56 protein-coding genes and 1 pseudogene (1 of these 57 only partly in view) are annotated in these 55,018 nt (G+C 65.9%); 25 read left to right on the top strand and 32 right to left on the bottom strand.

The genetic code is table 11. The features are described 5' to 3' along the window. On the top strand, positions 1 to 442 hold the 3' portion of the coding sequence (locus tag KXV01_RS04890) for a MarR family winged helix-turn-helix transcriptional regulator (protein ID WP_049415475.1). 50 nt of this gene lie to the left of the window's left edge; 442 of the gene's 492 nt are visible here — the last part of the coding sequence; its start codon lies off the left edge, out of view; its stop codon occupies positions 440 to 442. A gap of 81 nt (positions 443 to 523) precedes the next feature. Here the strand turns inward: KXV01_RS04890 and KXV01_RS04885 are convergent, their stop codons facing one another. The 4 genes from KXV01_RS04885 to KXV01_RS04870 all read right to left on the bottom strand — a co-directional run bounded on the left by KXV01_RS04885 (position 524) and on the right by KXV01_RS04870 (position 5,072). Then, on the bottom strand, positions 524 to 1,663 hold the full coding sequence (locus KXV01_RS04885) for a hypothetical protein (RefSeq protein ID WP_111097163.1): 1,140 nt from the start codon (positions 1,661 to 1,663) through the stop codon (positions 524 to 526). A 227-nt stretch (positions 1,664 to 1,890) separates the two neighbouring features. Next, on the bottom strand, positions 1,891 to 2,496 hold the full coding sequence (locus tag KXV01_RS04880) for a thioredoxin family protein (protein ID WP_049415478.1): 606 nt from the start codon (positions 2,494 to 2,496) through the stop codon (positions 1,891 to 1,893). Positions 2,497 to 2,515: 19 nt separating this feature from the next. Next, entirely contained in the window at positions 2,516 to 4,015 is a 1,500-nt protein-coding gene (locus KXV01_RS04875) for an oligopeptide:H+ symporter (protein ID WP_005411345.1), read from the bottom strand. 181 nt (positions 4,016 to 4,196) lie between these two features. After that, positions 4,197 to 5,072 (bottom strand): tryptophan 2,3-dioxygenase family protein, encoded by an 876-nt coding sequence (locus KXV01_RS04870; RefSeq protein ID WP_049415479.1) that lies wholly within the window; start codon positions 5,070 to 5,072, stop codon positions 4,197 to 4,199. Between the two features lie 336 nt (positions 5,073 to 5,408). On the opposite strand from KXV01_RS04870, the gene pdhA reads away from it, so the two are divergent. Genes pdhA through KXV01_RS04850 form a run of 4 tightly spaced genes read left to right on the top strand, consistent with a single transcriptional unit; the run spans position 5,409 to position 9,300 of the window. Then, positions 5,409 to 6,491, top strand: a complete 1,083-nt coding sequence (gene pdhA, locus KXV01_RS04865; protein ID WP_099495315.1) for a pyruvate dehydrogenase (acetyl-transferring) E1 component subunit alpha — start codon at positions 5,409 to 5,411, stop codon at positions 6,489 to 6,491. Further along, a complete protein-coding gene (locus KXV01_RS04860; protein WP_005419896.1) occupies positions 6,484 to 7,551 on the top strand; it encodes an alpha-ketoacid dehydrogenase subunit beta in 1,068 nt (355 codons plus the stop codon). Before pdhA ends, KXV01_RS04860 begins: the two co-directional genes overlap by 8 nt. A gap of 1 nt (position 7,552) precedes the next feature. Next, the gene (locus KXV01_RS04855) at positions 7,553 to 7,906 is read left to right on the top strand and encodes an SH3 domain-containing protein (RefSeq protein ID WP_005411349.1); all 354 of its coding nucleotides are present in this window, start codon (positions 7,553 to 7,555) and stop codon (positions 7,904 to 7,906) included. Beyond that, positions 7,903 to 9,300: a dihydrolipoamide acetyltransferase family protein gene (locus KXV01_RS04850; RefSeq protein ID WP_111097164.1), complete on the top strand. Its 1,398-nt coding sequence runs from the start codon at positions 7,903 to 7,905 to the stop codon at positions 9,298 to 9,300. The genes KXV01_RS04855 and KXV01_RS04850 overlap by 4 nt, the downstream gene beginning before the upstream one ends. Positions 9,301 to 9,470: 170 nt before the next feature. Here KXV01_RS04850 and KXV01_RS04845 read toward each other — a convergent pair whose 3' ends face one another. From KXV01_RS04845 to KXV01_RS04835, 3 genes are all read right to left on the bottom strand, one after another. Beyond that, positions 9,471 to 9,857 carry a VOC family protein gene (locus KXV01_RS04845; RefSeq protein WP_111097100.1) on the bottom strand — a complete coding sequence of 129 codons (387 nt, stop codon included), beginning with the start codon at positions 9,855 to 9,857 and terminating at the stop codon, positions 9,471 to 9,473. 117 nt (positions 9,858 to 9,974) lie between these two features. Next, complete coding sequence (locus tag KXV01_RS04840) at positions 9,975 to 10,682, bottom strand: YafY family protein (RefSeq protein ID WP_262223058.1); 708 nt, start codon at positions 10,680 to 10,682, stop codon at positions 9,975 to 9,977. After that, positions 10,682 to 11,317 (bottom strand): NAD-dependent dehydratase, encoded by a 636-nt coding sequence (locus KXV01_RS04835; RefSeq protein WP_049438319.1) that lies wholly within the window; start codon positions 11,315 to 11,317, stop codon positions 10,682 to 10,684. The genes KXV01_RS04840 and KXV01_RS04835 overlap by 1 nt, the downstream gene beginning before the upstream one ends. Positions 11,318 to 11,422: 105 nt before the next feature. Here KXV01_RS04835 and KXV01_RS04830 point away from each other — a divergent pair, with 105 nt between their 5' ends. Beyond that, positions 11,423 to 12,961: a GGDEF domain-containing protein gene (locus KXV01_RS04830; protein ID WP_049415504.1), complete on the top strand. Its 1,539-nt coding sequence runs from the start codon at positions 11,423 to 11,425 to the stop codon at positions 12,959 to 12,961. A 95-nt stretch (positions 12,962 to 13,056) separates the two neighbouring features. Here the strand turns inward: KXV01_RS04830 and KXV01_RS04825 are convergent, their stop codons facing one another. Further along, a complete protein-coding gene (locus KXV01_RS04825; RefSeq protein WP_049415507.1) occupies positions 13,057 to 13,983 on the bottom strand; it encodes a DUF808 domain-containing protein in 927 nt (308 codons plus the stop codon). Between the two features lie 199 nt (positions 13,984 to 14,182). Here KXV01_RS04825 and KXV01_RS04820 point away from each other — a divergent pair. Both KXV01_RS04820 and KXV01_RS04815 read left to right on the top strand, forming a co-directional pair. After that, positions 14,183 to 15,838: pseudogene (locus KXV01_RS04820) on the top strand (AarF/UbiB family protein); the annotation flags it as partial. 244 nt (positions 15,839 to 16,082) lie between these two features. Then, positions 16,083 to 18,188 carry a phosphoglycerol transferase I gene (locus KXV01_RS04815; protein WP_111097102.1) on the top strand — a complete coding sequence of 702 codons (2,106 nt, stop codon included), beginning with the start codon at positions 16,083 to 16,085 and terminating at the stop codon, positions 18,186 to 18,188. Between the two features lie 534 nt (positions 18,189 to 18,722). Here the strand turns inward: KXV01_RS04815 and KXV01_RS04810 are convergent. Together KXV01_RS04810 and KXV01_RS04805 are read right to left on the bottom strand one after the other, a co-directional pair. Further along, a complete protein-coding gene (locus tag KXV01_RS04810) occupies positions 18,723 to 21,152 on the bottom strand; it encodes a DUF3772 domain-containing protein (RefSeq protein ID WP_099485926.1) in 2,430 nt (809 codons plus the stop codon). 81 nt (positions 21,153 to 21,233) lie between these two features. Continuing rightward, complete coding sequence (locus KXV01_RS04805) at positions 21,234 to 21,482, bottom strand: hypothetical protein (protein ID WP_005419952.1); 249 nt, start codon at positions 21,480 to 21,482, stop codon at positions 21,234 to 21,236. Between the two features lie 182 nt (positions 21,483 to 21,664). Between KXV01_RS04805 and KXV01_RS04800 the strand changes: the two genes are divergently transcribed. The 3 genes from KXV01_RS04800 (at position 21,665) to KXV01_RS04790 (ending at position 23,989) form a co-directional block, all read left to right on the top strand. Further along, on the top strand, positions 21,665 to 22,159 hold the full coding sequence (locus KXV01_RS04800; protein WP_005419954.1) for a lipocalin family protein: 495 nt from the start codon (positions 21,665 to 21,667) through the stop codon (positions 22,157 to 22,159). Positions 22,160 to 22,171: 12 nt separating this feature from the next. Further along, on the top strand, positions 22,172 to 23,380 hold the full coding sequence (locus KXV01_RS04795; protein ID WP_049440489.1) for an FAD-dependent oxidoreductase: 1,209 nt from the start codon (positions 22,172 to 22,174) through the stop codon (positions 23,378 to 23,380). 126 nt (positions 23,381 to 23,506) lie between these two features. After that, positions 23,507 to 23,989 (top strand): hypothetical protein, encoded by a 483-nt coding sequence (locus tag KXV01_RS04790; RefSeq protein ID WP_049415125.1) that lies wholly within the window; start codon positions 23,507 to 23,509, stop codon positions 23,987 to 23,989. A gap of 83 nt (positions 23,990 to 24,072) precedes the next feature. Here KXV01_RS04790 and KXV01_RS04785 read toward each other — a convergent pair whose 3' ends face one another. Next, positions 24,073 to 24,507, bottom strand: coding sequence for a PepSY domain-containing protein (locus KXV01_RS04785; RefSeq protein ID WP_099495324.1), 435 nt, complete (start codon positions 24,505 to 24,507; stop codon positions 24,073 to 24,075). Positions 24,508 to 24,657: 150 nt separating this feature from the next. Here KXV01_RS04785 and KXV01_RS04780 point away from each other — a divergent pair, with 150 nt between their 5' ends. From KXV01_RS04780 to KXV01_RS04770, 3 genes are read left to right on the top strand one after another with little or no spacing between them, the layout of a single operon-like run. Further along, entirely contained in the window at positions 24,658 to 24,948 is a 291-nt protein-coding gene (locus tag KXV01_RS04780) for a PepSY domain-containing protein (RefSeq protein ID WP_014038778.1), read from the top strand. Beyond that, positions 24,948 to 25,607 (top strand): response regulator transcription factor, encoded by a 660-nt coding sequence (locus tag KXV01_RS04775; RefSeq protein ID WP_263467543.1) that lies wholly within the window; start codon positions 24,948 to 24,950, stop codon positions 25,605 to 25,607. Before KXV01_RS04780 ends, KXV01_RS04775 begins: the two co-directional genes overlap by 1 nt. After that, on the top strand, positions 25,604 to 26,923 hold the full coding sequence (locus KXV01_RS04770) for a HAMP domain-containing sensor histidine kinase (RefSeq protein WP_099495326.1): 1,320 nt from the start codon (positions 25,604 to 25,606) through the stop codon (positions 26,921 to 26,923). The genes KXV01_RS04775 and KXV01_RS04770 overlap by 4 nt, the downstream gene beginning before the upstream one ends. Before the next feature lie 546 nt (positions 26,924 to 27,469). Here the strand turns inward: KXV01_RS04770 and KXV01_RS04765 are convergent. After that, positions 27,470 to 27,790, bottom strand: coding sequence for a DUF6122 family protein (locus KXV01_RS04765; protein WP_049417052.1), 321 nt, complete (start codon positions 27,788 to 27,790; stop codon positions 27,470 to 27,472). A gap of 37 nt (positions 27,791 to 27,827) precedes the next feature. Continuing rightward, the gene (gene speA, locus KXV01_RS04760; RefSeq protein WP_049417051.1) at positions 27,828 to 29,717 is read right to left on the bottom strand and encodes an arginine decarboxylase; all 1,890 of its coding nucleotides are present in this window, start codon (positions 29,715 to 29,717) and stop codon (positions 27,828 to 27,830) included. A gap of 191 nt (positions 29,718 to 29,908) precedes the next feature. On the opposite strand from speA, the gene speE reads away from it, so the two are divergent. Beyond that, a complete protein-coding gene (gene speE / locus KXV01_RS04755) occupies positions 29,909 to 30,763 on the top strand; it encodes a polyamine aminopropyltransferase (protein ID WP_010482074.1) in 855 nt (284 codons plus the stop codon). A 123-nt stretch (positions 30,764 to 30,886) separates the two neighbouring features. Here speE and KXV01_RS04750 read toward each other — a convergent pair whose 3' ends face one another. Next, positions 30,887 to 31,792, bottom strand: coding sequence for an aspartyl/asparaginyl beta-hydroxylase domain-containing protein (locus tag KXV01_RS04750; RefSeq protein WP_053504875.1), 906 nt, complete (start codon positions 31,790 to 31,792; stop codon positions 30,887 to 30,889). Positions 31,793 to 32,227: 435 nt separating this feature from the next. Here KXV01_RS04750 and KXV01_RS04745 point away from each other — a divergent pair, with 435 nt between their 5' ends. After that, on the top strand, positions 32,228 to 32,887 hold the full coding sequence (locus KXV01_RS04745) for an RIO1 family regulatory kinase/ATPase (protein ID WP_049417050.1): 660 nt from the start codon (positions 32,228 to 32,230) through the stop codon (positions 32,885 to 32,887). Between the two features lie 433 nt (positions 32,888 to 33,320). Then, positions 33,321 to 34,130: a trypsin-like serine protease gene (locus KXV01_RS04740; protein WP_049417049.1), complete on the top strand. Its 810-nt coding sequence runs from the start codon at positions 33,321 to 33,323 to the stop codon at positions 34,128 to 34,130. A gap of 216 nt (positions 34,131 to 34,346) precedes the next feature. On the opposite strand, the gene KXV01_RS04735 is transcribed toward KXV01_RS04740, so the two are convergent. After that, positions 34,347 to 34,685 carry a P-II family nitrogen regulator gene (locus KXV01_RS04735; RefSeq protein ID WP_005411374.1) on the bottom strand — a complete coding sequence of 113 codons (339 nt, stop codon included), beginning with the start codon at positions 34,683 to 34,685 and terminating at the stop codon, positions 34,347 to 34,349. Between the two features lie 155 nt (positions 34,686 to 34,840). Between KXV01_RS04735 and KXV01_RS04730 the strand changes: the two genes are divergently transcribed. Together KXV01_RS04730 and arr are read left to right on the top strand one after the other, a co-directional pair. After that, entirely contained in the window at positions 34,841 to 35,092 is a 252-nt protein-coding gene (locus tag KXV01_RS04730) for an accessory factor UbiK family protein (protein WP_005411375.1), read from the top strand. 126 nt (positions 35,093 to 35,218) lie between these two features. Next, the gene (gene arr, locus KXV01_RS04725) at positions 35,219 to 35,653 is read left to right on the top strand and encodes an NAD(+)--rifampin ADP-ribosyltransferase (protein WP_065178851.1); all 435 of its coding nucleotides are present in this window, start codon (positions 35,219 to 35,221) and stop codon (positions 35,651 to 35,653) included. Here the strand turns inward: arr and KXV01_RS04720 are convergent. The 4 genes from KXV01_RS04720 to KXV01_RS04705 all read right to left on the bottom strand — a co-directional run bounded on the left by KXV01_RS04720 (position 35,646) and on the right by KXV01_RS04705 (position 38,025). Continuing rightward, positions 35,646 to 36,092 (bottom strand): DUF4279 domain-containing protein, encoded by a 447-nt coding sequence (locus tag KXV01_RS04720; protein ID WP_263467542.1) that lies wholly within the window; start codon positions 36,090 to 36,092, stop codon positions 35,646 to 35,648. The genes arr and KXV01_RS04720 overlap by 8 nt on opposite strands. A 270-nt stretch (positions 36,093 to 36,362) precedes the next feature. Beyond that, complete coding sequence (locus tag KXV01_RS04715) at positions 36,363 to 36,665, bottom strand: hypothetical protein (RefSeq protein ID WP_049417046.1); 303 nt, start codon at positions 36,663 to 36,665, stop codon at positions 36,363 to 36,365. A 337-nt stretch (positions 36,666 to 37,002) separates the two neighbouring features. Next, positions 37,003 to 37,368 carry a hypothetical protein gene (locus tag KXV01_RS04710; protein ID WP_049417059.1) on the bottom strand — a complete coding sequence of 122 codons (366 nt, stop codon included), beginning with the start codon at positions 37,366 to 37,368 and terminating at the stop codon, positions 37,003 to 37,005. Positions 37,369 to 37,422: 54 nt separating this feature from the next. After that, positions 37,423 to 38,025: a DUF998 domain-containing protein gene (locus KXV01_RS04705; RefSeq protein WP_099485323.1), complete on the bottom strand. Its 603-nt coding sequence runs from the start codon at positions 38,023 to 38,025 to the stop codon at positions 37,423 to 37,425. Positions 38,026 to 38,669: 644 nt separating this feature from the next. On the opposite strand from KXV01_RS04705, the gene KXV01_RS04700 reads away from it, so the two are divergent. Beyond that, complete coding sequence (locus KXV01_RS04700) at positions 38,670 to 39,026, top strand: hypothetical protein (RefSeq protein WP_049417044.1); 357 nt, start codon at positions 38,670 to 38,672, stop codon at positions 39,024 to 39,026. A 45-nt stretch (positions 39,027 to 39,071) separates the two neighbouring features. After that, on the top strand, positions 39,072 to 39,602 hold the full coding sequence (locus KXV01_RS04695; RefSeq protein WP_134709217.1) for a cold-shock protein: 531 nt from the start codon (positions 39,072 to 39,074) through the stop codon (positions 39,600 to 39,602). Positions 39,603 to 39,654: 52 nt separating this feature from the next. Here the strand turns inward: KXV01_RS04695 and KXV01_RS04690 are convergent, their stop codons facing one another. The 5 genes from KXV01_RS04690 to KXV01_RS04670 form a co-directional block, all read right to left on the bottom strand. Next, positions 39,655 to 40,212, bottom strand: coding sequence for a hypothetical protein (locus tag KXV01_RS04690; protein WP_134709218.1), 558 nt, complete (start codon positions 40,210 to 40,212; stop codon positions 39,655 to 39,657). A gap of 84 nt (positions 40,213 to 40,296) precedes the next feature. After that, positions 40,297 to 40,704, bottom strand: a complete 408-nt coding sequence (locus KXV01_RS04685) for a hypothetical protein (RefSeq protein WP_134709219.1) — start codon at positions 40,702 to 40,704, stop codon at positions 40,297 to 40,299. A gap of 26 nt (positions 40,705 to 40,730) precedes the next feature. Continuing rightward, positions 40,731 to 41,171 (bottom strand): hypothetical protein, encoded by a 441-nt coding sequence (locus KXV01_RS04680; protein ID WP_049441965.1) that lies wholly within the window; start codon positions 41,169 to 41,171, stop codon positions 40,731 to 40,733. 42 nt (positions 41,172 to 41,213) lie between these two features. Then, positions 41,214 to 41,552 carry a hypothetical protein gene (locus tag KXV01_RS04675; RefSeq protein ID WP_134709220.1) on the bottom strand — a complete coding sequence of 113 codons (339 nt, stop codon included), beginning with the start codon at positions 41,550 to 41,552 and terminating at the stop codon, positions 41,214 to 41,216. Between the two features lie 110 nt (positions 41,553 to 41,662). Next, a complete protein-coding gene (locus KXV01_RS04670; protein WP_134709221.1) occupies positions 41,663 to 42,061 on the bottom strand; it encodes an Imm10 family immunity protein in 399 nt (132 codons plus the stop codon). Positions 42,062 to 42,816: 755 nt separating this feature from the next. Here KXV01_RS04670 and KXV01_RS04665 point away from each other — a divergent pair. After that, positions 42,817 to 44,322, top strand: coding sequence for a YifB family Mg chelatase-like AAA ATPase (locus KXV01_RS04665; protein ID WP_263467541.1), 1,506 nt, complete (start codon positions 42,817 to 42,819; stop codon positions 44,320 to 44,322). Between the two features lie 25 nt (positions 44,323 to 44,347). Here KXV01_RS04665 and KXV01_RS04660 read toward each other — a convergent pair whose 3' ends face one another. The 5 genes from KXV01_RS04660 to yidA form a co-directional block, all read right to left on the bottom strand. Then, complete coding sequence (locus tag KXV01_RS04660) at positions 44,348 to 44,782, bottom strand: NUDIX domain-containing protein (protein WP_099495333.1); 435 nt, start codon at positions 44,780 to 44,782, stop codon at positions 44,348 to 44,350. Positions 44,783 to 44,875: 93 nt separating this feature from the next. Continuing rightward, positions 44,876 to 45,265, bottom strand: a complete 390-nt coding sequence (locus KXV01_RS04655) for a hypothetical protein (RefSeq protein WP_164283168.1) — start codon at positions 45,263 to 45,265, stop codon at positions 44,876 to 44,878. A 177-nt stretch (positions 45,266 to 45,442) separates the two neighbouring features. Continuing rightward, positions 45,443 to 47,761 (bottom strand): TonB-dependent receptor, encoded by a 2,319-nt coding sequence (locus tag KXV01_RS04650; RefSeq protein WP_263467540.1) that lies wholly within the window; start codon positions 47,759 to 47,761, stop codon positions 45,443 to 45,445. Positions 47,762 to 48,042: 281 nt separating this feature from the next. Beyond that, a complete protein-coding gene (locus tag KXV01_RS04645; RefSeq protein ID WP_032954607.1) occupies positions 48,043 to 48,330 on the bottom strand; it encodes a colicin immunity domain-containing protein in 288 nt (95 codons plus the stop codon). 13 nt (positions 48,331 to 48,343) lie between these two features. Continuing rightward, on the bottom strand, positions 48,344 to 49,177 hold the full coding sequence (gene yidA / locus KXV01_RS04640; RefSeq protein WP_111097121.1) for a sugar-phosphatase: 834 nt from the start codon (positions 49,175 to 49,177) through the stop codon (positions 48,344 to 48,346). Between the two features lie 149 nt (positions 49,178 to 49,326). Here yidA and KXV01_RS04635 point away from each other — a divergent pair, with 149 nt between their 5' ends. Then, positions 49,327 to 49,989, top strand: coding sequence for an exopolysaccharide biosynthesis protein (locus KXV01_RS04635; protein WP_111097120.1), 663 nt, complete (start codon positions 49,327 to 49,329; stop codon positions 49,987 to 49,989). A 90-nt stretch (positions 49,990 to 50,079) separates the two neighbouring features. On the opposite strand, the gene KXV01_RS04630 is transcribed toward KXV01_RS04635, so the two are convergent. From KXV01_RS04630 to KXV01_RS04620, 3 genes are all read right to left on the bottom strand, one after another. Continuing rightward, positions 50,080 to 51,390 carry a sorbosone dehydrogenase family protein gene (locus tag KXV01_RS04630; protein WP_111097119.1) on the bottom strand — a complete coding sequence of 437 codons (1,311 nt, stop codon included), beginning with the start codon at positions 51,388 to 51,390 and terminating at the stop codon, positions 50,080 to 50,082. Then, entirely contained in the window at positions 51,383 to 51,823 is a 441-nt protein-coding gene (locus tag KXV01_RS04625; protein WP_049417033.1) for a DUF2231 domain-containing protein, read from the bottom strand. Before KXV01_RS04625 ends, KXV01_RS04630 begins: the two co-directional genes overlap by 8 nt. Positions 51,824 to 51,931: 108 nt before the next feature. Next, positions 51,932 to 52,342, bottom strand: coding sequence for a hypothetical protein (locus KXV01_RS04620; RefSeq protein WP_231352364.1), 411 nt, complete (start codon positions 52,340 to 52,342; stop codon positions 51,932 to 51,934). A gap of 252 nt (positions 52,343 to 52,594) precedes the next feature. On the opposite strand from KXV01_RS04620, the gene KXV01_RS04615 reads away from it, so the two are divergent. Continuing rightward, a complete protein-coding gene (locus KXV01_RS04615) occupies positions 52,595 to 54,361 on the top strand; it encodes a S8 family serine peptidase (protein WP_111097118.1) in 1,767 nt (588 codons plus the stop codon). Continuing rightward, on the top strand, positions 54,358 to 54,936 hold the full coding sequence (locus tag KXV01_RS04610) for a hypothetical protein (RefSeq protein WP_049417031.1): 579 nt from the start codon (positions 54,358 to 54,360) through the stop codon (positions 54,934 to 54,936). Before KXV01_RS04615 ends, KXV01_RS04610 begins: the two co-directional genes overlap by 4 nt. The last annotated feature ends 82 nt before the right edge of the window (positions 54,937 to 55,018 follow it).

The raw sequence follows: 55,018 nt of genomic DNA, 5'->3' as shown, positions 1-55,018 counted from the left end.
CGACCTGGAACAGTTCCTGCCATACCGGCTGAGCGTGCTGTCCAACCGGGTCAGCGGCAACATCGCCAAGCTATACGGCGATCGTTACGGTCTGGCGATTCCCGAATGGCGGGTCATCACCATCCTGGCGCTGTACCCGGGTTCCTCGGCCAGCGAGGTCTCCGACCGCACGGCGATGGACAAGGTGGCGGTCAGCCGCGCCGTGGCCCGCCTGCTGGAGCGCGGCTTCATCAAGCGCGAGACGCATGGCGACGACCGCCGCCGCTCGGTACTGGCGCTGTCGGCCGCCGGTTTCGAGGTGTACGAGACCATCGCACCGATGGTGATCGAGATCACCCGCAAGCTGATGTCGGTGCTGAGCGAGGAGGAAGAGCAGATGCTGGAAAAGCTGATCCTGCGCCTGGCCGGCGAAGGCCTGGAGCGGATGGGCCAAGGGGTCTGAAAGAAAAAAGGGGACGGAGGGGATTAAGCCGCAATCAGCACAGGTGTGCTCAAAGCGACTTAATCCCCTCCGTCCCCTTTTTCAGCTGAGGTGCTTGCGGCGTGCGTGGATCCACGGCACGGCCAGTGCTGCGATGGCGCCGCCGGCGAAGCCGAGCGAAGCGGCCACCGTGGCTGCTTCGACCGCCCCCGGCAGCGCCAGCGCCGCCGCCACCAGCAGCAACGAGGGCAGGCCGACGAAGGTACCCAGGAAGAAGTGCCAGCGCGGTGACCAGGTGTTGAGCTGCAGCAGGCTGACCGGCTGCCAGGCGTCGGAGGCGGCGTCCTCGGCGATCTTCGCCACCGCCTTGGCCAGGTCCACTTCGGGCAGCGCGCGGCCCAGGCGTGCGCTGGCCAGTAGTTCGGCCACCGCCTCCACCGGCGGGAACGTGGCCGGCCACGCCACCGGCGCCGGCACGCCGTAGGCGGTCAGCAGCGGCACGCTCAGCCACGGCGCCACCAGCGGCCGCATGCGGCGGCGGCCGTGCACGCACCAGATCTGCGGCTGGCCGTGCGCGGTGACGCTGTACAGCGCCAGTTCGCTGGCCGCTGGATAGCCAAGCATGGTCACCCGCGCCGCCAGGCTGTGCTGCCCCATCGCACGCAGGAAGCCCGGGCGGCTGCGCCCTTCCTGCATCCACGCCAGGCCCAGCGCACCCACCAGATACGCCTCGGCAACGTCCTTGCTGCCGGCCGTGGCGCGCTCGTCACTGGCCAGGTACCAGGCCAGCGACTTGGGTTCGGCAACATCCTCCAGGCCCCATCGGCTGTCATCCCCCAGCACGTGCCGCACCGGCAGACGGGCAGGCGCGGTTTCGCCACGCTCCCCGGTCTGCAGGAACGGCAGCACGCCCTGGATGAAGGTGGACAGCTCGATCGCGCGCGCGCCGTGGCCCTGCCATTCCGGCGGCAGCAGCCCGGCCAGCTGGCCTTCGGCGGCCATCGCATCAAGGCGCGCCTTCTGTTCGACCAGCTTCTGCACAGCGCCCTTCAACACCACGTTGTCGGGCAGCGCGATCTGCGGCAGGCGGTGGCGGGGCGGGTCCAGTTCAACAGCGTCCTCGCCCGTGCCGGCGTCGTCCAGCAGGGCCTCCTGCGGTGGCAGGGTCACGCCCTCGCCGGCCCCAGCCTCGGCCAGGTGGCTGGCAGGTTCGGGCAATCGTTCGGCGTGGTCGCTGTGCATGGGCGTTCCGGTAGGTTGCGTCGACGAGGCGTCGACCGAGGTCCTTGCCGGTAACGGCGTACATGCAGTGAAGTTGAGACGCCGATTCGAAGAGTGTGACGGCGCGCGCAGTAGATTCGCGCGGGCGTGGATGCACTTCTGTGCCGACCAACGGTCGGCACCCACCGGGGTTGGCGGCCAGCGGTCGGCACCCACCAGAGCATGCCGGCCAGCGGCCGGCACTACCCCTATTCCGGTTTGTCGGGTGCCCAGTGCTTGAGGAACGCGCTCACCCGTGCAGGCTGGAAGGCTTCGCCCTTGCGCAGCTCAGCAGTCGCCTGCGACACCAGCAGGCTGCCATCGGCGTCCAGTACCAGCAGGTGCGGATAGTCGCGCTCCATTTCGGGGAACTGGGCGAAGAAGGCGGTGTTGGGCTGTTCGTCGCTGGCGTTGACCTTCACCCACACGTAGTGGGCGTCGCGAAAGCGGCGCAGGTCGCCGTTGCCCTCGACCATTTCGTCCAGCGCCCGGCAGCGCTCACAGGCGGCGTTGCCGATCTCGAGCAGGATGCGCTTCTTGCCGCGCTGGGCTTCCACCTTGGCGGTGGCCAGGTCATCGGCGGGGTCGCGGGCCGGGTCGAACTGCGCGCCGAGCCCGGCGATGGCGGCAATGTCTGCCGCCACCGGGGTGTTGCCCGAGGCCACCGGTTCGCTGGGGTCAGCGACCGGTGGCTCGGTGGGTCGGGTATCCAGGGGTTGCGTGGGCTCGGCGGTGGCAGGCGGTTGCGGTTGCGAACAGGCGCCGATCAGCGCCGCACAGATCACCACTACCGCAGTACCGAGCCTGCTACGCATGCCTTCTACCCTCTCATCATCATTTGACGCCGTGCATCAGCTTGTTGATCAGCGGGGCGATCAGGAACAGCACCACGCCGGAGCCGATCAGGGCCCAGAACCCGAAGGTATACCCCTTCAGGGCCGACTCGACCGTCATGCCGCCTTCACCACTGACCACGCCAGCGAAGATGCCCGACAGGTTGTTGCCGATGCCGGTGGACAGGAACCAGCCACCCATGCCGAAGCCGACCAGGCGCACCGGGGCCAGCTTGGTCACCATCGACAGGCCGATCGGCGACAGGCACAGCTCACCGACCGACTGGATGACGTAGACCATGAACAGGGTCCAGAACGGAATCTTGCCGTCCACGACCATCTGCGACAGGGCGAACATCAGCAGGGCGAAGGCGGCGCCGTTGAACAGCAGGCCCAGGCCGAACTTGCGCGGAATGGACGGATTGGCGCGGCCCATGGCCACCCAGATCCAGGCGATGACCGGGGCCAGGGTGATGATCGCCACAGAGTTGACCGACTGGAACCACGCGGTCGGGAACGTCCAGTCGCCGAACTGGCGGTTGACGATGTTCTCGGCCAGGAAGGTGAACGAGCTGCCGGCCTGTTCGAAGAACATCCAGAACATCACGTTGAAGGCGAAGATGATCAGCATGGCGATCACGCGGTCGCGCTGCACCTTGCCCTCGCGGATGCCCTCCACCAGCAGCAGCACGGCAAGCGCGGTGAACATCGCGCCCAGGATCCAGGCCAGCGCGGTGGCGCCGGTAGCCAGCAGGAAGTAGGCCACCGGGATGGCGACCACGGCACCGGCCAGCACCATGATGATGCGGCCGAAGCCTTCAGCGCCGGCCGGCGGTGCGCCGATGCCCTTCAGGCCGGCGCGACCGATGTAGAACCACACCAGCGAGATCAGCATGCCCACGCCCGAAGCGATGAACACGACCTTGTAGGACGGCATCGCATCGGTACCGAACACCTTGCGGGCCAGGTACTCGGTCAGCACCGGGGCGATCATCGCGCCGATGTTGATGCCCATGTAGAAGATGGTGAAGCCCGAGTCGCGGCGCTCGTCCTTCAGGCCGTACAGCTTGCCGACCATGGTCGAGATGTTGGGCTTGAACAGGCCGTTGCCGACGATGATCGTGGCCAGGCCGAGCTTGAAGATGTGCTCCTGCGGCAGCGAGATCATGAACAGGCCAGCGGCCATGATGATCGCGCCGGTCAGGATCGAGCGCTGGTAGCCCAGCACCCGGTCGGCCACGTAGCCACCGAAGATCGCCGCGGCGTACACCAGGGCCAGGTAGGCGCCATAGATGCGGCTGGCGTCGCCTTCACCGGCAGCGCTGCCGTTGTAGAACTGGGCAACGATGTACAGCACCAAGGCCCAGCGGATGCCATAGAACGCAAAGCGCTCCCAGAACTCGGTCATGAAAAGCATCCACAACGGGCGCGGGTGGCCCAGCGTGGTCTTGAAGTCCGGCAGCGCCGGCTCTGGGGTGTTCGCAGTGGCGTTTACGCTCATGCGGATTTCCTGGTTCGGTGGATGACGAGCACGTCCGCTGTGCAGTTGGAGCAACGCGCGAGGATCACCGACTTGTGGCGTTCACGTCAAATACACGCCGTTTGAGGCAGGTGCCGTCCTGCTCGCTGAACTTGCATCTGAAACGATCCAGCCAATGGCCGGGGTCCAAGCTGAATGGGGGTCAGCCCAGTTCTGCCGGGGGCGCGGCCTGCAGGCTGGTGCGCACCTGGAACAGTTCGGGGAAGAAGGTCAGTTCCAGCGCCTTGGCCAGGAAGCCCACGCCGGACGAGCCGCCGGTGCCGCGCTTGAAGCCGATCACCCGCATCACGGTGCGCATGTGCCGGAATCGCCACAGCTGGAAGGCCGTCTCCAGATCCACCAGGTCCTCGCACAGCGCGTACTCGCGCCAGTAGCGGTCGGTGTCCTGGTAGATGCGCTCGAACACCGGCTGCAGTGCGTCGTCGGCCACGTGCGGCTGGGTCCAGTCATGGGCCTCGTAGACCGCCGGGACAGCATGGCCGAAGCGGGCCAGGTACTTCAGGAATTCCTCGTACAGGCTCGGCGCCTCCAGCACGGTGCGCAGCTGCGCCTGCCCGGCCGGGTCATGCTCGAACACCTGCAGCATCTGCGCGTTCTTGTTGCCCAGCAGGAACTCGATGTAGCGGTACTGCAGCGACTGGAAGCCCGAAGACGGGCCCAGCACGTCGCGGAAGCCCATGTATTCGGACGGGGTCAGCGTTTCCAGCACCGACCACTGCTCGGTCAGCTGGCGCAGCACCTGCTTGCTGCGCGCCAGCACCTTGCGGCACTGCCAGACTTCATCGCGCTGCAGGAAGCCGATCGCGGCACGCAGTTCGTGGCCCAGCAGCTTCAGCCACAGCTCCGAGGTCTGGTGCTGGATGATGAAGAGCATCTCGTCATGATGCGGCGGGTTGGACAGCGGCTGCTGCGCGCTGAGCAGCTGGTCCAGCCGCAGGTAACCGCCATAGGTCAGGCGGCCCTGCAGGTCGGTGTGGATGCCGGCTTCGAGATCGCGTTGGTTGTTGTCGACGGACATGGGCGGGACCAGATCGGGGGCGGCAAGGGTAGCGCGTTGCCGCCGCGCTGGCAGCCGCCGGGTTCCATCCCCGGGCGTGCGGTTGGCCGTGGAGCATCGGCCGATCCCGGGCCTGCGCGTGGAACCGTCCAGGCCGTTGTACTGGCGGTCAGCCAGAGGCGTATTCTGATGCTTTGCAGCAACGACTGAATACGTTGTTGTTATTGGCCCCCCACCCGCCGGCAGGGGTAAAACGGGGAATCTCCGTGTTGCGGCGCAGGAAGGCTATTCCGTACGCGTTCCTTAACATGGCGATTCATATCATTTGTAACTTCTCTGTCGAAGGTGCAGTACGCAATGACGGTTGCCGCTGAATTCAAGATCGAATACCTGCAGTACCTGGACACGGACGGCACGCTCGTCCGCGATGACCTGCCCGCGTCGCTGCGCGACCCCAAGGTCCTGGTACCGCTGTTCAAGCAGATGCTGTTCGTACGCACGTTCGACAGCAAATCCATCGCGCTGCAGCGCACCGGCAAGCTCGGCACCTATGCCGCCTGCCTGGGCCATGAAGCCGCGCACGTGGGTATCGGCGCTGCGATGCAGAAGGACGACGTGTTCGCGCCTTCGTACCGCGAGTATGGCGCGATGTTCATGCGTGGCGTGCGCCCGCACGACGTGCTGATGTACTGGGGCGGCGACGAACGCGGCAATGATTACGGCGGCAACGCGGCCAAGGACTTCCCGTTCTGCGTGCCGATTTCCACCCAGTGCCTGCATGCCGCCGGTGCCGCGCTGAAGTTCAAGCTCAACAAGGAACCGCAGATCGCGGTGGCCGTGTGTGGCGATGGCGGCAGCTCCAAGACCGACTTCTACGCGGCATTGAATTCGGCCGGCGCCTACAAGCTCCCGCTGATCCTGTGCATCGTCAACAACGGCTGGGCCATCTCGGTGCCGCGTTCGGCCCAGACCGGTGCCGAAACGCTGGCGCAGAAGGGCCTGGCGGGCGGCCTGCACTGCCTGCAGGTGGACGGCAACGACCTGATCGCGGTGCTGGCGGCAATGGAACAGGCGCGCGAACGTGCGCTGGCCGGCGACGGTGGCACCGTGCTGGAACTGATGACCTACCGCCTGTCCGACCACACCACCGCCGATGACGCGCGCCGCTACCGCGACGACGCCGAAGTGAAGGATGCCTGGCAGCGCGAGCCGATGCTGCGCCTGCGCAAGTACCTGATCAACGCCGGTGTGTGGAGCGAACAGGAGGAAACCGCTTGGGTCGCCGAGTGCGGTGCGCGCGTGGACGAGGAAGTGAACCTGTACCTCAACACGCCGGTGCAGCCGGTCGAGGCGATGTTCGACTTCCTGTATGCCGATCCGCCGCCGGACCTGCTGGCCCAGCGTGCCCAGGCGATCGCCCTGGAGAAGCGCCATGGATGAGATCAAGAACGGCGCGCCCGGCGCGCACACCAACGCCGCCGACAGCGCTGCGGTCGCGCGCGGAGATGACAGCATGACCACCACCCCGATCACCCTCATCGAAGCCATCACCCAGGCGCTGGCCTGGGAGCTGGAACACGATCCGTCGGTGCTGGTGCTGGGCGAAGACGTGGGCGTCAACGGCGGCGTGTTCCGCGCCACTGCCGGCCTGCAGCAGCGCTTCGGCTCGGACCGCATCCTCGACACCCCGCTGGACGAAACCACCATCGCCGGCCTGACCATCGGCCTGGCCGCTCAGGGCATGAAGCCGGTGGCCGAAGCCCAGTTCGATGGCTTCATGTACCCGATGGTCGACCATATCGTCTGCCACGCCGCACGCCTGCGTTACCGCACGCGTGGCCGCCTGCACTGCCCGATGGTGCTGCGCGTGCCGTGGGGCGGTGGCATCCGCGCGCCGGAACACCACAGCGAAGCCAACGAGGCGATCTTCACCAACGTGCCGGGCCTGCGCGTGGTGCTGCCGTCGTCGCCGCAGCGTGCCTACGGCCTGCTGCTGGCCGCGATCCGCGAGCCGGATCCGGTGATCTACATGGAGCCCAAGCGCATCTACCGCCAGTACAAGGAAGTGGTCGTCAACGACGGCGAAGCCTTGCCGCTGGACGTCTGCTTCGTGCTGCGCGACGGCACCGACGTGACCCTGGTGACCTGGGGCGCGCAGGTGAAGGAAGCGCTGGAAGCGGCCGACAAGCTGGCCGGCGAAGGCATCAGCGCCGAAGTCATCGACGTGGCCACGCTGCGCCCGCTGGACTTCGCCACCATCGCCGAATCGGTGGCCAAGACCGGCCGCTGCGTTATCGTGCAGGAGGCCCCGAAGACCGCGGGCTTCGGCGCCGAGATCGCCGCGCGCCTGGCCGAGGAATCGATCTACGACCTGCTGGCCCCGGTCGAGCGCGTGACCGGCTACGACACCCACATTCCGCTGTTCCGCCTGGAAATGAAGTACCTGCCGAGCGTTGAGCGGATCGTGGCGGCGGCCAAGCGCGCGGTGGCGGCCGGCTGACATGCGGGCCCGCCTTCTGGGGGCTTACCGCAGCCAGTATCCCAACCCGCTCCGGTTCCACACCGGCCAGATCGTCGAAGTAGGTGTCCGTGACGAGGAATGGCCGGCGTTTGCCTGGGTACGCACCAACGATGGGCGCGCTGGATGGGCGCCCATCGCCTGGTTGCAGCTGCTGGACGAGGGTCGCGCCGAAGCCCTGTGCGACTACGACGCCCGCGAGCTGGATGTGGAAAGCGGCGAGATGGTGAAGCTTCATCACGAACACGGCGGGTGGTGGTGGTCCGAGCGCGCCAATGGCGCGACGGGTTGGCTGCCGGCCCGCGAACTGGAACTGCTGGAAGAGAACTGCAAATGAGCCAGACCAAGAACTTCAACCTGCCCGACCTGGGCGAAGGCCTGCCGGACGCGACCATCGTCGAGTGGTTCGTCAAGGAAGGCGATGTGATCAAGCTGGACGAGCCGCTGGTCTCGATGGAGACCGCCAAGGCCGTGGTGGAAGTGCCCTCGCCGTTCTCCGGCAAGGTGCTGAAGCTGTCCGGCGAAGCCGGCGACATCATCCCGACCGGCTCGGTACTGGCCAGCTTCGAGCTGGACCCGAACCTGCCGCAGCGCGCTGATGGCCAGGACACCGGCCACAGCCATGGTCACGCCGCACCGGCGGCGCCGGCTGCCGCACCGACCCCGCCGCCGCTGCCGGCTGCGGCCGCTCCGGTTGCCGCCGAGGACGCCAAGCCCGCCGCTGCCGAGCGCGATGATGCCGGTACCGTGGTCGGCGCCATGCAGAGCTCCAACGCCGTGCACGCCGAACAGGCGCTGGCCGTCGGTGGCGTCAAGGCCGTGCCGGCCGTGCGTGCGATGGCGCGCAAGCTGGGCGTGGACCTGAGCCGCGTGCCTGCCACCGGCAGCGATGGCGCGGTCACCATGGCCGACGTCAAGCAGGCCGCCGCCAACGGCAGCGCCAAGCTCGGCGCCGCTCCGGCACCGGTCGCTGCCGCCGCGTATGCCGCGCCCGCCCCGGCGCAGGTGTCTGCCCCGGTGCAGAGCGAAGCCCGCACCCCGCTGTCTGCGGCCGGCAAGCCGATGCGCACCCAGCCGCCGGGCGTGGTCGCCAAGGGCCAGCCGGAACCGCTGAAGGGCGTGCGCCGCAACATGGCCCGCGTGATGGCCGATGCGCACAGCAAGGTCGTGCCGACCACGCTGAACGACGACGCCGACATCCACGCCTGGCTGCCGGGCAACGACGTCACCGCCCGCCTGGTGCGCGCCATCGTGGTCGCCGCGCAGAAGGTACCGGCGATGAATGCCTGGTTCGACGGTGAAGCACTGACCCGCACCCTGCACGCGCAGGTGGACATCGGCATCGCCGTGGACACCGACGACGGCCTGTTCGTGCCGGCCCTGCGCAATGCTGACATGCTCGACGCACGCGGCATCCGCGAAGGCGTCAACCGCCTGCGCGAGCAGGTGGAATCGCGTTCGATCGCGGCGTCGGAACTGAGTGGCTACACCATCTCGCTGTCCAACTTCGGCATGTTTGCCGGCCGCTACGCGACTCCGGTCGTGGTGCCGCCGTGCGTGGCCATCGTCGGTGCCGGCCGTGCCCGCCACCAGATGACCCCGGTGATGGGCGGCGTGGAAGCGCACAAGGTGATCCCGCTGTCGGTCACCTTCGACCACCGCGCAGCCACCGGCGGTGAAGCCGCCCGCTTCCTGCGCGCGATGATGGACGACCTGGCGCTGGCCAGCTGATCGGCCCCCTCTGAAACACAAGAAACGCCGGGCAATGCCCGGCGTTTTTTTGTGCCGCTCTACTGTAGAGCCGAGCCCATGCTCGGCTGCTTTCCGGTAGATCCACGCCATGCGTGGATGAAGGCAGGAAGCAAGCCGAGCATGGGCTCGGCTCTACAGATCGCCTGTCATCAATCGCGAGCGACCAAGCCGTCGGCGCGGCTGTACACACGCAGGCGGTGGCCATCAGGATCGACCCCGACGAAGGTATGGCCGAACTCCAGTGTCACCGGTGCCTGCAGGATCTGCACGCCCAGCGCGCGCCACGCATCGTGCATCTGCTGCACGACGTCGGGGTTGGCGACGACCATCGCCAGTTCTGCGGCACCGGCCTGCGCGGACACCGGCGGCTGCACGCCGTCGCGCTGCCACAGGCCCAGTGCGGCGCCACCGCCGAGCAGGAACAGGGCGAAGCCAGGAGACTGCTCGACCGGCGGTTTGCCGAGGATGCCGCTGTAGAAGGTGGCGCTGGCGGCGACGTCGCGCACGTACTGCAGCAGGGTGCTGGGCGTGAACATGGGGAAGCTCCGTTGTTGGGAGCGTTCATGGTGGTATGGGCCTGCTGACACATTCTGTCAGTAGAGGGGACTGCCGGTAGAGTCGACTCTACCCCCCGCTCTCGGCTGTTGCTGTGGTTATGAGCGGTCCAGCCAGTCCGGCGCGATGCCCTGGGCCTTCTGCCAGCGCCGCAGCAGCGTGGCGCGCGGCACGCGGTAGCGGTCCTCCAGCGCGCGTACCTGGCGGATGCGATCGAGCCGGAAATGGCGGAAATCCTCGCGGCTCTCGCACCACGCCGCCAGCATCGGCACCTCATCGAAGTAGCCCAGCGCGAACGGCCAGACAATGCGCTCACTGCGCCGGCCTTGCGCATCCTCGTAGCCGAACTTCAGGCGCTGCTGTGACCCCACAGCCTCACGCACGACCTGCAGACGCGCGGGGGGAACCTTGCTCCCCGCGCGCGAAGGGCCAACGCGCAGGCCACTGTCACGCAATGCCTCGCGGCGTGCCGCTGGCAACACATGGGCGATACGCGCCAGGGCATCACGAGCAGCTTCGGCCAGCGCGGGTTCGGTGCGCGCCGCGACCCAGCGCAGGCCCAGCACCAGCGCGTCGATCTCGGCCGGTGGCAGGGTCATCGGCGGCAGGGTATCGCCGGGTGCCAGTTGGTAACCGACGCCGGCCTCGCCACGCAGGTCAGCGCCCTGCTCGCGCAGAGTCTCGATATCGCGGTACAGCGTGCGCAGGCTGATACCCAGCGCATCGGCCAACGCCTGCCCCGCGACCGGCCGTCGATGACGGCGCAGCAGCTGCAGCAGCTGGGTCAGGCGCAGCGCTCGCGACATCAGCCGACCAGCGCGCGCGATGCCACCACGTGCTCGCCCGGCTGCGGGGCCAGCGCAGCCTCGACCAGCGCCCTGGCAATTTCGCTGGCCGGGTTGATCCGCCATGCCCGTGGCAACACCGGCCCCAGTGCACCCAGCACCGTCAGTGCCAGGCGTTCGCCGCGGCGAACCTCGTTGCGCTCGCCACCGATCAGTCCTGGGCGGACCAGGGTCAACGAATTGAAGCCCAGCGCACGCAGATCACGCTCCAGCTCGCCCTTCACCCGGCTGTAGAAGATCGACGACTGTGGGTTGGCGCCGGCTGCGGAATTCAGCACATAGGTCTGCGCCTCCTGTGCTTTTGCCAGGCGTGCGAACGCCAGCGGGTAGTCATGATCGATGCGATGGAAGGCCTCGCGGCTGCCGGCCTGGGCCATGGTGCTGCCCAGCGCGCAGATGATCGCGTCCACGCGCGCCCATTCGGGCGAGGCAGGCAACGCGTCGAAGGCCAGCACCGGGTTCTCCAGCTTCCCGTGAGTCAACGCCAGCGGGCGGCGGGTCGGGGCAACCACGGCGCCACAGCGCGGGTCGTCCAGCAGCCTGCGCAGGGTCAGCCCACCGACCAGGCCGGTCGCCCCCAGCAACATCACGCGCATCACCACCTCCAGTGCGGCATCCTGTCGCCCATCCTAGCCGTTCAAGCCCTCGGCGGCCGCGCCGATATGCTGGAACCAGTCCCTGCCAGCCCCAGGATTCGCTCCATGACGGACCAGCCCGACCACCGCCCTGCCCCCGGTACCGCCCTTGGGCCGCCGGCACGCGTGCGCGCGGTGGTGGACGATGGGCGGGGTGACCGCGTGGTGCTGCAGGGCGGCGGTGGCGCGGCGCTGCAGCAGCTGTTCGCAGGCGCCGACGCGCCGGAACCGCTGCTGGCGGCGTTCGCCAACGGCATGGCCACCCTGCCCGGCGAACTGGGCGACATGGGCGACCGCCTGCAGTCCGCACAGGCCAGCGCCGATTGGCCGCGCTATGGGCGCGCGATGCGGCAGCTGATCGACAAGTATATCCGCACCATCGAGCAGCATTCGCCGGATGGGCAGCCGGAAAGCCTGCGCCTGTCCGAGCAGCTGCGGCTGCTGCTGGGCGGTGCGGTGGTCGCCCTGCTGCAGCATGACCCGGACCTGCGCGAGCAAGCGCAGGCGCTGGCCCTGCGCCTGCGCCAATGGCAGCCGGGCACGGCCCTGGAACCGATCGAACAGGGCGTGCGCGAACTTGGCCACCAGGTCGGCGTACGTGCCGAAAGCTGGCAGGAGCAGCAGGCGCTGCTGCTGGAGCTGTTCGCGCTGCTGCTGGAGAACGTCAGCGAGCTGCTGGATGACCGCAGCTGGCTGCAGGGCCAGATCGCGGCGGTGCGCCAGTTGCTGGACGGTCCGTTGGAAGCGGAAGCGGTCGAGCGCACCCGGGCCGAACTGCGCGAAGTGATCTACAAGCAGGGCCTGCTGCGCCAGGGCATCGACGATTCGAAGGCGGCGATGCGTGGGCTGATGGGCGAGTTCATCGAGCGCATGGACGGCATGGCCACCAGCACCGGCGAGTATCACGACCGCATTGGCAGCTACGCATTGCAGCTGCGCGAGGCGCGCAGCATCGCCGACCTCAACCAGCTGCTGCAGGACGTGATGCGCGATACCGGCAAAGTGCAGCAGCAGGCCGCACAGGCCCGCGATCACCTGGCAAATGCGCGGCAGGAAGTGGAGCGCGCAGAGCAGCGCATTGCCGAGCTGGAGCAGGAACTGCGCGCCGCCGGTGACCTGGCCCGCATCGATCCACTGACCCAGGCGCTGAACCGCCGTGGCCTGGACGAACTGCTGGAGCGCGAGCTGGCCCGTGCCGCACGCAACAACTCACCGCTGGGCGTGGCCGTGATCGACCTGGATGATTTCCACCTGACTAACGACACGCACGGGCATGCCGGCGGCGATGCGCTGCTGCAGCACCTGGTGTCCGTGTGCAAGCTGCTGCTGCGCGCGACCGACGGCATCGCACGGCTGGGCGGCGACGAGTTCGTGCTGGTGCTGCCGGAAGCCCAGGGCGCCGACAGCATGGCCACGGTGCAGCGCCTGCAGCGCTCGCTGGCCCATCGCGTGCTGACCGTGCAGGACCAGCGCGTGCCGGTGCATTTCAGCGCCGGGCTGGCGCAGTGGCAGCCCGGTGACGATACCGAAGCCCTGCTGCGGCGCGCCGATGACGCGCTGTATGCCGCCAAGCGGCAGGGCAAGAACCGCGTGCAGGCGGGCTGATGATCCAGCGTGCAGACGCTGTAGCGCCCGAGCCCATGCTCGGGCGGCGGCGCGCAGCGCCGTAGAGCAGCCGAGCGTTGGCTCGGCTCTACAGATCACTTCCCGCGCAGTTTCTGGAACCCGGTCACCGCTGCCAGCACGATGGCGCCGGCGATGATGCCGACCACCATGTTGCCTACCGCGCTCACCAGCCAGCCCCATTGCCCTTCGCCGCCCAGCGCCTGCACCGCGTGGTGCAGCGCCGGCACGTTGTGCACCAGGATGCCGCCGCCGACCAGGAACATGGCAATGGTGCCGGCCACCGACAGGAACTTCATCAGCCACGGTGCCGAGGCCACCAGCCCACGACCGAAGGCTGCAATGGCACCGCCCTTGCGCGACAGGTACAGCCCGACGTCATCGAGCTTGACGATGCCCGCTACCAGCCCATAGACGAACACGGTCATCGCCAGCGCGACCACGCTCAGCGTGAGGATCTGGTTGGTGAACGGCGCAGTGGCGACCACGCCCAGGGTGAGCACGATGATCTCGGCCGAAAGGATGAAGTCGGTGCGGATCGCGCCTTTTACCTTGTCCTTCTCCCACGCCACCATGTCCACCTGGGTATCGGCCAGTGCCTTGCGGCGTTCGGCCTGGCGCTCGGCATCGTCGTCGGAGGAATGAAGGAAGCGATGCGCCAGCTTCTCCACGCCTTCAAAACAGAGGAAGGCACCACCGATCATCATCAGCGGCACGATCAGCGGCACGTTCCAGCCGCGGCTGTGCAGCCAGGCCTCCAGCGCGCTGATCGCCAGTGCTGCCGGTACCAGGATCACCTTGTTGACCAGCGAGCCCTTGGCCACCGCCCACACCACCGGCAGTTCACGGTTGGCGTTGACTCCGGTCACCTGCTGCGCGTTCAGCGCCAGGTCGTCGCCCAGCACACCGGCGGTCTTCTTCGCTGCGACCTTGGTCAGGACCGAGACATCGTCGAGGAGGGAGGCGATATCGTCGAGCAGGGCGAACAGGCTGGCACCGGCCATGGGGCATCCAGGTAAGGGAATGGGCGGATTCTGACCGATCCGGTGTGGACTGCGGAAGACGTCGGGTTCACTGCGTGACCACCGCCCCCCGGCGACACTGCCGAATCCGGACATTGCCGGCCAGCGGCCGGCGCTACCTGTCTTCGTCGCATGGGAGTTCCGCTTGAGCAATCCGCCCACCGCCAATGGCAATCCCCCGCTGGTCAAAGGCATGAACCGGCGCAGCCAGATCCTGCGCCTGCTGATGCGCTACCGCCATTCGGGGGTGTTCTCGGGCATGAACCTGGACGCCGCCAGCAACCAGGCCGACGTGCCCGCCGATGGCAATCCGGAGCAATTCGTCAGTGACCTGGAGGCCCTGGGGCCAACCTTCGTCAAGCTGGGCCAGATGCTGTCCACACGACCGGACATGGTACCGGTGGAGTTCGCCACCGCCCTGGAACGCATGCAGGAAAAGGTGGCGCCGATCCCGGTCGAGCGCATCCACGCCATCATCGAGCAGGAGCTGGGCGTGGGGGTGAACAAGCTGTTTGCCGCGTTCGATCCCGAGCCGCTGGGCTGCGCATCGATCGCGCAGGTGCATCGGGCGGTGCTGCATGACGGACGCCAGGTGGCGGTGAAAGTGCAGAAGCCTGAAGTGGCCGCGCAGCTGCGCTCGGACCTGGAAGCGCTGCGCAGCTTTGCGCTGGCCGCCGATCACCTGACCCAGGTGGGCCGCCGCGTGCGCCTGCGCGACTGGCTCAACGAGTTCGCAAAGACCCTGATGCAGGAGCTGGACTACCACACCGAGGCCGAGAACCTGGCCCGCTTCGGACGGCATCTGCGGCCGTTCCGCCGCCTGTGGGTACCGCAGCCGATCTGGGACTACAGCAGCCAGCGCGTGCTGACCATGGAGCTCGCCACCGGCGTGCGCGTGGATGCGATCTCTGGCGTGCGCCGCACCGAGCAGGACATGGATCCGCTGGCAGCGGCGCTGATCCGCGGCTATCTGGACCAGATCTTCGTGCATGGCGAGATCCATGCCGACCCGCACCCGGGCAACCTGCGGGTGATGCCCGATGGCCGGCTGGCGATCTTCGACCTGGGCATGGTCGCGCACATGCCGCCGCGCCTGCGCGAGCGGCTGCTGAAGATCCTGTTCGCCGCCGTCGATGGCCGCGGCGAAGAAGTGGCCGACGATCTGATCAGCATCAGCACGCGGCTGGAGGCCTTCGACGAAGAGCGCTACCTGCGCGAGACCGGCCAGCTGATCGCGCGCTACGCCGCCAGTGGCAGCTTCTCCGAAGGCCGCGTGGTGCTGGACATGGTGCGCATCGCAACCGCCTGCGGCCTGCGCACGCCGCCGGAACTGAGCCTGCTGGGCAAGGCCCTGCTCAATCTGGAAACAGTGTGCCGGCTGCTGGCACCGGAGCTGGACACGCGCCGCATCGTCGAGCGCCAGCTGCAGCACGTGATGCGCGCGCGCCTGAAGAAATCCCTGTCGGCGGCCAACATCGCCAGCGAGGCGATGGAGCTGCAGCAGCTGCTGCGCGATGGGCCGCGCAAGCTGTCGGACATCATGGCGCTGCTGGCCGAGAACCGCCTGCAGATGAAGGTGACCGGGCTGGAAGAATCGCGGTTGATGGAGAACCTGCAGAAGATCGCCAACCGCGTGGCGGCCGGCATCATCAGCGCCGCATTGATCATGGCTGCGGCAATGATGATGAAGATCGACACCGGCTGGCACCTGTTCGGCTATCCCCTCATCGCACTGTTACTGCTGTTGATCGGCGTAGTGCTGGGACTGGGCATCGTCACCAGTGCATTGCTGTTCGATCGTCGCGCGCGGGCACGCGAGGAACGCGGGCACCGCTGATGCATCGGCGAAAAGCCGCGTATTCATGCGATTTTTAATGCAATCCAACGAAGCCTTTCACGCTCGTTTTACCTTCGTGGCGTGATTGCGCGCGCGTCATTCCAACAAACATTTCAGTCAGGTTCGTGCATGCACTATCGGGTCATCGGCCTGTCATGTGGATGTGCTTGCAGCAGCGCCGGTCGGATGGACACGCGTCGGTACGACGTCCATCACCACCACCCCGTCACTGCCGAAGCTGCCTATGCTCTGGATACTGCTGTTGTCGCTGTTGCTGCTGTGCTGGCTGTTCCTCGCGTCCGACAAGTGGGTGTGGTGGAAGGCCGGCGCATTCTCGCTGCTGCTGCTGATGCTCAGCACGTGGTGGCTGATCGACAAGCTGTCCGGTGATGGGCTCAACGCCGCCACGCTTTACCACCTCGGCGCCGACATGGAAGGCGCTGGTGTTTCCGACTTCAAGGGCTACATCGCCGGCTTCATCGTGCTGGCGCTGGTCTCGCTGCTGCCGCTGTTCGCTACGCGGGTGAAGCGCTGGCGCCGGCCCGGCCACGGTGGCGCGTTGTTCGCCGGCTTCGCGACCGTGTGGGTGGCCACGATCCTGATCAGCCCGCTTGCCCGTGACGGCCAACGCCTCTACCAGCAGCTGCGCCCGGTCGATTTCGCCCGCATCGCCCCCGAGTACCAGGTGCCGACGCAGCCGCTGCAGCGCCCGCGCAACATCGTATGGATCTACGGCGAAAGCCTGGAACGCACCTATCTGGATGAGGCCGTGTTTCCCGGCCTGATGCCCAACCTCAACCGCCTGGCGTCCGAGTCGCTGGACGTGCGTGGCCTGGCCTCGGCCGAAGGCAGCGGCTGGACCATCGCCGGCCTGGTGTCGTCGATGTGCGGCGTGCCGCTGACCACCTCGCAGGGCGACGAGAACAGCATGAACCGCATGGGCAGTTTCCTGCCCAAGGCGGTATGCCTGGGCGACTACCTGAAGCAGCAGGGCTACACCAACCATTACCTGGGCGGCGCCAACGGCCAGTTCGCCGGCAAGGGACAGTTCCTGGCCAGCCATGGCTTCGACGAAGTGCATGACCTGGCATGGTTCAAGCAGCAGAAGAAGATCGGCCGCATCCACTACTCGGCCTGGGGCGTGCACGACGACGTGCTGCTGGACACCGCCTACCAGCGCTTCGAGCAGCTTTCGCGCGCCGGCTCGCCGTTCATGCTGACCACGTTGACCATGGACACCCACCACCCGGCGGGCCACCTACCCGTGTCGTGCAAGGGCGAGCGCTACCGGAGCGGGTACGGCGACATCGGCCTGCTCAATGCACTCAAGTGCACCGACCGCCTGATCTCACAGCTGGTCGAGCGTATCCAGGCCAGCCCGTATGGGAAGGACACGCTGATCGTGATCGCCTCCGACCACCTGGCGATGCCCAACGACCTCAGCCACGTGCTGGCCAAGCAGAAGCGCGAGAACCTGCTGCTGTTCCTCGGCGACGGCATTGCCCCGCAGCAGCTCAGTGCCGACGCTGGTACAACGCTGGATTCCGGTGCGACCCTGCTCAGCCTGCTGGATCCGAAGCTGAAGACGATGGGCTTTGGCCGTTCGCTGATCGACCCGCAGCGCGCGCCCAGCGCCAGCGTGGCCGCGCGCCGCGACGATGGCCGCGACTATCCGCAGTACCTGGCCTTCGCCCGCTCACTGTGGCTGGGTGAACCGACCCGCGAGCTGAAGATCGACGGCGACGACCAGGTGGTGGTCGGCCTGCAGCACGTGCAACCGCCGGTGCTGCTGGAGTACGACAAGGACTGGGGCCTGAAGTCCGTGTATCTGGAAAACACCTCGCGCCAGTTCGATGATGCCAACCCGGACAACACTCTCGCCTACGTCGACCGCTGCACCGCGTTCGAGGATGGATCGGCCGACGGCGACTGGTGCGCCCTGCTCGTCAACCGCGACAATGGCATCAAGCTGTACCGCGACAACGATCTGCGCGGTGGCATCGCGGTGGATGCACCGCTGGATGCGCTCCAGGGCCCGCGCCCGAGCGTGCGCCAGGCACACATGATCACCCAGAAGGGCCGCCGCACCCGTGCCGGCCAGTACATGCTGCAGCTGGTGGCGAGCACGCGCCCGGACCGCGGTTTCTGGATCGAGGCGGTGTCCTCGCAGCGCAAGGTGGTACTGGCCCAGCAGTGGGTGCAGCCCGATGCCAACGGCAAGATCAACGTGTCGTTCGGGCTGGATCACGAAGTGGACGATCTGGAGATCCGCGCGTGGTTGAACCACGCCGAGAAGCTGGCGGTGGATACGTTCGCACTGGTGCCCTCGCGCAGCCGACCACGAGGATAGGGTTCTCTGCAGGGCTGCGCCCTGCACCCGCTACAAACCGGGGCAACGGCAACGGCAACGGCAACAGCGTGCATTCCGTGGGATGGCGGGGCGGTGTCGGAGTGCGGGGACGCCGTAAATCCGTCCCTGGAGGCTTGGCAGCCGCATCCATGCGGCTGACACCCCGCACTCCGACACCGCCCCACCTCTGACAGATTCCTGCGGCTGTCGGTAGGTGTCGACCTTGGTCGACACTTCTGTCAGATATCGAAATCAATCTGGGGTCAGATCCGTTTTCCGGAGGAAAACGGATCTGACCCCAATAGTATTTCCAACAGATCGCGGAAAACTGTCGAAGGCGGGGTGGGTCCGGTTGCGGGAGTGTCCGCGGCATGGATGCCGCGGCCAAGCCCCCATGGACGGGTTTACGGCGTCTCCCGCAACCGGACCCACCCCGCCATCCCTCAGGAAGCCAGCTTTTGCTGTTGCTGTTGAAGTTGCCGGCCAGCGGCCGGCACTACCGCGGGTGCAGGGCGCAGCCCTGCAAATAAACCCCTACTCCTGCGGATCGCGGGTGATGTGGATATCCGTCGGGGTCGACAGCGGGATGTTCCGCTCGGCCAGGATCTGCAGCAGGCTGAAGTACAGGTCGCTGCGGGTGGCGTAGACCTGCCGCGGGCTGGCCACGTAAGCGAAGCTGTTGATGGTGATCTGGCCACCGCCAATGCTGTCGATATAGACCGTCGGTGCCGGCTGCTTCAGCACATTGGTGTGCGCGGTGTACGCATCCAGCAGCGCCTGCCGCAGATTGCCGACATCCGTGCTGGGCGGCACCGCGAACTGGATCTGGATGCGGCCCTGGTTGTTGCCCATCGTCATGTTGCGCACGGTCTTGGTGACCAGCTCGGAGTTGGGCACGATCAACGTCGACTTGTCGCCCACCTGGATTTCGGTCGAACGCAGGCTGATGCGGCGGATGTCGCCTTCCTGGTCGCCCAGCTTCACCCAGTCACCGATCTTCACCGGGCGCTCGGCCAGCAGGATCAGGCCTGAGACGAAATTCTGGGTGATCACCTGCAGGCCGAAACCGATACCCACTGACAGCGCGCTGACCAGCAACGCCAGCTTGCTCAGCTGCAGGCCCATCGCCGACAGCGCCCAGATCACCGCGATGATGATGCCCACATAACGGGCAACGGTGCTCACCGAATTACGTGCGCCCAGGTCCAGCTCGGTCTTGGGCAGGTAGGTGTCGGTCAGCCAGCGCTGTACCAGCTGGGTGACGGCCAGGCCAGCCAGCAGCACCAGCACCGCCAGCACGATGCGCACCGGCTCCAGCTTGGTTCCGCCAATGTCGAATCCAGAGGTGAACAGCGAGGAGAAGCGCTCCACCACCGCGCCGATGTTGCCGAACGGTGCCACCAGCGCCAGCAGCGCGATCAGTACGACGATGGTGCGCAGCGCGGCCGACAGCAGCACGCCCGCCTGTTCCAGCCGCGATACGCTCAGGCCGGTGCTGAGCAGGATGGTCTGGCCGACCTTGCTGTCGGCGTTGAGCATCCAGGTGCTCAGGTCATCGACGAACTTGAACAGCAGGGTCGCGGCCAGCACTACGATGCTGCCGCCGATCAGCTGCTGGTTCACGAACTTGGCGAAGTTCAGGTAGCCCAGCAATGTGGCAATGATGGCCGCCACCACCGCGATGTTGCCCGCTACCCGGGCCAGTACCAGCCAGCTGCTGCGACGCACCGGCGTGGCCGCGCCCACGCCATCGGCCTGTGCCTCCAGCTTGGCCTCGGCCTCGGCGGTCTGCCGGCGATGCAGGCGCGCCAGGGTCACCAGCATGGCCATGATCAGGCCGAGGTAAGTCAGGGCAATCAGGCCGTCCAACGCCACCGTGGTGACATCGCTGGTGCGCGTAGCCTGGTCGAGGGCCACCAGCACCGTGCTCAGCCAGGCCAGCGCCGCCGCGCCCCAGGCGTACTTGCGCAGCTTCAGCGCGGCGGTGTCGTCCAGGTTCAACAGCCGCCATGACGGGCGCTTGGGCACCAGCAGGCATGCGCTGAGCGCGGCAATGAAGGCCGCACGGAAGGTGGCGGTCTCCAGGCCGTCGGCCACGACCTGCAGGCGCGGCGCGATGGCATCGATCGCATCCAGCGCCGCCATCAGTACCACCACGGCATAACCAGGCAGCAGCGTGCCCACCAGCAACAGCCACATCGCCAGGCCAGACCGGCGCAGCCGACCCTCCGGCGCGCGCTCGGACGCGGCGAACTGCCGCCCAAGCCTACGCAGCCACAACCGCAGCGGGAACATCATCACCAGCGCGGCCAGCAGGCCCAGCAACGGCGTGCCCCAGCCATGGGTGCGGATGCCCGCGACCAGCGCGTCGCGCCCCTGCCCGGCCAACGGCGCAACGCGCGCGATATCGATCGGCAGGCGCTCGGCCACCTTGCTCCACAACGCAGGCGACAGCGGCGAGGCGACCTTCTGGCCCAGTTCTTCCGTACGTTGTGCGGTGCGCTGCTGTTCGATGTCGGTCGCCAGCTGCTGTGCACGCACGGCACTGGCCTTGGCCTGGGCCACCGACGCGGCCACGCCGTCGCGCTGCTTGGTTATGGCCCGTCGCTGCGCTGCCAGCTCCGGCGGCTCCGTGGTGCCCTCGGCAGGCGTTCCCAGCTGCGCCAGTTGCTCGTTGATGCGATCCAGCTGCGGCTGCAGTGCCTTTTCCAGCGCCTCGGCGTCACGCCGTGCCTGCGAGGCATTCTCGGACAGCATCGCCAGCGTCTCAGTGGCTTCCGCATCGCCACGCTTGCGCTCGACATCCTTCAGCCGCGAATCGATGTCCGCCAGCTGCTGCTTGGGCGTGGGGTCCTGCTCCTGTGCCAGCACCGGCGCGGACAGCAGCAAGGCAGTGCACAGCAGCAGGACCCACCAGGGCCCCCGTGCACGGATCGATCGCAGGAAAGAAGACACGCCAGACATACCGGTTCGCGCGGACCACCGCGCCTGCGCGCGACTATACGGCACAGGCGGTAAACGGCGGATGGGGGAGGTGCAGCAGTATCAGTACTTCAGCCGCAGTTCTTCCACGGTCGGCTGCTGCAGCGCGTACCAGTCCTGGAACTCTTCCTCGGTGATCTCATCGGGCGCATACACCGCCACCGGGTGCCACTCGTGGTCGGTCGGCAGTGGCTGGCGCGGGCCGGCTCGCAGGCTGTAGCTGACGCCCTCGTAGTCAACCAGATCATCGACCTGAGGCCACTGTTCGCGTGCGAACGCGGATTCACTCTTCAACAGGATCACCTGGTACATCGGCACCTCCACCTCGGTTGGATCAGGAAAACACGGCGCTGGCGGCAGGATACCGCCATGCCGGTGACAACAGGCACGTCGCAGCAGCGACGGATCGTTCTGGACACGGCCATCGCCCCGGCTTCACCCGCCCATGGCGAGCCCATCGGCATCGTGGAGGCCCGCCCTTGCCACGATGACCGATGACCGAGCACCCGCCGCTGAAGACCGTCGCCGACCTCAAGCTGCCGCGCTACCTGGGCACCTGGTACGAGATCGCGCGCCTACCGATGCGCCACGAGCCGGAAGGCTGCACCGATGTGTCGGCGCACTACACCCTGCTCGACAACGGCAACGTCGGCGTCACCAACCGCTGCCGCATGGACGGCGAGATCGAAGAGGCTACCGGCGAGGCCTGCGCCGTCGACAACGACAGCGCGCGCCTGGAGGTCAGTTTCCTGCCCAAGGGCCTGCGCTGGCTGCCGTTCGCGAAGGGCGACTACTGGGTGATCCAGGTCGCCCCAGACTACAGCGTCTCGCTGGTCGGCAGCCCGGATCGCAAGTACCTGTGGCTGCTGGCGCGCGAGCCACGCCTGGACGCGACCGTGCAGGACCATTATCTGGCCGCGGCCCGCCTGCAGGGCTTCGATCTGTCCGAACTGATCCAGACCCCGCATACCGGCCACCCCACCGCCTGAGCACGACCACGCATGGACCTGAAAAGTGGCTACCCCTGGTGGGCAGTGCGCAACGGGCTGCTGCAGGCCTTTCCCCCGCTGGAGCAGGATCTGCGCTGCGACGTGCTGGTGGTCGGTGGCGGCATCACCGGTGCGCTGATCGCCGACGAACTGTCCGCCCACGGCCACGAGGTGGCGGTGATCGAGCAGCGCGACATCGGCTGGGGCAGCACGGCGGCCAGCACCGCGCTGCTGCAGTACGAGATCGATACCCATCTGCTGGAACTGGCCGAGCGCTATGGCAGGGATGCCGCCGCCCAGGCCTACCTTGCCTGTGCCGACGCGATCCCGGCACTGGCTGAAGTGGCACGCGGTCTGAAGGAGGTGGATTTCCGGCAGATGGACAGCCTGTACTTGGCCAGCCGGCGGCGCGACGTGCCGCGCCTGATGGCCGAAGGAGCTGCACGCCGTGATATTGGACTGGACGCGCGTTGGCTGGACCGCGAAGCCCTGCGCGAACGCTTCGACGTGGATGCCGGCGGCGCCCTGCTGACCCGCCAGGCCGCCCGGGTCGATCCCTACTGCCTCACCTACGGCCTGCTCAAACGCGTGCGCCGCCGCGGCGGCCACGTGCACGACCGCACCGTGCTGCACACGCTGAAGCCTGGCGCGCAGGGCGTAACTGCGATGACCGAGGCCGGCGCCACGGTCCGTGCCCGCCACGTGGTCCTGGCCATGGGCTACGCCAACCAGCGTTGGCTGGAACAGCGGGTTTCGCGCAACCGCAGCAGCTACGCCTTCATCACCGACCCGATCGATGCAGACACGCTGGGCCGGCTGCAGCGCACGATGGTGTGGGAGAGCGCACGCCCGTACCTGTACCTGCGCGCCACCGGCGACCGCCGCCTGCTGGTGGGGGGGCTGGACGACGCCATCGATATCCCGGCGCGGCGCGACCGGCGCGTGCAGCGCAAGGCCGAAAAGCTGATGGATCAGCTCCTGCACTGGTTCCCGCGGCTGGACCCGGTGCCCGCCTTTTCCTGGGCCGGCACCTTCGCCGAAACCGCCGACGGCCTGCCCTTCTTCGGCCCGCACGCGCAGTGGGGGCCGCGGGTCCATTTCGCCATGGCCTACGGCGGCAACGGCATCACTTATTCGATGATCGGCGCCCAGCTGCTGCGGGCCCGGATCGAGCGGCGCAAGCATGCGCTGGAATCGCTGTTCGGGTTCGAACGGTTGTAGCGTGCAGCCAGGCATGGCCTGGCTCTACCGCAAGCGGGCGCCGACAGGCATCATTCAAGCAACCCCTGCTAGCGTCGGCCTGTACCGCCGCGTGTTGCGCGGCCACCTGTCCGCTGGAGCGCCGTCATGATCCGCCCCCTGACCCTGCTGCTGTGCCTGGCCCTGCCGGGAACCGTTCTGGCCCAGTCCGCCGCCGGCGCCACCGCGCCGCAGGCTGCCGGCCTGGACCTGACGCTGCCGCAGGCGCCGATGCGCTACCTCAACGACCCGGCCCTGCAGCAGGACCCGCCCGGCACCTATTACGGTGACAAGAGCGGCCCGCGCGTGCACGACGACGCCAGGATCGCCGACGTCACCGACGACAAGGTCAAGGTGTCCGGCAGCTTCACCACCGGCATCGGCTATTCGAAGAACGGCGGCAACAGCCACTACAACGCGGCCACGCTGAACCTGAGCAAGAACTACACGACCGATGAGGGCAAGACCCACGGGGTCAACCTCAACATCCATGTGAGCGAGGGCAAGGGCCCGGGCTTCTTCGGCCCGTATGGCGGCTACTACGGCCGTGGCCCGGGCTATTGGGACTACCCGCCGCCGTACGGCTGGTAAGCCAGCTCCTGTAGAGCCGAGCCCATGCTCGGCTACGGTTGGCCGCAAAGCCGAGCATGGGCTCGGCTCTACATGGGCCAACGTCAATCCAGCCAGCCATCGCGCTCGCTGTGCAGGATGCGGCCGTCGTAGCCGCTCAGGCGCACCTCCACCTTCTGGTTGCGGGCATTGCGGGCTTCCAGCGACCAGGTCGCACCATCGCGTTCCAGCGAATGGATCTCGCGCAGGCCATGCGACTGCGCCCGTGCCAGCACCTGTTCGGTGGTCAGCAGCGCGCGGTTGCTGTGCTCATCGAAAATCTCACCGGTCTTCGGGTCCACGTAGACCTCGCTGAAGCGGCCATCGGCGCGGCTCACGTCGGCCTCCCACAGGCCGTCATCGCGTTCGATCTCGTGGATCTGGGTGTAACCGGCCTTGCGCAGGGTCTGTTCGACCTGGGCCATGCCCAGCGGCGCGGCCTGTACAGCCGGTGCGATGGCCAGCAGGGCAACAGTGGCGAGAGTGAGCGACTTCAACATGGGGTTCTCCTGTTCGTGTTCGTGGCCGGACCATCCCGGCAACGCCACGATGCATGCCTCGGTTAACAGCGCCTTAGCCGTGGCTGTTAGCCGGCTGTTAGTCATCCCCGCCACACTCGCGCCTGAACCCCTCTTTCTTTCTGCACCCGCATGCTCGCCACCCTGCCCCTGCTGCTGGCCCTGGCCAACGCCCCGATCGCCGCCGCGCCCGTCCAGGACCCGGCGCAGCAGGTCGCGCGTCGCGCCGTGCAGCAGGGCCGCTACGTGCCGCTGGAAAGCGTGGTGCGCGATGCACTCAAGCGCTACCCCGGCCAGCTGCTGGAAGTGGAGCTGGACGACGGCGTCTACGAAGTGGAGATCCTGCGCGGCGACGGCGTAGTAGTGGAGCTGGACTATGATGCGCGCAGCGGAAAGCTGCTGAAGACGGAGCTCGACGACTGATGCGCATCCTGTTGGCCGAAGACGATGCCGCGCTGGCACAGCGCCTGGTGCCCATGCTGGAACAGGCCGGTTATGTGGTGGCGGTGGTCGCTGACGGCCGCGAGGCCGAAGAAATTGGCCAGATCGAAGATCTGCAGGCCGCCATCGTCGACCTCGGCCTGCCCGGGCTGGATGGCCTGAGCGTGATCGAGCGCTGGCGCAGCAATGGCCGCAGCTTTCCGGTGCTGGTGCTGACCGCACGCGGGCGCTGGCACGACAAGCTGGCCGGCTTCGACGCCGGCGCCGACGACTACCTGACAAAACCTTTCCAGGCCGACGAACTGGTGCTGCGGCTGCGCGCACTGATCCGCCGCAGCCATGGCCACGCCAGCCCGCGCCTGCACTGCGGCCCGCTGCAGCTGGACGTCAACGCCGGCCGCTTCGAGCTGGATGGGCAGGCGCTGGCCCTCAGCCCGCAGGAGTTCCGCCTGCTCAGCTACTTCATCCATCACAGCGGACAGGTGATCGGCCGCGACCGGCTGGGCGAGCAGGTGTTCGACGGTGGCCACGACCCAGACTCCAACGCACTGGACGTACTGCTCGGACGCGTGCGCCGCAAGCTCGGCATCGACCTGATCCAGACCGTGCGCGGCCAGGGCTGGCGGCTGGCCGCGCCGTGAGCCGGCAACCATCGCTGCGACGGCGCCTGCTGCTGGCCGGCGGCGTCGGCCTGCTGCTGGTCTCGCTGCTGGCCAGCGCGCTGCTGGGCGAGCTGTTCAAGCGCAGCGCGCGCGACCGCCTCGACCATGAACTGCAGCAGGACATGCTGACCCTGCTGGCGCAGGCCGAAGTGGATGCGGACGGACAGCTGCGCCTGCGCCAGGAACCCAATGACGCACGCTTCCAGCGCGTGTTCTCCGGTGCCTACTGGCAGATCGCCGGTGCCGATGGCCGCGCGCTGCTGCAGTCGCGCTCGCTGTGGGATGAAACCCTGCCGGCGCCGGTTGCCGGGCCGGCTACCCGCAACCTGCCCGGGCCGCTGCAGCAATCCCTGCGCGCACGCGTGCAGCAGGTGCGCCTGCCACGCGCCAGCGAACCGTTCGTGGCCGTGGTTGCCACTGATCGCAGTGCGCTGGATGCGGATGTCGCCGCGTTCCGCAAGCGCACCGCCATCGCGCTGGGCGTGCTGGTCGCCGCCTGGCTGGCGGTGCTGGCCAGCCAGGTGCACTTCGGCCTGCGCCCACTGCATCGCCTCGGTGTGCAGCTGGAACAGGTACGGCGCGGCGATGCGCAGCGCATCGATACGCAGGGACTGGGCGCGGAGGTCGCACCGCTGGGTGAAGAACTCAACGCGCTGCTGGACCACCAGCAGCGTATGGTCGCGCGTGCGCGCACCAGCGCGCAGGATCTGGCGCACGCGCTGAAAACCCCGCTGAGCGTACTGGCCACCGAAGCCGACGGCGATGGCGCGGACTGGCGGGCCACCGTGCGCGAGCAGAGCGCGCGCATGCAGGCCAGTGTCGAGCGTTACCTGGCTGCAGGACTGGCTGCCGACCATCGCCAGCGCACCGACGTGGCGACCGTCGCACAGGCGATGTGCCGGCTGATGGCACGCGTGCACGACGAACGTGGCATCGCGTTCACGGCGGCAGGCATCGATCCGGCGCTGCAGTTCGCCGGCGCCAGTGCGGATCTGGAGGAGATGCTGGGCAACCTGCTGGACAACGCCGGGCGCTGGGCGCAACAGCAGGTCACTGTCGAAGCGGAAACCAGCGAAGGGCAGCTACGCATCGAAGTGCGCGACGATGGCCCCGGCCTGGCCGCAGACGCGCTGGAACGGGTCACCCAGCGTGGCGTGCGGCTGGATGAGCGCGAAGGCAGCAGTGGATTGGGACTGGCGATCGTGGGCGATATCGCCGCCAGCTATGGCGGGCGCCTGGCGCTGGAAAATGCGCAGCCCGGCCTGCGCGCAACGTTGTGGTTGCCGGTGGGGTGAAGCGACGGTGGGTAGTGCCGGCCGCTGGCCGGCAACCACGTGGTCACCGGGAACGCCCTGCGCAAGCCGGCCAGCGGCCGGCTCTACCGAGCGTCAATCCGACCGGTCGCCGTGCACCCGGTAGGTGTCAACATTGGCCAACCCAACGATGGGTAGTGCCGGCCGCTGGCCGGCAACCACGTGGTCGCCGGGAACGCCCTGCGGAAGCCGGCCAGCGGCCGGCTCTACCGAGCGGCAATCCGGCCGGTCGCCGTGTACCCGGCAGATGTCAACATTGGCCAACCCAACGGTGGGTAGTGCCGGCCGCTGGCCGGCAACCACGTGGTCACCGGGAACGCCCTTCGGAAGCCGGCCAGCGGCCGGCTCTACCGAGCGTCAATCCGACCGGTCACCGTGCACCCGGTAGGCGTCGACATTGGCCAACCTCACGATGGGTAGTGCCGGCCGCTGGCCGGCAACCACGTGGTCACCGGGAACGTCTTGCGCAAGCCGGCCAGCGGCCGGCTCTACCAAGCGCCAATCCGACCTTTCGCCGTGCATCAAGCATCAGCGGTGATGCATCCACCAGCAATCAATCGCGTCCAGCACGATATGGATGATCAGACCGATGCCTACCAACCGCGTTTTCTTCGGCACGCACAGCCCGGCATAGACCGCGATGGCCGGTGCGGTGTGCAGCGGGTGGAACCCGATGCTGCAGCGGTTCGGTGCATAGATCGGATCGGCCAGCAGGTGGTCCAGGTCGATGATCCAACCCAGCAGCATCAACAACCACGCCGAGGCGAAGCGCTTGCGCCAGAACAGCCATGCCAGCAAGGCTGGCACGGCGGCATGCAGGAACAGGTGGAAGATCGCGCGCGCGCTCATCGGCAACGGTGGCACCGGGCGGGCCCGGTGCCGTCCATCACACCAGCGGTTCGTCGGACAGGTAGGTGTAACCGGTCAGGCCGGCTTCCAGCGCCTCCGACAGCTCCTGCGCGCGTTCCGGCGACAGCTGCGCTGCGGCCACGCGCTGCGCATAGGTCGCACGCAGTTCGTCCAGGCGGTAACCCACGTAGTCCAGCATCACGTCGGTGGTATCGCCGCGGCGCTGCTGGGTGATGGCATAGCCATCGGCATCGGCCAGCACTTCCACCGCGTCGGTATCGCCGAACAGATTGTGGATGTCGCCCAGGATTTCCTGGTAGGCGCCGACCATGAAGAAGCCGATGCGGTAGCTCTCGCCCGGCTTCATCTTGTGCAGCGGCAGCGAGCTGTCCAGGCTCTCGTTCTCGACATAGGTTTCCACCATGCCGTCCGAGTCGCAGGTCATGTCGGCGATGATGCCGCGGCGGTCCGGGGTTTCATCCAGGCGCTCGATCGGCACGATCGGGAACACCTGGTCGATCGCCCACACGTCCGGGATCGATTCGAACACGCTGAAGTTGACGAAGTACTTGTCGACCAGGCGCTCGTTCAGTTCGTCCAGCACCGGGCGATGGCTCTTCTCGTCGTAGCTCAGGCGCGCACGCACGCCGTGGGCGATGGCGTAGAACAGGTCGTCGATGCGCGCACGCTGCGGCAGGTCGATCTGGCCCAGCGCGTAGCTGGCCAGGCCTTCGGCATGGAAATGCTGCGCTTCCTGGAACAGCTCCACCGCCGGGCGCACGTCCAGCTCGTCGTGGATCTCGCGCAGGTGGCGGATTGCTGCCGGCTCGTCGTCGTGCTGGTCCGGCACGCGGCCTTCCTGCGCTTCTTCCACTTCCGACACATTGGCGATCAGCACCGCGTGGTGCGCGGTCATCGCGCGGCCGCACTCGGTGACGATGCGCGGCGGGGTCAGGCCGAACTCTTCGCAGGCATTGGCCAGCGGCTGCACGATGTTGCTGGCGTAGGAATGCAGGCCGTAGTTGATCGAGCAGAAGCTGCGCGAACGGGTGCCTTCGTAATCCACGCCCAGGCCACCACCCACGTCGACGTGGGTGATCTTCGCGCCCAGGCGCGACAGCTCCACGAAGTAGCGGGTGGCTTCGCGCATGCCGTTGGCGATGTCGCGCACGTTGGAGATCTGCGAGCCCATGTGGAAGTGCAGCAGGTTCAGGCAGTCGGCGTACTCGGTGTCACGCAGCGACTTCCACAGGTCCAGCAGCTGGCGCGGTGACAGGCCGAACTTGGCCTTGTCGCCACCGCTGTTCTGCCACTTGCCGGCGCCCAGCGAGGCCAGGCGCATGCGCACGCCCAGGCCCGGCTTCACGTCCAGCGCCTTGGACTCTTCCAGCACCAGCTTCAGCTCGGACGGCTTCTCGATGACGATGAAGGTCTGCAGGCCCAGCTTGCGGCCGATCAGGGCCAGGCGGATGTACTCGCGGTCCTTGTAGCCGTTGCAGACGATGAGCCCGCCCGGGCGCGACAGCGCCAGCACGGCCATCAGCTCGGGCTTGCTGCCCGCTTCCAGGCCGAAGCCCTCGCCGTGGTGGCTGGCCAGGGTGCCGGCCACGCCGCGGGTCTGGTTGACCTTGATCGGGTACACGGCGGTATAGCCGCCGCTGTACTCCCAGTCCTGCTGGGCCTGGGCGAAGGCCGCCTGCAGCTTGCCCAGGCGCTGGCCGAGGATGTCCGGGAAGCGCACCAGCAGCGGCAGCTTGGCACCGGCCGCGCGCGCCGCGTCCACCACCTTGGGCAGCGATACCACCGGGCCGTCCGCCCCGGTCGGTCTCACCACCATGTGCCCGGCCTGATCCACGTCGAAGTAACCGTCCGCCCAATGCGGGATCGAGTAGGTCTTGCGGGCTTGGTCGAGGGACCAATCGGTCATTTCAGTCGGCCTTGTTGGCAATAAAAGGGGGGGCATGATAACGCCTATGTGCCCACAGGTTCGTTATCATGCGCGCCCGCGCCCGTGACAGGTTCCAACCTGAACGGGCCGATCCGTCCGGATGTGGCATCTGTGCCACGCGGCCCCGCCCGCCAGCCCGGCTCCACCCCTCCGAACAGGACTGTTTTCCAATGACTGACAGCAACAACTGGTACATCGAACACTTCGAGCGCACCGGCTCGGCCATCGGCTACCGCATCACCGGCAAGCTGGACGAGGTGCAGTCGCCGTTCCAGAAGATCGAGATCTTCCAGACCACCGACTGGGGCAACCTGATGACCATCGACGGGGCCATCATGCTGACCAGCAAGGACAACTTCTTCTACCACGAGATGATCAGCCACCCGGTGCTGTTCACCCACGCCGCGCCCAAGCGCGTGGTGATCATCGGTGGCGGCGACTGCGGCACCCTGCGCGAAGTGCTCAAGCACACCGGCGTGGAGAGCGTGACCCAGTGCGATATCGACGAGCAGGTCACCGTGATGGCGCGCAAGCACTTCCCGGAACTGTGCGATTCCAACGACGACGCCCGCGCCGAGCTGCTGTTCGATGACGGCGTGGCCTACATGGCCAACTGCCCGGCGGGCAGCGTGGACGTGGTGATCGTGGACTCGACCGACCCGGTCGGCCCCGGCGAAGGCCTGTTCAACAAGGCCTTCTACGAGAGCTGCTTCAAGGCCCTGAAGGACGACGGCATCCTGGTGCAGCAGTCCGAGTCGCCGCTGATGCAGCTGGAGCTGATCAACGAAATGCGCACCGAGATGGGCAAGGCTGGCTTCGGCTCGTTCAAGACCCTGCCGTTCCCGCAGCCGTGCTACCCCACCGGCTGGTGGAGCGTGACCATGGCGCGCAAGGGCGACAGCAGCTTCGACTTCCGCCAGGCCGACTCGGCCGCCAAGACCTTCAACACGCTGTACTACACCGCCGCGCTGCACACCGGCGTGCTGGTGACCCCGCCGTTCGTGCAGGCGGCATTGAAGGGTTGATCCAAACAAAAACCCGCGCTGGCGACAGCGCGGGTTTTTTGCTTTCTGTAGAGCCGAGCCATGCTCGGCTGCTGTTCGGACAGGTTGCGATAAATCAAGCCGAGCATAGGCTCGGCTCTACAGTCACAGCGCCCAGATACCCGCAATCACCGCCACCACCAGGCCCCACTTGATCAGCTGGTAGGCGACCACGCTGCGCTCGCGCAGCGCCTTGGCCTTCAGGCGCACCTTGTAGACGCTGCCAAAGGCCTTGTTGACGCCGCCGGTCGGGTCACCCGGCAGATTCGGCGAGGCGCCACCGGCCAGCAGCGTGGCCGCCACCGCGCGGTTGAACAGCCCCGGCAGGCCGAAGCGCAGCGGGCGGGCGATATCGCAGAACAGGATCACGCGGTCCTGCTGCGTCTCGTTGTGCGCATGGTGGATGTAGGTCTCGTCGAACATCATCCACTCGCCGTCGCGCCAGCTCTTCTTGATGCCGTCCACTTCGATGTAGCAGGCATCGTCGTTGGGCGTACTCAGGCCCAGGTGCAGGCGCAGCGAGCCGGCGAACGGGTCGCGGTGCGGGCGGAGCTCACTGCCCGGTGGCAGCTGCGCGAACATCGCCGCACGCACATCCGGGATCGACTCGATCAGCGCCGTGGTCTTCGGGCACAGCGTCTTCGCCGACGGGTGCGACGGGCCGTACCACTTCAGGTAGAAGCGCTTCCAGCCACGGCGGAAGAACGAATTGAAGCCGGCGTCATTGAACGTGCTGGAGGCCGCGATCTTCTGTGCATCGCGCAGCGCCAGCGCCTCGTCGCGGATCATCTGCCAGTTCTGGCGCAGCGGCTCCAGCTGCGGGAACTCCTTGGCCGGGTCCAGGAACGGCGTGGTCGGCACCTTCGAGAACATGTACATGACCACGTTGATCGGGGCCATGAAACTGGAGTGGTCCAGCAGCTGGCGCGACCAGCGCGCGCGGACCTTGCCACGGAAGTGGATGTACAGCACGCAGGCCACGAACAGCGCTGCAATGACGATTTTGATGATCAAAGCACTTTCCTCCAGCCGCGGCCGGAACGGGAAACGGGGCGATGCACGGCCAGGCGGCCAGCACCGGTGGGGAACGCGGCAGGGGACGGGGACGTGCCGGAGGGGGCGGCCGCCGATGTCGCGGATTAACAGCTTATGGTCGGCAGGCCGTGCGCCGGGGTCAAGTTGCCCGTGCGCCGTGTTCATCCGGTTGCGAAGGAGGCGCAGGGCTGGGCGCGCAAGCTGTTGATGCTAAAGGCCAACCGGAATAAGTGAGACAGAATTGTCCGATTCTGCGCGACGAACTGTTCCAGTCACGACCCCGACATTTCTCCGACAAATCGTGGAATAGCGAACTGGCGAGTACTAAAATTAACGAAAACTTAGTAACTCCCTGTAACACCGGTTCGCTTGACGCTTTGCGCCACCCACCGGGTCGTCCGAGACCCCGACATGCATCTTCCTGCCCTGCCATCCTCCTCCTGCGGCGATGACGCCGCCTCCCCGCTGCTGCTCAAGCGCGGCGAGCGTTTCCTGGCCCCGGATGTCTACCGCACCTGCCTGGACGGGCGCGAGGCGGTCATCAAGGACTATTCCCGCTACCGCGGCACCCCCGTTTCGCTGATCGCGCGGCTGATGGTGCGCCGTGAAGCACGCATGCTGCAGCGCCTCGGCGGCTGGAAGCATGCCCCCGCACTGCTCGGCACCCTGGGCGGCCTGGCGCTGGGCATGGAGTTCATCCCGGGCCAGACCCTGAGCACCGCGCAGGCCGTGGGCAATGAAGTGTTCGAGCAGCTGCAGCACGCGCTCAGCCGTTTGCACGCCGCCGGCATCACCCACAACGACCTGCATGGCACCAACGTGGTGGTCAGCGGCGGCGTGCCGGTGCTGCTGGACTTCACCTCCGCCTGGCGCGCCCCGCGCTGGCTGCGCCGCAATCCACTGAGCCGGCAGATGCGCCGCAGCGACATGAAGAACCTGCTGAAGATGCGCCAGCGCGTGACCGGCCAGGCCCCGAGTGCCGCGCAGGCCGCGCTGGTGGCCGACCCGGGCTGGGTCGCCGCCGTGCGCCAGGGCTGGAAGCGGTTCTACAAGTGGGCCAAGCGGCGGTAAGCGCTGTTCGCCCTGCATTGCTTGCGCGACTGCGGTTTGCCCCTGCATTTGCCCCGGGCCACACGCCCGATGTGCTCTGCGATACTCGTCGGCACGCCACTCGCAAGGATGCTGGGGATGCCGACACCTGAACACACCCGCCTGCTGACTGCAGCCGCAAGATCCATACTGCGCCCCTTGGGCTGCGTGCAGAAAGGCCGTTCGCGCACCTGGCTTGACGACCAGGGCTGGTGGGTCGGGGTGGTCGAGTTCCAGCCTTCGGCATGGGACGTGACGCGCACCCGCCGCGCGCTCGGTCTGCCGGAGTGGCGGTCGTCACCCCTCATTCCGCCCGGTTGATCACACCGGGAGGGCACTTCGTCGCACACGGGTATTCGCGCCTCCCGATCCCGGCTAGGGTCATCGCCTTCCACGCACAGGACTGCACCGAACCATGCGCCGCTGGCTCCTTCTCGCCTGGGCTACCCTGCCCTTCTCCGCCGACGCCATTGTCATCCGCAGCGATGTGGATGACAGCGCCTACCGCGTGCCGGCATCCGCGTTCCCGGCCTTGGCCGACCTGCCCGGGGAGGGCCACGGCGTCCTGATCGCGCCGCGCTGGGTGGTGACCGCCGCACACGCCGCGCCCATGGAAGGCATGGACACCGAGGTGCAGATCAACGGTCGCCCGTACCGTGTCGAGCGCGTGTTCGTGCATCCCGGTTACCGGCGCATGCCCGAAGCGCTTGGCCAGGCGGCGCTGGCGTCAGGCAACCCAGGCCCTATCCACGCCTTCCTCGCCGCCTCCGATGACATCGCCCTGATTCAGCTGGCCGCACCGGTCAGCGACGTTGCGCCGGTTCGCCTCTATCGCGGGCAGGCCGAAGCGGGAAAGATCGCTACTCTGGTCGGCAAGGGGGCCACGGGCACCGGCATGACCGGGCTGGCGCCGGGTGGGCCGCACCGCGGCGAACTGCGCCGCGCCGAAAACGCAGTGACAGGTGGCAATAGTCGTTATCTCTGGTATCGATTCGACGGGCCCGACGGTGGCCTGCCACTGGAGGGCGTGCTCGGCAGCGGTGACAGCGGCGGCCCATTGATGATCCACGGCGCTCATGGCTGGGAGCTGATCGGCCTGGGCTCGTGGATCACCGCAGTGCCGGAGCATGCGCTTGAAGCCGGCTACTACGGGCAGGTGGTGCACAACGTGCGCATCTCGCGCTATGCCGACTGGATCGACACCATGATACGCACCGCGCCGTAGAGTCGAGTCTGCTCGACTCAAGCAACCCGCCGGCCAAGCGACAGAGCCGTATAGCCTGGTGGCATTGAATGCCTGACGGGGTAGAGTCGACTGTTAGTCGACTGCTCTTCCCGTCCGTGACCGAAATGCCCGCGCTGCGCGCGATAGTCGACTAACAGTCGACTCTACCCCGTAGCGTTCCCGGGACCAGTCGCGTTCGCGCATCCGGCGATGCACTTACAACGCGTCCGCGTCCAACTCGCCGGTACGAATACGCACCACGCTGCCCAGGTCGTACACGAACACCTTGCCGTCGCCAATCTTGCCGGTGCCGGCGGCCTTCACGATGGCCTCAACCACGGCCTCCACCTGGTCATCGGTCACCGCCACTTCCAGCTTCACCTTCGGCAGGAAATCGACCACATACTCCGCGCCACGGTACAGCTCGGTGTGGCCCTTCTGGCGACCAAAGCCCTTCACTTCCGTCACCGTGATCCCGGTGACCCCACGCTCGGCCAGCGCTTCGCGCACGTCGTCGAGCTTGAACGGCTTGATCACCGCCATGACCATCTTCATCGTCTATCTCCTGTCTTCCGGCGTGGAGGATAGCGCCTGAACGCGGCCCGTGCGAAGCCGCTGCCGCCTGTCCGGGCAGTGGGTGCCAGCAGTATCCTTGTGCCCGAATGGCCTGCCCGCGCCGGATGCACGGGCCCACCCCCACGGAGCACCCCATGATCGACCTGAACCAAATCGATGACCTCGCCCGTCGCCTCAGCGACCTGGTGCCGCCGGGCCTGCGCGAATCGCGCGAGGAACTGCAGGCCACCTTCAAGAGCGCGCTGCAGGCCGGCCTTGCCAAGCTCGACCTGGTCACCCGCGAGGAGTTCGAAGTGCAGCGCGCCGTGCTGCTGAAGACCCGCGAAAAGCTGGATGCGCTGGAAACGGCCGTGCGCGAGCTGGAAGGGCGCGGCGCCGCAGAATGAAAAAAGGAGGCGCACCGCGCCTCCCGTTTACAGATTATTTCCCGGATGGGGCCTTGCAGCAAGGCCCTGCGGGCGCCCTAGACTCGCCGGCCTGTCGATCCGGCAGGACAAGCAGGGGCAGCAGCGATGGCGCAGGACACTGAATGGACACCCGTTTCGCATGACACCTGCGACCAGGTCGCCGGGCCGTTCTATCACGGCACCCGCGCTGACCTCGCGGTGGGCGAACTGCTGAGTGCAGGCTTCCGCTCCAACTATCGCGACAGTGTGGTGATGAACCACATCTACTTCACCACCATTGCCAAGGGCGCCGGGCTGGCTGCGGAGATGGCCCGCGGTGAGGGGCGGCCGCGCGTGTATGTGGTGGAGCCGACCGGGCCGTTTGAAGACGATCCGAATGTGACCAACAAGAAGTTTCCCGGGAACCCGACGCGGTCGTATCGGAGTGCGCAGCCGTTGCGGGTGGTTGGGGAGATTGTGGAGTGGGAGCTCTACGACGCGGAGTTCGTTCGGCAGTTGAAGGCGTTTGTTGCTTCGGGGAGTGGGGAGATCATCAATTGATGGCCTGCTGGCGCTGGGCGTTGCGCACTTCTTCATCGGCTTCATAGATGTCCAGCCCGAGCTCAATGCCGCGCTCACCCAAGGCGAGCAGCGCGCGAGGCGATAGCGAGACACCATCATTGCTGCTGCCCATGAAAAGGCCACAGAACAGATCAGGTCGGAAGCGTGCCAGAGCCTGCCATACGGCGAGATCGCCGGTGAGCTGATCGAGGATCTCGAAGATCTGCGCTTCCAGATCTTCAGGCTCACGACGCTCCGCATCAAGTTGCCAGCTGCCAGTCCTGGCGATACGCACGGTGCCTGATGGGTTGCCTCTGAGTTCCTGGCCCTTGTGATGCGAAGCGGTCGGGGTCGCCCCGAGCAAGGCACTGACTTCTTCGGGCAGGAGGTCGTCCCCGAAGAATCGGAGGGTTACCAGGGAATGATCGAATGCGGCCATTGGAATCCAGTGCGTAGGCATCGTTGATGTCAGATTACGGCCGGAACCGGACGACAGCAGCTTCAGAATAGGCCGAACCGCGGGAATCGGCTTGGGCTCAAACGAAGAGCGGGCCGGTCCCTACTTGAACATGTCCAACAAGTCCTTGTCGTCATGCCGCTGCTCCCACGTGGAGAGAAAGCAAAAGCTGACCCCACTGCGCATGAGAATTAAGTCGCGCCGCGAAGCTGCGTCGGTTTGAACAATCTGTTAGACGGCGATGCCAGCCTGCTATTTATCATCGAATGCCTGAAAGAATTGGACGCTGCCCCATGTGGCAAGTGCAGTGGCAAGAATAGCTAGCGGGACAGATAGCCAGTACACCATGACCGATTGGCTTTCAGGCATCTGAAGAAAGTATGGGAGCGCCCTCATAAGGGTGGCGGCTACCGCAAATAAAGTTGAGATTGCCAACGTGACGAAGAACTGCTTCCTGTGCTTGCGATAGCCACGAACCTGCATGTAAAAAATTACAGATGCACATAGCGCTGCCACGAAAAACTCAATTTTAAAAGCAAAGACCAAAGAGTTCACTGAGCAATCCTTAGCAGTCTAACTACCTAGTAGACGGACCCGTGAGTCCTGCCCTGCGACGTATCCACAAATCACCGTATGCGGGCTTTCTCCTTGATACTGATCGATCTTAGAGCGGCTGGGTCCGGCTAACAAGCACATGCTTCACTGCCGCCCCCCCTCCAAACGGTAGGAACGAGCCCTCCGGCGGAGGCCGCCTGATTGTCGAATGTGGAGATCGGCACCGCTTAGGTCGGAAGCTGGCCCAGTGTCCGCTTTCGGTCAAGAGCGGACTCTCGCAGTGCTTCGAACCGGCCCAAGAATCTGCGTGGCCTAGAACGAAGTTTCGGGCCGAACCCTACTTGAACATCTCCAACAGATCCTTGTCTTCATGCCGCTGCTCCCACGTGGAGAGAAAGCAGAAGCTCGCGCCGCTTTGCATGGCAGCCTTCTGGAACCCCGCCAGTTCCTCCTTCGTAACCGGGTACTCAACCGGATCAAAGTGCAGAATCCCCCACGGCTTGACGAAAGAGAACCCGGGCATGAGTTCCGAGAAGATCGCCTTGAGCAGGGGCCGGATGTTCGAAAAGTCCTTGATAGGACCCGCGCGATTGCCAAGGGCATGACACTGGCGACGGATGGTCCTGTCTCCACCGACCAAGCGCGCAATAAAATGGTCCTGGCGCACTTGGACGTAGATCAGCTGGCGGCGAAAAATTCTCATCTTGCTCTCAACTCCGCACGCTCTATCATCGCCCAAGTGCAACATACCCTTCCATCAATGCGCCGGCTCCGCCTTCAGCGCGCTTGAATCCCTTCGCAGCAGATACAGCGCAACCAAGAATGGCCACAGCGAGTTGATCGACGAGAACACGCGCTGGGTCAGCCCCCCATAGCCCTCCGGATCCGCCCCCACCACGTTCAACCAGAGATAGACGATGCTCGCGATGCTCACCACAGCGGTCACGGCGTGCGCCCTTCGGTTGGCAGACCACGCGCTCAGTTCGATGTGCGACATCGCCGGTGCAATGATATTTGCGATACCGATGGTGTAGAAGCCGTGCATCGGATGGCCCATGGGCCAGAGCCCGTTGGTCAGCATGGAAATGCCAAAGACCAACCAGCAGATTGCACCTACTGCAATCCGGCGACCGGACTCCCGCCATACCCCGATGGCAAATGCCACGAAGCCCATACCGGAGCCGATAGCCGCAATCCTGCCGCAGATGCTTGCAAGCGTTGGCGCCTGCAACAGCTCGCTGGCGTGCTGGGCAAGCGGGTTGTAACCCGGCGCGAACACGGCGGCAACGCTGGTCCAGAACAGGAACCACGGAAGCGGGAGCAGACCCGCAGACAGAAGAAGTCGATTGCGGCGTAACACGTACAGTGATCCTTGTAGCGGCCTGCGCCAGTGGGTGAAATCCGTTCAAACGCTACAAGACCGTCCTGCTGCGGGCAGGGCAGCCCCGCGTGACTACAGCGGTAGTCAGATTGCGCGCGGCACTCGGTAGGTTCAATAGGCAGGAAGTCATTTAAACCCCCTAGCAGGTATCGCAGCGGTTCGGCTGCATGAGCGATCACACATGTCCGATGGGCGAGTGCTGTCGCATTTGCCGCGCCTTGCATCTCTGGCGGAAGGTTCTGACGACTCCGTTCCAGAAGTTCCGTTCCGCCTTGCACGCCAAGGCTCTCGCCGCTTTCCTCGCTATGCGACAATGCCAAAAGCGTCTCGGGTTTTGGCGGCATTGACCCCACTTCCTTGGCATTCCGAACAACAGCAGGTAATCGTTACTGCGCCACCGTGCATCGGTGGTCGGGACTCGAAAGCCCGTTTTGTTGGGAAGTAGTTTGCGCTTGCCAGCCGGCACCACCGCGCGTGGTGCCGGCTGGCAATCCGTCTGCCGGCTATGGCGGGCGGGGCGTGGGGGTCTTGTACCCGCCGGTTCCCAACATCCGGTTTTCGAGCCACGCTCTGCCCGCCACCTTTATCGGTGGCGGCTTCTGCCTGCATGCACGGAGCCCGCCATGTCTACACCGCACTCCCCGCCCCCGCCGCCCATCCAGCAAGTGCCCTCGGCCGCGCCAGCCTTGGATCCCAACAGCCTCATCGCCATCCTGCACGCCATCGGCGCGGGCGCTGCGGCCGACGGCCAGCCCTGGCCCGAGCGGCACCATCTACGCAGCCGGCAGATGCAGTTGTCCGACGCCGACTGCGCCCTCACCGGCCAGCGCGTCGTGCAGGAGATCCTGCTGGCGGCCGAGCGCACGCGCCAGAACGGCGAGCCGGAGCAGTACGTCGGCGATCGGGTAATGGAGGGGCTGGTGATGGCCGATCTGGCGCTGACCGCCTTCATCCACGAGCGGATGCGACCCAAGGACTGAGCGCGCTTATGGCGCGGACCTTTTTGCCTGTGTGCGGGGTGACGAATGAAGATGCACGGCCTTGCCGCTGCGGCGGTGTGCATCGCGGTGATCGGCGCGATGTGGATGGAGTGGCCCGAGCCAGCGGGCGATCAGGTGTGGGCCTACCAGAAGCTGCAGCCGGCCGATTACCGCCTGCTGCACAGTGATGCACTCGGCTTCGTGACCGCGAAGGCCCACGAGGGCTTTGAACTGCACGCGCGCCATGCCAGCGCAACGTCCTTCGAGATCCGCTGCAAGGGCGTGCTGGTGATGGACGTGGAGAATGCGCCCTCGCGCGTGCTGATCCGCATGCCTGCCGATGCACGCTGGCGGGCGCCGGATATCGAACGGCTGCGTGTCAGCTTCGAGCGTTGGCTGGATCTGCACCAGAGCCAGGGGCGATTGCTGGTGGAGAGTGCGGGGCCATCGTGGGTTGAGGCGCGGTTTGGGCGCTTCAATGGGTTGGTGCTGGATGAGCAGCGGTGTCTGCTTGGGGCGCCAGCCCACCGCCAGGCCGCTCCCACCAATTACCTCAGCGCTGAAGTGCCCTCGTAGGCTGACGCTCACGGTTGCGCTGTGCCTGCACCGCATGCGGCACAGCAACTGGTCAGGGGCCAAACCCCAGCGCCATCGCAACCACTTTCCCATCCCGAACGTAGAAGCAAATGCTCGATCCACCCTCCGAGAACCCACAGGTGCGCTCGACATCGAAGCCCCCCAGCGTTGCCTGCTCTGTCTTCCCCTGGCCATATCTGCGTGCTGTGCCGATGGCCTCGGACGCCGGATCACCCATCGCAACGCCTTTCAGCTTCACGCCGCGCAGGCTCTCGGTTCTACCTGCAGTGGGTTGCGCCGCGCTGATCGATGAAACGCGGATCTCATCAATGGTTCGGAACTGCGGAGCCACGTCAGGGTTGGAGGTGATCAGCACCTCCAATCGGGTAGTGGGATCCAGGTATCTACGCCGCATCAGTCCTGTGGCGTCCACGACCAGCTCGCCATCACCATAGCGGCGCAGGAAATCCCTCTCGCTGTAGACATGCGGGATGAAACTTCCATCGCGGAAGGCTTTCGATACAAAGTCCACGCGTGGATTCCCTGCGGGGAAGCCTGCTGCTGCAGGCAACATACCCAGCGCAATCAAGATGAGTCTGCGTGTCTTCATGACAACTTCGTCCATCCATCTGAAAGAATGATCACAGAGCATTCTTGACTCATGTGCGGATAGCCCACTCGTTCCAGAGGCGTATCACCATTCCGGATAATAGCGGTCCTTGTACTCGTCTTGAATCAGTCCTTGGTTCACATAGCGCCCCTGACTGGTCCTCAGCACGTCCCGCGCGAACCTCAAGGCGCCGTCAACCGAATCAAACGTCCACTCGGTACCAAAGGGATGATCCGGATCCACCGCCTCGAACTCGTACACATCGATGAAGCCAGGCGCTCCATTGTCAAATACTTCGCAAAGACGAACCCTCCAGGCGTTCAGATTGGCCTGCTCAATGGAGACAAAGCGAATCACACGCTGATCCAACTCATATCGATCGGGGAGCAGCTGCTCGACATCGCGGCCCGCCGAAAGATTGCCTGTTACATCCAGATCACAAAGATAGCGCTGCAATGGATCCCTCATTCCGTTGAGAAAATTGACCAGCAAGTGAGCATCGGTGACTTCCGGAGCGACTAGGACGCCTCGCCCGAGGCATAGTGCCATGCACCCGACGATTGGCCGTTGTAACGGCTATCGATGTCCTCCAGCCATACCTTCAGATCCATCAGAAACCTTGCATGGTCGAAGTCCTTGAACTTCACCCTGCCCAGTTGCTCCGCCAACTGCTCAAGCAATTCGCGGGAGACATACCGCATTTTCTCCTTCATCGAGAGCGGAACGATGGTCGGCAGGTCAAGCATCACATCGGTATAGAACTCCGCCTTCTTTCGTCGAAACTGCACTCTTCGCTTGAAATCCAGCTCGGGATCTCGACACACGAAAAGCAATGCCACAGAAGCCACTTCGTTCCCGTAGCTCCTGGACTCGAATGTGGCGGAGCGCTCTACGTAATGACTTTTTATCCTGCCAACATGCGACTCCCAGTCGCAGTCCGCCACGAAGTTCAGTTTCATCAGTCCCACGCTCCATGTCAGTGCTGCGCGCGCATCCCGCACCTATTCGAGCAGGTCGTGTAGATCGATGCCAGACGGATTCACCAGGCGCTTCTCGCGACCCACATGGTGAAGCTCGAAGGTGCCTTTCTCTGAATCGATGACACGGGTGCCATCAAGCACCGCCAGAAACCCGAAGACCGCCGAACGGGCAGCTTCACCGGCAACGGCTCGCAACATGTCGGCTTCTACAGCGGACAAGCTGTTGAACCATTCGGACCGTGCCAACAGGTCTGGGGCCACCCGACGGCCCGGTGGATACGCCAGGTTCGAGATCGTACTACCCACGGATGATTCAAGCACATAGCGCTGGATAGCGGATACAAATTCGTCAGCTTTCATGCCACTCCCCCGGCTTCGAAAATGAGCCAGAACACATTCGCCTGTCCGGACCTACTGCCTCTTGTCCCCGCTCAGCCCGCCTCTCGCAGGCAGTGCGGCACAGCATGAACTCAATCCCGTCCAGACGAGTTCAGATCAAGCGGAATACCCTCCGCAACACAGATTTTCCGCAACGCGGCCTCCAGCTTGCTGCCGTTTTCCAACGTTTTCAGTGTCACTGCAATCCCACCAGTGGTCCCAAGCTTCCTCTGTGCACTTTCGGAGAGAGACAGCTCAAGCTCCATGCGCCGCAGAGAGATATGCACCAGACCGCCATAGCAAGGCTCAAGACCTCCACCGACCTCGATATGGGCGTGCGCCATGCCCAACTCTTCGTCCTGGTCGTCATACGCCTTCGCGTTCTGCAATACCACGTAACGAGACGGATTCGTCGAGCTGTCGGCCAAGCCAACTACGATGCAGTAGTCATCTTCCTCTATGGAAACGACTTCGGCCTTGAATCTGTACATTTCCCGGGTACTCCTGACATGTGGAAAACTCAATGTCTACTCCGCCGCTGTCCTGGTGCCGCTCTCAGCACGCAGGGTCGCATCGTTGTCACCCTTCCAGCCCACCTGGGTACCACTCGCCCCACCTGCGAGCCCATCCGTACTTTTGTCTGTTCGCCCGCCGCTCGATCATCAAGGGCGGCGCCAACGTCAGGGGCGGTCTGTACTGACGGAAACCGAGCCGTCTTCCAGCAGGTGGACGCTTACATATGCGTCTGGCGGAGGTATCCGATCGATCGACGCCCCTGCGGGGAGAATTTCCCAACTTGTGATCGGGCCGCAGACTGTCCTATGCACCAAACGGCTGCTATCCAACCCTCGCTTGGCAAGCTCGGCCACAACTACTTCAGGCGGCTGGCGGTCGAAGCCCTTGTAGGCTGTGCACGTCTCTCCCGTCTGGCCAATGGGATACGTTGAACTCTCCACCTCATCCCGGCACCCCGGCAGGCCCGTGGCGAGCGAGAGGGCCATCAGTACTCGAGTGCACTGCATTTCAGCTCGCTCCTTTCCTTTACTGCCCTGTTGTACGCCTTTTCTGACGCAAGGCCTACGAAGCCGCCATCGCAGAGCCGCGCTGCACAGAACATCTTTCCCTTGATCCGAATGCTGCACCCTTTGCAGGCAGAAGTACCCCGAGACGCATTGCCGGCAATCCCCGATAGTCCCACACAGATTAGCTGCCGCACCATCAAGCGTCTTTCTGCAGGAATCCACACATGAGCCTGGCGCTGGTCCACAGCCGTGCCCGCGCCGGGGTCGATGCCCCACTGGTGCGGGTGGAAGTGCATCTCTCTGGCGGCCTGCCTGTCACGCAGATCGTGGGCTTGGCGGAAACCAGCGTCCGCGAATCACGCGAGCGCGTGCGTGCCGCCCTGCTCTGCGCGCGCTTCGACTTTCCGCAGCGACGCATCACTCTGAATCTCGCGCCCGCCGACCTGCCCAAGGAAGGTGGACGTTACGATCTGGCCATCGCCCTGGGCATTCTGGCAGCCAGTGGCCAGGTCGATCCGCAGTCACTGCTGCAATACGAGTTCCTGGGTGAGCTTGGCCTGACCGGCGAACTGCGGCCGGTGGCAGGTGCGCTGCCGGCCGCGATCGCGGCCGCTGAAGCCGGGCGCATCCTGGTGGTGCCGCCAGGGAATGCCGCAGAGGCTGCGTTGGCCGAGCATGCTGATGTGCGTGTGGCGCGCACGCTGCTGGAGTGCTGCGCCGGGTTGGGCAATCCGCGCCTGTTGCCACCCGTGGAGCGCGTGGACACGACGCCGTTGCCACTGCCCGATCTGGCCGACGTGCGCGGTCAGGCGCATGCGCGGCGCGCGTTGGAAGTGGCCGCAGCGGGTGGGCACCATCTGCTGTTGATCGGCAGCCCTGGCTGCGGCAAGACGCTGTTGGCCTCGCGCCTGCCCAGCCTGTTGCCGGATACCGAAGAAACCGAGGCACTGCAGCTGGCCGCGATTGCCTCGGTGAGTGGCGAAGGGCTGGACCCAAGACGATGGCGGCAGCGGCCCTTCCGGGCACCGCACCACAGTGCGAGCGCGGCCGCATTGGTAGGCGGCGGCAATCCACCCTGCCCCGGCGAGATATCGTTGGCCCATCACGGTGTTCTTTTCCTCGATGAGCTTCCAGAATGGAACCGCAGCGCGCTGGAGACCCTGCGCGAGCCGCTGGAATCCGGCCACATCCGCATCGCCCGCGCGGCACGCAGCGTGCAATATCCGGCGCGCTTCCAGCTGGTGGCGGCGATGAATCCCTGCCCCTGCGGCTGGGCCGGTGACCGCAGCAACCGCTGCCTGTGCAGCGACGAGCGTATCAACCGTTACCGTGCGCGGGTGTCTGGTCCGTTGCTGGACCGTATCGACCTGCACATCAGTGTGGCGCGCATGGACGCAGTGGAGTTGCGGGAGAGCACGCCGCTGGGGGAGCCCAGTGCTGCGGTACGTGCACGGGTGGAAGCCGCCCATGCCAAGCAGCAGGTGCGTGGCGGGCTCAACGCGCATCTGCCGCCGGCGGCACTGCGGGCCTGTACCCGACTGAGCGAGGCAGATCAGGACATGCTGGAACAGGCCATCGAGCGCCTGCAGCTGTCGGCGCGGGCGATGCACCGGATTCTGCGGGTGGCGCGCACGATTGCCGATCTGGCGGGTTGCGAAACGATCCAGACGGCGCATCTGGCCGAGGCCATTGGCTACCGGCAGTTGGACCGCGGGAAGGCGAGCACGTAATCGCAGCGTGCAGAATCAGGCCGCGTCATGCGGGCACACGTTCAAAAAGATCCGGCAGCCATTCCGGCTTGAACAGGGAAGCAGGCTGTTCTCTCATCTCTTCTACGCGCCACCATTTCCACGCCCTGATCGTGGCATTTTCCTCCTCCGTCCATCCGTCACGCTGGATGTCGGGCTGGTTGGGGCTGCGGGCCAGAAAATACTCTTCCAGCCATCGCGCGGGCGTTGATCGGGCGACCGCGTAGACGGCATCGCGCTTTTCCAGCCGCACGCCTATCGGCAGATCCAATCCGGTCTCCTCCCTGAGCTCACGCCGTGCGGCGTCCGCATATCCCTCCCCGGGCAGAAGCTCCCCACCCGGTGTAGCCCAGAAGGGAGCGTGGTGTTCATCGTGATACCGGAACAGCAACACCGCATCCTCAGCAACGATCACAAGGCGTGCAGATCGTCTGATTTCCATCGTTTCCCGTCCTTACCGGCCCGCCCCAGAATAGGCCAAAAGCAGGCGGACCGAGAGAAAGCCATCAACGCGTGTCGATTCCTGGCCAGTGATTCACTTTCCCGGCGTGGGCGCTTGTCGCCGGACGGCAACGGACGCCATGCGGCGGCTGACAAGGCCGAAGAGGTCCCGCAGTTCGGCTGCGCGCTCGGGCGTGCTGTTGCTGCCGAAAAGCACACGCGCCAGCGCGGCTTCACGGGTGTCATGCGGGAACCGCAGGCGGTCCCGGTACACCTTCTGGCACACCAGCCAGGCCCGGCGCAGCCCGCCGCCGGGCAGCGGGCGGACCACGCGTTCGTAGACCTGCCAGAACTGGTATTCGCCCTGCAAGTCGATCGCCGGCGCCACGGAAAGCGCCGGCCGGGGCCGTCGTGGGCCGCCGATGCCGAACAATCTGGTTGGCGGGGTGTGCTGTGCCATGCCAACAGCATGACCCAGCAACATTGTGGGAACCTTGCGTCGCCGCCAGAAAATCCCTGTTGATTGCGCAAGGCGGGCTTCCGGGCGGGTTTTGGGGTCAGAGCCCTTTGCCGTGCAAAGGGATCTGACCCCCGATCACGGGATGGCTGCGGGGTCGGATCCCTTTGCGCAGCAAAGGGCTCTGACCCCACCCTCATCGCCTCAGAACGCCATCGAGGTACTGAACATCAGCTGCCGTGGCGCGCTGCGCTGCAGCGTCTGGTAATCCCCCGAGAATGACGAGCCGGCGATGGTGGCGGTGCCGATGTTGTGGCGGTTGAGCAGGTTGCTCACGTCCAGCCGCAGCTCCAGGCCGGGCACTGCGCTGTCTGCACCGAAGCGGTAGGCGGCATAGGTGTTGACCTGCCAGAAGGTCGGCACGCGGATGTCGTTCTCGTAGGTGAAAGGCTGGCGCAGGTACGAGGTGCTGGTTGCACCAAAGCGCCAGTCACCGAAGTGCGCGGACAGGTCGCTGACCAACGAGATCTGCGGGTAGCCCGGCTGCGCGTTGCCCTTTATCGGGTACACCGTGTCGCCCACCACGAAATCGCTGTCGTAGCACGAACGGGCCACGGCCACGCCCTGGTAGAACTGCAGGTGGTCGCTCAGGTCGGCGGTGATGCCGAGGTCGGCGCCGATCACGTGCATCTTCGGCATCAGCCGCACGGTGTTGATCTGCGCGAACTGGGTACCGATGGCGGCCGACAGCAAGCGGTTGCGGATGTCGTTGTAGAACACATCGCCGGTGATCGTCAGCCGGTCGAAACGATGCGATGCGCCCACGGTGAGGTTCCAGTTCTTCTCCGGCCGCAGCGTACCCGCCACGCGGTCAAACTCCTCCTGGTCGGTGATGGTCCACGCTGAGGCGGTGTAGCCGATGTTGCCGCGCTGGGCGACGCGGTAGCCGTTCATGGTGTTGGCCAGGTCGATGAAGGCATCGGTGGATCCGGTCGGGCTCCAGAACAGCGAGACATGCGGCAGGAAGTTGCTCTTCGCGCGCAGCGTGCCGTTCACCGGCCGGTCCTTGGCATCACCGAGGCCGCCGCCGCGGGTGCGGAAGTCCACGGCCTTGAAGCCGACACCCAGCTTCAGCGTGTCGTTCAGCACGATGTCGCCCTGCAGGTAGAACTGGCGCGAGCGGGTCACCCAGCTCGACGCGTTGTCGGTCTTGAACGCCGGACCATACACATCGAACGGACCGGTGGCTTTCAGCGGCGGGCCCTCGCCCAGCAGTGGCTGCTGGTACCACTCGGTCTTGGCTGCGGCCTTGCTCTTCTCCTGCCAGAAACCGGCAGTGAAGGTTTGCGCGCCGGTCTCGAACTGCAGGTTGACCATGCCACCCAGCCGATTCACACGCGGCGTCTGCACCTGTTCGGAGAACGGCGCGCCGTTGGGCGACGGTACGGTCGGGTCGGTCAGCGTGGCTTGGGTGTGGCTGTTGGCGTTGTACAGCTGCACGTTGCCGCTCAGCGCGGGGCTGATCTGGAAGCGATGGTTCACCGAGGACACGCGATCGCGCGTGATCTGGCCGGTGTCGTACGGAATCAGTTCGGACAGCTCACCGCAGGTGTATGCACCACAGGACTTGTCGGCGTTCTCCGGCGAGGCCACGTAATACGCCCAAGCGTAGTCCGGGTAGAAGATGTCGGCCTTCCAGCCCAGCTTGCGGATCATGTCGAAGGAGATGTTGTTGTAGCCCCAGACCTTGGCCTTGCTGTCAGAGAGAAACACAGTGAAATCGCCCCAGGCGACATCCTGCTGCAGCTTCAGGTCGCCACGCAGGAAGTTCTGCGTGCCCTCGCCCTGGTACTTGTCGGCGGACACGCGCTGCAGGTCGACCAGCACTTTCGGGCCATGCTCGCCGAGCTGGCCGCTCTGCCCGGACACGGTGGTGACCGACGTGTTGTTGCTGCCCACGCCCTGCTTCACGCGCAGGCTGGGCGTGTCCTGCAGCTCGCGCAGGCGGTACTCCAGGCTGCCGCCGTTGACGCTGCTGGAGAACACGCTGACCGGTGCGCCACCGGGGCTGACCGTGATCGCGCCGATGCCATCGGGCACGCCCACGTTCACCACGCTGGTGCCGGTGAGCGAGAGGAAGCCGTTGTCGTTCAGCGGCACGCCTTCGAAGGTGATGCCCATTTCATTCATGCGGAAGCCGCGCACGAACAGGCTGGTCGCCGAGATATCCAGGCCCAGCCCGTCGGTGGCGGTGTAGCTCGCGCCCGGCACCTGCTTGAGCATGGCCAGGCCATTGTTGCCGGTGACCATCGCGTCGAGGTCTTCGGCCTTGATGATGTAGCGGTTGGGACCGACCACCTGGGTCGGTGCCACGGCCGCACCGCGCGGTGTGGCAATGACCTGCAGGGCGTTGAGCGTGGTGGGTGTGTCGAGCGCGGTGTCGTGCGTGTCTGCTGCGTACGCAGGTGCGGTGATGGCCGCGATGATGGCCAGGGCGAGGCGCGTCGTGGGTGGGGTGTTCATGGGCAGATCCAGGTGCAGGGACAGAGCGGCGCAGGCGCACGCCCAGCGCGTTGCAGCACCGGTGTCGGCGCCCTGGCTGGCGGTGCGATCGCGTTGAGAAGGTGACGGCGCGGTGCGCGCCGGTCAGCAGACGAAGACGATCATCTGCCTCAGGATTCGATGGCGTGATTTCGACGTGCGAAATTCTTGCATCGCGCTGCCGCATCCGCCATTGCACCGTGGTACAGCGCAGATGGCGATGGGGATGTATGGGCTATACGCAGGTATACATCCAAGCCAGGCTAGCGAGCAGTCGTGGACTGCTTCCACTCATCGATCAGAGCCACAACGGCAGCATGCAGCTGGGCGGCATCAAGCTCATACGCATGGCGATCTACATCTTCGTCGCAATACATGTCGGCAGCACAGAAGATGCTGGACAGGCACGTTGAAAGCGCTACGTCATCCAAAGCCAGCAAGTCGAGATCCCGCTCGATCTTCCATAGCTCGATGTAGGACTCGGAGAAAACGTGCGCCGACATCCGCTCATTGACGAAGGACTGAGCAAACATCATCAAAGTCCAGCTCATGATGTGCGTCCGATCATTGCAGGACGAAGCGCTCGATCGCACGCGCCACGCCTTCGTCGGCATTGCTGCCGGTCTCAAACCGCGCCACCGCCTTCACCGCATCGATGGCATTGCCCATCGCCACGCTGGTGCCGGCGTACTGCAGCATGGTCAGGTCGTTCTCCTGGTCACCGATGGCCATCACGTTGGCGCGGTCGATGCCCAGGTGCTCGGCCAGCTTCTGCAGGCTCGGGCCCTTGCCGGCGCGGTGGTCGAACACTTCGAGGAAGAACGGCGCACTCTTCAGCACCGCGAAACGTTCGGTCAGCGCGCTGGGCAGGCGCGCGATGGCGGCATCCAGCACGTCAGGCGCGTCGATCATCATCAGCTTGATGAAGGACATCGACGGGTCCATGTCCTCCACGCGGCGATACGACAGCGGCATCCGCGAGAGATGCGAGTCGGCCACGGTGTAGTAGCTGATGTCCTGGTTGGGCGTGTACATGCGCTGGCTGTCCAGCGCCTGGAAGTGCACGCCTAGGTCGCGGGCGACCTGCTCGCAGAACAGGAAATCGTCGAAGCTGAGCGGATACTCGACCACGGTTTCGCGGGTGCCGATGCGCTGCACCAGGCCGCCATTGCAGGCGATGCAGTAGTCGTCGTTGCCGTTGATGCCGAGCTCGTGCAGGTACGGCGCCAGGCCGGGGACCGGGCGGCCGCTGGTCAGCACGATGTGCACGCCCAGTGCGCGCGCCTGCGCGATGGCCTTCCTGGCGCGGGGGGTGAGCTGGTGCGACGGGTCCAGCAGGGTGCCATCCATGTCGATGGCGACCAGTTCGATGGTCGATTGCCTGCGGCCCATGTCCATTGCGTTCAACTCGTGCGGGGCACGCCAGTTTACCCCCTCATGCCCGGTTCACCTCTTTGCCCACGTTGGCCGGGATACTGCGGGAGCCTGTGCGTCCCCCACCGCAGGACGGCCCCTTGACCGCCCTTCCCTGGAAAACCTTGCGACGCATGACCTACCGTGCCCCTGAAACCAATGACAGCGCGCCCCTGGCCCAGCAGATCGAGCAGATGATCGACGAACTGCCCGGCGACCAGGTGCGCGTCGGCACCCTGCTCAGCGCGCTGGGCGATGAGGGCCTGCTGCTGATCGTGATCCTGCTCTCGGCCATCTTCATCATTCCGGTGTCGATTCCCGGGCTGAGTACGGTGTTTGGCGCCTCGATCCTGCTGATCGGCCTGAGCCGGGTGCGCAACCGCCCGCTATGGGTGCCACAGAAGCTGGCGCGCCGCGAGATCGCCACCGACAAGCTGAAAGCCAACCTCGGCCGTGCGCTGAAATGGGTGCACCGCATGGAGCGGCTTTCGCGGCCGATGCGGCTGGCGGTGATGGTGCGCTCGAAGAAGATGATGCGCCTGAACAACCTGATGCTGGTGTTTGCGACCCTGCTGCTGATGGCGCCGGCCGGGCCGATTCCCTTCAGCAACACGCTGCCGGCGCTGGCGCTGATGTCGTTTGCGATTGGCTTCATCCAGCGCGATGGTGCGGCGGTGGCGGCCGGGTACGGCTTCGTGGTGGCCACGGTGGTGTACTTCGGCGTGCTGCTGGGCGGCGTGGGGTTCGCCGCCGAATCGGTGTTCAGTGGGTTCCGCAGCAGTACCGCGGAACTGTAGAGCCGAGCCCACGCTCGGCTGCTCTTCGTTCGTTGCGCGGAGACCCGCGCGCTGCGCGCGTAAGCCGAGCATGGGCTCGGCGCTACAGAATTACTTGGCCGACACCCGCCACACCACGTCGCCCACGTCGTCGGCCACCAGCAGCGCGCCCTCGGCATCCATCGCCATGCCGACCGGTGCGCCCATCAGGGTCTTCTCGTCCTTCGAGGCGAAGCCGCTGACCACGGTCTGCGGCCGTCCCGTCGGCTTGCCGTCCTTGAACAGTACGTAGACCACTTCGTAGCCACTCAGTGGCGAGCGGTCCCAGCTGCCGTGCTCGCCGATGAAGGCGCCGCCGTGGTACTGCGCCGGCAGTGCCTGGCCGGTGTAGAACAACAGGCCCAGCGGTGCCACGTGTGAGCCGATGGCATAGTCCGGCACGATCGCCTTGGCCACCAGGTCCGGCCGCTGCGGCTGCACGCGCTCGTCCACGTGCTGGCCGTAGTAGCTGTAGGGCCAGCCGTAGAAGCCATCTTCCTTCACCGAGGTGAGGTAATCCGGTACCAGGTCGGCACCGATCTCATCACGCTCGTTGGCCACTGCCCACAGCTGGCCCGTGCTCGGCTCCCAGTCCAGCCCGGTCGGGTTGCGGATGCCCGACGCAAAGATGCGGCTGCCACGGGTGGCCACGTCCACCTCCAGCACCACCGCACGGCGGTATTCAACGGCCAGGCCGTTCTCGGTGATGTTGCTGTTGGAGCCGACGCCCACGTACAGCTTGCTGCCATCGCGGCTGGCCAGCAGTTCCTTGGTCCAGTGGTGGTTGATGGTGCTGGGCAGGTCGGTGAACTCGCGGCCCTTGTCGGACATGCGGGTTTCGCCTGGCACGTAGTGGTACTGCATGATGTTGCCGGTGTTGGCCACGTACAGCGTGTCACCGATCAGCTGGATGCCGAACGGCGAGTGGAGGCCTTCGATGTAGACGTGCTGGGTCCAGGTGTTGGTGCCTGGCGAGCGGCGCAGCAGGGTGACCCGGTTGCCGCCCTTGCCGGCCTTGCCCGAGCGCGCCTTCACCTTGCCGGCGATCCACTGCTTGGGTGTGGTGACCGGCTCTTCGCCGGGGCCATTGCCTTCCACTACCAGTACATCGCCGTTGGGCAGGGTCAGCAGCCGGCGCGGGTGCTGCAGGTTGGCGGCGATGCGCTCGATCTTCAGGCCTTCGGCCACCGTGGGGGTCTGGCCGTCGGCCCAGCCCACGCCCTTGGGCACCTGCATCGGCGGCATCAGGAAGTTGGCCGGCTTGGGCAGTGGCGGCTGCGGTCCCGACTGGTCGGCCGGGTGGTATTCGGCCTTGCCGGCGCAGGCCGACAGGGTGGCGGCCACTGCCAAGGCGGCCACGGTGTGCAGGATGTGCTTAGCCATGACGACCTCCCTGCAGCACCGGCGGCTGCGATGACAACAGGATCAGGCCCAGGGCGATCAGGGCCACGGTCAGCGCCGACAGGATCGTGCCCGGCACGGCAACGGCATACGCATCACGGCTGTGCACGAAGGCGTTCCAGATGGCCAGCACCACCGCGACCAGGTTGAGGAAGAAGTCGATGCGGTCGATACGGGTAGCCGTGCCGTTGCGGCGCCAGACCGCGAACAGGTTGATCAGGCGCGGAATGACGGCGATCAGCAGGCCGAAGGTGATCAGCCAGGCGGCGGCCTTGCCCCACATCACCTCGGCGCTGTTGAGGTAGATCGCGTCGAAGATCAGGGCACCGACGAAGAAGCCGAAGGGTATCGGGTTCAACAGACTGAACAGCGTGGTGCCGAGGCCGCGATGGGCCTGGGCGAGCGGATTGACCATCATCGTGCTCCGTGCGGAAGGGTGCACGGGCTGTAGTAGCACAGCGTGATGTGAGGGCGCGCGATGATGCCCCGGCGGGGCTGCCACATCCGCCGGGAGGGCACCGGGCTACGCGGGTTCGTCCTCGCGCACCTCGTGGAAGGGCAGCATCGTCTCGAAGCCAAATTCGTGTTCCATGCTGGTGCGGACCAGGCCGCCGATGGCGTAACGGCTGGTGTTGGCATGCACGTCTATGCCACCGGGCCGCCACTCAGTGCGCAGATGCAGCGTCTCTGCGCGGCGCATGACGATCCGTTCCTCCTGCAGCAGTGCGCGACGGTGTTTCTTCATCAGCAGGCGCAGCGGTTTCACCGTGGTGATGCCGAATGCTGCCAGCTCGGGCAGCAACTCGGCGATATCGGCATCGTCGCCGTAGTCGTGGCTGCGCGTATGCACGGACAGCACCACCTTGCGGATGGCGGCAACCGAGAGCGGGGTCTGGTCCGCGCGCGCACGGCCGCGCTTCCGTTCGTTCTTCATGTGTGTGGTCATCTGCACGTAGTTCTCCCTGTCTCCCACAACTCAGATTCAACCGCGCGAAGACCGCGTGAAGATGCTTGTGCGCACTGTCATAACCAGACGTACTAAGCGTTTGTGACGCAATTGGCACATCTGCAGATTGCTTGTGTGAAGAGGTAGGGGGTTGTTCGTTGTGTCGCGTTTGGCTCGTTGCGATGGGGTAGTTCCGCCCCGCCGTCCTGCCATGCCGATTCACAACAGAAGGATTCGTGTATGAAGCGACACACGCAACGCTCCGCGCCACCGCGCTCTGCGCGCCTGGCCCTCGCCACTGCCCTGGTGCTGGGCAGCCTGGCCATAACCGCCCAGGCCCAACAGGCCGATCCACTGGCGGGGATACAGTGGCACCTGCTCAACACTGGGCAGACCGTCCCGGCTGACACACTGCCGGTGGCCGGCAACGACCTGAACGTCGATGGCCTGTTCCGCAATGGCATCCGTGGCCAGGGCGTCACCATCGCCATCGTCGATGACGGCCTGCAGATCGCGCATCCGGACCTGGCGGCCAACGTGGCCGCTGTAGCCGGCAAGAACTTCATCAATGGCTCGAACAACCCCACCCCGTCCAACCCGGATGTCGACAACCACGGCACCATGGTCGGCGGCATTGCGGGCGCGGTGGGCGCCAACAACCTGGGCGTGCGCGGTGTGGCGCCGGCGGCGACGTTGAAGGGCTTCAACCCGATTTCGCGCTCGGCCCTGGGCAACCAGCAGAGCAACATCGAGTACGCCTGGTGGGACGGCGCGGAATCGGCCGACGTGCAGGTGTTCAACAACAGCTGGGGTGCCGGCCCGGGCAATCCGAACCTGCCGTTGGCGTACAGCGAAAACACGATCCGTTCGTATGAGCAGGCACTGTCGGGCACGCGCGGTGGCCGTGGCGGCATCTACGTGAAGTCGGCCGGCAACAACTTCAACAATGCCTCGATCAGCCAGACCCAGGATGTCTGCACCACCGACACCAAGAACCGCAACACCGGCTGCGTGCCGGCCGGACGCGATCCGCGCAACAACCTGTTCAACGTGATCACCGTAGGCGCGGTGCGTGCCGATGGCGTGCGCTCGTCCTACTCCTCCACCGGCTCGGCGCTGTGGGTCTCGGCCTTTGGCGGCGAGTACGGCCTGCAGGCGCAGTATGCACCGGGCCTGGTAGCACGCGCGTACGACCCGGCCATCGTCACCACCGACGTGACCGGATGCGCGCAGGGCAGCAACAAGAACACCAACCGCCAGAACACCCTGGACAGCAACCTGTCGGCCATCGACAGCACCTGCAACTACACCGCCAAGATGAACGGCACCTCGGCGTCGGCGCCGATGGTCTCGGGCGTGGCGGCACTGGTGCTCGAAGCCAACCCGAACCTGTCCTATCGCGATGTGAAGTACATCCTGGCCACCACCGCCACCCGCAACCACCCGAACCAGCCGGCGGTGACGCTGGCCGACGGCCGCACGCTGGTGCCGGGCTGGACGGTGAATGCTGCCGGCCGTGCCTACAGCAACTGGTATGGCTTCGGCGTGGTCAACGCAGCACGCGCGGTGCAGGTGGCCGAGAACTTCCAGTCGCTCGGTGCGCTGGTCGACAGCGGCTGGCGCAACACCACGCGTACCGTGGCCATTGGCAACACCTCGGCCGCCGCCGCACGCCTGACCTTCCAGCTGGCCAACGGCGCGCGCAACATCGAGAGCGTGCAGCTGGGCTTCCGGGTCAACCACCGCAACACGCGCCAGCTGCAGTTCGTGCTGGTGTCGCCCAGCGGCACCCGCAGCGTGGTGCAGCCGGCGTTCACCGCGATCGGTTCGGGCACGGGTGGCGCGCAGAGCAACTTCACCAGCTGGGACCTGCTGTCCAGCAATGCCTTCCTGGATGAGAATGCCACGGGCACCTGGACGCTGGAAGTGACCGACATGGGGCAGGCCGCGACCGCTGCATCGCGTGGCAACCTCGAATTCTTCAAGATCCGCGTTCTGGGGCACTGATGATGAAGACCATTCTGTTGAGCACGCTCGCCTTCGCGGCGATGACCTCCCCTGCCTGGGCACAGAGCTCGGGGCAGACCCCTCCGGCCAGGACCCTGTCGACCGTGGATGCGCAGGAACTGAAGGCGTCCGCTACCGGCCGCTCGTTCGACGTGGGCGGCACACGTTTCCAGCTGTCGCCCTCGGCCACCGTGAAGCAGGCCAGCGGCGGTCAGTTCACCATCACCCCGCAGGCGGCGGCGACCACCAGCGCGCGTACCAAGCGTTCGCTGGATGGCGCAACGGCGGCACCTGCCGATGCCGGCGCCGGCAAGTTCGCGGCGGCGGTCTCCCGTGACGGCGCGCCGGTGGTGGCGACCTCCCGGGTCAAGGTGTTCTTCACCGATGCGGCCTCGGCCCAGCGTGCGGCTACGGCTACCGGCGGCACCGTGGTGAAGGTCTCCAAGGCGTCGGGCCAGGCCATCGTGGAGTATCCGTCGGTGAACGCGGCGCTGGATGCGACCACCAGGCTGCTGTCCACCGCCGGTATCCGCGCCACCGAGCCGGACGTGGTGCAGTGGGAAGAGACCAAGTAAGGCGTTGAGTGGTGCCCCTGGCCGGTTGGCTCTCCTGGCCGGCCGGGGGATGGGTGTGCGTTGCGACTGTCTGGAGCCGCTT

It is taken from the genome of Stenotrophomonas sp. Ps181 (genome assembly GCF_025697425.1).
Taxonomy (GTDB): Bacteria; Pseudomonadota; Gammaproteobacteria; order Xanthomonadales; family Xanthomonadaceae; genus Stenotrophomonas; species Stenotrophomonas sepilia.
The sequence above is the reverse complement of the archived record's forward strand: the minus strand, read 5'-3'. Positions and strand labels throughout refer to the sequence as shown.

Bases quoted from the DNA above. Each gene is read 5' to 3' on its own strand.
- KXV01_RS04620 (WP_231352364.1), bottom strand. From the start codon at position 52,342: ATGAAGAACGAACGGAAGCGCGGCCGTGCGCGCGCGGACCAGACCCCG.
- KXV01_RS04710 (WP_049417059.1), bottom strand. From the start codon at position 37,368: ATGAGAATTTTTCGCCGCCAGCTGATCTACGTCCAAGTGCGCCAGGAC.
- KXV01_RS04625 (WP_049417033.1), bottom strand. From the start codon at position 51,823: ATGGTCAATCCGCTCGCCCAGGCCCATCGCGGCCTCGGCACCACGCTG.
- KXV01_RS04870 (WP_049415479.1), bottom strand. From the start codon at position 5,072: ATGTCCGTCGACAACAACCAACGCGATCTCGAAGCCGGCATCCACACC.
- KXV01_RS04850 (WP_111097164.1), top strand. From the start codon at position 7,903: ATGAGCCAGACCAAGAACTTCAACCTGCCCGACCTGGGCGAAGGCCTG.
- KXV01_RS04800 (WP_005419954.1), top strand. From the start codon at position 21,665: ATGACCGAGCACCCGCCGCTGAAGACCGTCGCCGACCTCAAGCTGCCG.
- KXV01_RS04740 (WP_049417049.1), top strand. From the start codon at position 33,321: ATGCGCCGCTGGCTCCTTCTCGCCTGGGCTACCCTGCCCTTCTCCGCC.
- KXV01_RS04650 (WP_263467540.1), bottom strand. From the start codon at position 47,761: ATGAACACCCCACCCACGACGCGCCTCGCCCTGGCCATCATCGCGGCC.
- KXV01_RS04845 (WP_111097100.1), bottom strand. From the start codon at position 9,857: ATGTTCACGCCCAGCACCCTGCTGCAGTACGTGCGCGACGTCGCCGCC.
- KXV01_RS04690 (WP_134709218.1), bottom strand. From the start codon at position 40,212: ATGAAGACACGCAGACTCATCTTGATTGCGCTGGGTATGTTGCCTGCA.
- KXV01_RS04730 (WP_005411375.1), top strand. From the start codon at position 34,841: ATGATCGACCTGAACCAAATCGATGACCTCGCCCGTCGCCTCAGCGAC.
- KXV01_RS04780 (WP_014038778.1), top strand. From the start codon at position 24,658: ATGCTCGCCACCCTGCCCCTGCTGCTGGCCCTGGCCAACGCCCCGATC.
- KXV01_RS04765 (WP_049417052.1), bottom strand. From the start codon at position 27,790: ATGAGCGCGCGCGCGATCTTCCACCTGTTCCTGCATGCCGCCGTGCCA.
- speA (WP_049417051.1), bottom strand. From the start codon at position 29,717: ATGACCGATTGGTCCCTCGACCAAGCCCGCAAGACCTACTCGATCCCG.
- KXV01_RS04630 (WP_111097119.1), bottom strand. From the start codon at position 51,390: ATGGCTAAGCACATCCTGCACACCGTGGCCGCCTTGGCAGTGGCCGCC.
- KXV01_RS04875 (WP_005411345.1), bottom strand. From the start codon at position 4,015: ATGAGCGTAAACGCCACTGCGAACACCCCAGAGCCGGCGCTGCCGGAC.
- KXV01_RS04695 (WP_134709217.1), top strand. From the start codon at position 39,072: ATGAAGATGCACGGCCTTGCCGCTGCGGCGGTGTGCATCGCGGTGATC.
- KXV01_RS04795 (WP_049440489.1), top strand. From the start codon at position 22,172: ATGGACCTGAAAAGTGGCTACCCCTGGTGGGCAGTGCGCAACGGGCTG.
- KXV01_RS04745 (WP_049417050.1), top strand. From the start codon at position 32,228: ATGCATCTTCCTGCCCTGCCATCCTCCTCCTGCGGCGATGACGCCGCC.
- KXV01_RS04665 (WP_263467541.1), top strand. From the start codon at position 42,817: ATGAGCCTGGCGCTGGTCCACAGCCGTGCCCGCGCCGGGGTCGATGCC.
- KXV01_RS04815 (WP_111097102.1), top strand. From the start codon at position 16,083: ATGCTCTGGATACTGCTGTTGTCGCTGTTGCTGCTGTGCTGGCTGTTC.
- KXV01_RS04670 (WP_134709221.1), bottom strand. From the start codon at position 42,061: ATGTACAGATTCAAGGCCGAAGTCGTTTCCATAGAGGAAGATGACTAC.
- KXV01_RS04775 (WP_263467543.1), top strand. From the start codon at position 24,948: ATGCGCATCCTGTTGGCCGAAGACGATGCCGCGCTGGCACAGCGCCTG.
- pdhA (WP_099495315.1), top strand. From the start codon at position 5,409: ATGACGGTTGCCGCTGAATTCAAGATCGAATACCTGCAGTACCTGGAC.
- KXV01_RS04840 (WP_262223058.1), bottom strand. From the start codon at position 10,682: ATGTCGCGAGCGCTGCGCCTGACCCAGCTGCTGCAGCTGCTGCGCCGT.
- KXV01_RS04830 (WP_049415504.1), top strand. From the start codon at position 11,423: ATGACGGACCAGCCCGACCACCGCCCTGCCCCCGGTACCGCCCTTGGG.
- KXV01_RS04660 (WP_099495333.1), bottom strand. From the start codon at position 44,782: ATGGAAATCAGACGATCTGCACGCCTTGTGATCGTTGCTGAGGATGCG.
- KXV01_RS04835 (WP_049438319.1), bottom strand. From the start codon at position 11,317: ATGCGCGTGATGTTGCTGGGGGCGACCGGCCTGGTCGGTGGGCTGACC.
- KXV01_RS04880 (WP_049415478.1), bottom strand. From the start codon at position 2,496: ATGCGTAGCAGGCTCGGTACTGCGGTAGTGGTGATCTGTGCGGCGCTG.
- KXV01_RS04680 (WP_049441965.1), bottom strand. From the start codon at position 41,171: ATGAAACTGAACTTCGTGGCGGACTGCGACTGGGAGTCGCATGTTGGC.
- KXV01_RS04860 (WP_005419896.1), top strand. From the start codon at position 6,484: ATGGATGAGATCAAGAACGGCGCGCCCGGCGCGCACACCAACGCCGCC.
- speE (WP_010482074.1), top strand. From the start codon at position 29,909: ATGACTGACAGCAACAACTGGTACATCGAACACTTCGAGCGCACCGGC.
- KXV01_RS04790 (WP_049415125.1), top strand. From the start codon at position 23,507: ATGATCCGCCCCCTGACCCTGCTGCTGTGCCTGGCCCTGCCGGGAACC.
- KXV01_RS04785 (WP_099495324.1), bottom strand. From the start codon at position 24,507: ATGTTGAAGTCGCTCACTCTCGCCACTGTTGCCCTGCTGGCCATCGCA.
- KXV01_RS04720 (WP_263467542.1), bottom strand. From the start codon at position 36,092: ATGGCCGCATTCGATCATTCCCTGGTAACCCTCCGATTCTTCGGGGAC.
- arr (WP_065178851.1), top strand. From the start codon at position 35,219: ATGGCGCAGGACACTGAATGGACACCCGTTTCGCATGACACCTGCGAC.
- KXV01_RS04810 (WP_099485926.1), bottom strand. From the start codon at position 21,152: ATGTCTGGCGTGTCTTCTTTCCTGCGATCGATCCGTGCACGGGGGCCC.
- KXV01_RS04645 (WP_032954607.1), bottom strand. From the start codon at position 48,330: ATGAGCTGGACTTTGATGATGTTTGCTCAGTCCTTCGTCAATGAGCGG.
- KXV01_RS04675 (WP_134709220.1), bottom strand. From the start codon at position 41,552: ATGAAAGCTGACGAATTTGTATCCGCTATCCAGCGCTATGTGCTTGAA.
- KXV01_RS04635 (WP_111097120.1), top strand. From the start codon at position 49,327: ATGACCTACCGTGCCCCTGAAACCAATGACAGCGCGCCCCTGGCCCAG.
- KXV01_RS04655 (WP_164283168.1), bottom strand. From the start codon at position 45,265: ATGTTGCTGGGTCATGCTGTTGGCATGGCACAGCACACCCCGCCAACC.
- KXV01_RS04855 (WP_005411349.1), top strand. From the start codon at position 7,553: ATGCGGGCCCGCCTTCTGGGGGCTTACCGCAGCCAGTATCCCAACCCG.
- KXV01_RS04825 (WP_049415507.1), bottom strand. From the start codon at position 13,983: ATGGCCGGTGCCAGCCTGTTCGCCCTGCTCGACGATATCGCCTCCCTC.
- KXV01_RS04805 (WP_005419952.1), bottom strand. From the start codon at position 21,482: ATGTACCAGGTGATCCTGTTGAAGAGTGAATCCGCGTTCGCACGCGAA.
- KXV01_RS04700 (WP_049417044.1), top strand. From the start codon at position 38,670: ATGTCTACACCGCACTCCCCGCCCCCGCCGCCCATCCAGCAAGTGCCC.
- KXV01_RS04735 (WP_005411374.1), bottom strand. From the start codon at position 34,685: ATGAAGATGGTCATGGCGGTGATCAAGCCGTTCAAGCTCGACGACGTG.
- KXV01_RS04615 (WP_111097118.1), top strand. From the start codon at position 52,595: ATGAAGCGACACACGCAACGCTCCGCGCCACCGCGCTCTGCGCGCCTG.
- KXV01_RS04885 (WP_111097163.1), bottom strand. From the start codon at position 1,663: ATGCACAGCGACCACGCCGAACGATTGCCCGAACCTGCCAGCCACCTG.
- yidA (WP_111097121.1), bottom strand. From the start codon at position 49,177: ATGGACATGGGCCGCAGGCAATCGACCATCGAACTGGTCGCCATCGAC.